Source organism: Micromonospora citrea, assembly GCF_900090315.1.
Classification (GTDB): Bacteria; Actinomycetota; Actinomycetes; order Mycobacteriales; family Micromonosporaceae; genus Micromonospora; species Micromonospora citrea.
Window position 1 is genome coordinate 1 of record NZ_FMHZ01000002.1, and the last position, 55,881, is coordinate 55,881.

Annotated in this window: 54 protein-coding genes and 3 pseudogenes (1 of these 57 only partly in view); 23 read left to right on the forward strand and 34 right to left on the reverse strand. The window is 74.7% G+C overall.

The features are described from left to right. Nucleotides 1-356: hypothetical protein (locus tag GA0070606_RS00340; RefSeq protein ID WP_091094508.1), on the forward strand; the 356-nt coding region annotated here is incomplete at its 5' end. Nucleotides 357-482: 126 nt separating this feature from the next. Here the strand turns inward: GA0070606_RS00340 and GA0070606_RS00345 are convergent. From GA0070606_RS00345 to GA0070606_RS00355, 3 genes are all read right to left on the reverse strand, one after another. Next, nucleotides 483-1,787 carry an MFS transporter gene (locus GA0070606_RS00345; RefSeq protein ID WP_245724505.1) on the reverse strand — a complete coding sequence of 435 codons (1,305 nt, stop codon included), beginning with the start codon at nt 1,785-1,787 and terminating at the stop codon, nt 483-485. After that, nucleotides 1,784-2,461, reverse strand: a complete 678-nt coding sequence (locus tag GA0070606_RS00350; RefSeq protein ID WP_091094509.1) for a GntR family transcriptional regulator — start codon at nt 2,459-2,461, stop codon at nt 1,784-1,786. Before GA0070606_RS00350 ends, GA0070606_RS00345 begins: the two co-directional genes overlap by 4 nt. A 97-nt stretch (nt 2,462-2,558) precedes the next feature. Then, nucleotides 2,559-3,662: a CapA family protein gene (locus GA0070606_RS00355; RefSeq protein WP_091094510.1), complete on the reverse strand. Its 1,104-nt coding sequence runs from the start codon at nt 3,660-3,662 to the stop codon at nt 2,559-2,561. Nucleotides 3,663-3,752: 90 nt separating this feature from the next. On the opposite strand from GA0070606_RS00355, the gene GA0070606_RS00360 reads away from it, so the two are divergent. After that, nucleotides 3,753-3,947 (forward strand): hypothetical protein, encoded by a 195-nt coding sequence (locus tag GA0070606_RS00360; protein ID WP_141721479.1) that lies wholly within the window; start codon nt 3,753-3,755, stop codon nt 3,945-3,947. An 83-nt stretch (nt 3,948-4,030) separates the two neighbouring features. On the opposite strand, the gene GA0070606_RS00365 is transcribed toward GA0070606_RS00360, so the two are convergent. Next, on the reverse strand, nt 4,031-4,447 hold the full coding sequence (locus tag GA0070606_RS00365; RefSeq protein ID WP_342672157.1) for an alpha/beta fold hydrolase: 417 nt from the start codon (nt 4,445-4,447) through the stop codon (nt 4,031-4,033). Between GA0070606_RS00365 and GA0070606_RS00370 the strand changes: the two are divergent. Continuing rightward, nucleotides 4,350-4,556, forward strand: a pseudogene (locus GA0070606_RS00370) (archease); the annotation flags it as partial. The gene GA0070606_RS00365 and the pseudogene GA0070606_RS00370 sit on opposite strands and share 98 nt — an antisense overlap. Before the next feature lie 9 nt (nt 4,557-4,565). Here GA0070606_RS00370 and GA0070606_RS00375 read toward each other — a convergent pair. From GA0070606_RS00375 to GA0070606_RS00385, 3 genes are all read right to left on the reverse strand, one after another. Then, the gene (locus GA0070606_RS00375) at nt 4,566-5,984 is read right to left on the reverse strand and encodes an RtcB family protein (protein WP_091094513.1); all 1,419 of its coding nucleotides are present in this window, start codon (nt 5,982-5,984) and stop codon (nt 4,566-4,568) included. Nucleotides 5,985-6,086: 102 nt separating this feature from the next. Next, a complete protein-coding gene (locus GA0070606_RS00380; RefSeq protein ID WP_091107078.1) occupies nt 6,087-6,713 on the reverse strand; it encodes a GNAT family N-acetyltransferase in 627 nt (208 codons plus the stop codon). Between the two features lie 149 nt (nt 6,714-6,862). Continuing rightward, nucleotides 6,863-8,176 carry a cation:proton antiporter gene (locus tag GA0070606_RS00385; RefSeq protein WP_245724506.1) on the reverse strand — a complete coding sequence of 438 codons (1,314 nt, stop codon included), beginning with the start codon at nt 8,174-8,176 and terminating at the stop codon, nt 6,863-6,865. A 291-nt stretch (nt 8,177-8,467) separates the two neighbouring features. Here GA0070606_RS00385 and GA0070606_RS00390 point away from each other — a divergent pair, with 291 nt between their 5' ends. The 3 genes from GA0070606_RS00390 to GA0070606_RS33635 all read left to right on the forward strand — a co-directional run bounded on the left by GA0070606_RS00390 (nt 8,468) and on the right by GA0070606_RS33635 (nt 11,207). Beyond that, complete coding sequence (locus GA0070606_RS00390) at nt 8,468-9,352, forward strand: ABC transporter ATP-binding protein (RefSeq protein WP_176737174.1); 885 nt, start codon at nt 8,468-8,470, stop codon at nt 9,350-9,352. Beyond that, nucleotides 9,349-10,980: a polyketide antibiotic transporter gene (locus tag GA0070606_RS00395; protein ID WP_091094514.1), complete on the forward strand. Its 1,632-nt coding sequence runs from the start codon at nt 9,349-9,351 to the stop codon at nt 10,978-10,980. Before GA0070606_RS00390 ends, GA0070606_RS00395 begins: the two co-directional genes overlap by 4 nt. 104 nt (nt 10,981-11,084) lie before the next feature. Then, entirely contained in the window at nt 11,085-11,207 is a 123-nt protein-coding gene (locus GA0070606_RS33635; RefSeq protein WP_281190537.1) for a hypothetical protein, read from the forward strand. Here GA0070606_RS33635 and GA0070606_RS00400 read toward each other — a convergent pair. The 5 genes from GA0070606_RS00400 to GA0070606_RS00420 are packed head-to-tail and all read right to left on the reverse strand — an operon-like array spanning nt 11,195 to nt 18,162. Beyond that, nucleotides 11,195-12,064 carry a carbohydrate ABC transporter permease gene (locus GA0070606_RS00400; RefSeq protein ID WP_091107081.1) on the reverse strand — a complete coding sequence of 290 codons (870 nt, stop codon included), beginning with the start codon at nt 12,062-12,064 and terminating at the stop codon, nt 11,195-11,197. The genes GA0070606_RS33635 and GA0070606_RS00400 overlap by 13 nt on opposite strands. Nucleotides 12,065-12,102: 38 nt before the next feature. Continuing rightward, entirely contained in the window at nt 12,103-13,143 is a 1,041-nt protein-coding gene (locus tag GA0070606_RS00405; RefSeq protein WP_091094515.1) for an ABC transporter ATP-binding protein, read from the reverse strand. Then, nucleotides 13,140-14,462, reverse strand: a complete 1,323-nt coding sequence (locus GA0070606_RS00410; RefSeq protein ID WP_091107083.1) for an ABC transporter substrate-binding protein — start codon at nt 14,460-14,462, stop codon at nt 13,140-13,142. Before GA0070606_RS00410 ends, GA0070606_RS00405 begins: the two co-directional genes overlap by 4 nt. A gap of 26 nt (nt 14,463-14,488) precedes the next feature. After that, the gene (locus GA0070606_RS00415) at nt 14,489-15,343 is read right to left on the reverse strand and encodes a carbohydrate ABC transporter permease (protein WP_091094516.1); all 855 of its coding nucleotides are present in this window, start codon (nt 15,341-15,343) and stop codon (nt 14,489-14,491) included. Between the two features lie 26 nt (nt 15,344-15,369). Then, nucleotides 15,370-18,162 carry a beta propeller repeat protein gene (locus GA0070606_RS00420; protein ID WP_091094517.1) on the reverse strand — a complete coding sequence of 931 codons (2,793 nt, stop codon included), beginning with the start codon at nt 18,160-18,162 and terminating at the stop codon, nt 15,370-15,372. A 131-nt stretch (nt 18,163-18,293) separates the two neighbouring features. On the opposite strand from GA0070606_RS00420, the gene GA0070606_RS33935 reads away from it, so the two are divergent. The 5 genes and pseudogenes from GA0070606_RS33935 (at nt 18,294) to GA0070606_RS00445 (ending at nt 22,086) form a co-directional block, all read left to right on the forward strand. Then, nucleotides 18,294-18,602 carry an SDR family oxidoreductase gene (locus GA0070606_RS33935; RefSeq protein ID WP_245724507.1) on the forward strand — a complete coding sequence of 103 codons (309 nt, stop codon included), beginning with the start codon at nt 18,294-18,296 and terminating at the stop codon, nt 18,600-18,602. A 90-nt stretch (nt 18,603-18,692) separates the two neighbouring features. Continuing rightward, nucleotides 18,693-20,372 carry a serine hydrolase gene (locus tag GA0070606_RS00430; RefSeq protein WP_218105909.1) on the forward strand — a complete coding sequence of 560 codons (1,680 nt, stop codon included), beginning with the start codon at nt 18,693-18,695 and terminating at the stop codon, nt 20,370-20,372. Nucleotides 20,373-20,510: 138 nt separating this feature from the next. Then, a pseudogene (locus GA0070606_RS00435) lies at nt 20,511-21,397 on the forward strand (pentapeptide repeat-containing protein). 175 nt (nt 21,398-21,572) lie between these two features. Beyond that, nucleotides 21,573-21,809 carry a preprotein translocase YidC gene (locus GA0070606_RS00440; RefSeq protein WP_091094520.1) on the forward strand — a complete coding sequence of 79 codons (237 nt, stop codon included), beginning with the start codon at nt 21,573-21,575 and terminating at the stop codon, nt 21,807-21,809. Nucleotides 21,810-21,855: 46 nt separating this feature from the next. Beyond that, complete coding sequence (locus GA0070606_RS00445) at nt 21,856-22,086, forward strand: hypothetical protein (RefSeq protein WP_091094521.1); 231 nt, start codon at nt 21,856-21,858, stop codon at nt 22,084-22,086. Nucleotides 22,087-22,116: 30 nt separating this feature from the next. On the opposite strand, the gene rnhA is transcribed toward GA0070606_RS00445, so the two are convergent. Both rnhA and GA0070606_RS00455 read right to left on the reverse strand, forming a co-directional pair. Continuing rightward, nucleotides 22,117-22,593: a ribonuclease HI gene (gene rnhA, locus GA0070606_RS00450; RefSeq protein WP_091094522.1), complete on the reverse strand. Its 477-nt coding sequence runs from the start codon at nt 22,591-22,593 to the stop codon at nt 22,117-22,119. 239 nt (nt 22,594-22,832) lie between these two features. Further along, a complete protein-coding gene (locus GA0070606_RS00455; RefSeq protein ID WP_218105911.1) occupies nt 22,833-24,116 on the reverse strand; it encodes an alpha/beta hydrolase family protein in 1,284 nt (427 codons plus the stop codon). A gap of 265 nt (nt 24,117-24,381) precedes the next feature. On the opposite strand from GA0070606_RS00455, the gene GA0070606_RS00460 reads away from it, so the two are divergent. Together GA0070606_RS00460 and GA0070606_RS00465 are read left to right on the forward strand one after the other, a co-directional pair. Next, on the forward strand, nt 24,382-25,320 hold the full coding sequence (locus tag GA0070606_RS00460) for an ATP-binding cassette domain-containing protein (protein ID WP_091094523.1): 939 nt from the start codon (nt 24,382-24,384) through the stop codon (nt 25,318-25,320). Nucleotides 25,321-25,340: 20 nt separating this feature from the next. Continuing rightward, nucleotides 25,341-26,147: an ABC transporter permease gene (locus tag GA0070606_RS00465; protein WP_091094524.1), complete on the forward strand. Its 807-nt coding sequence runs from the start codon at nt 25,341-25,343 to the stop codon at nt 26,145-26,147. Between the two features lie 40 nt (nt 26,148-26,187). Here the strand turns inward: GA0070606_RS00465 and GA0070606_RS00470 are convergent, their stop codons facing one another. The 4 genes from GA0070606_RS00470 to GA0070606_RS00485 form a co-directional block, all read right to left on the reverse strand. Beyond that, nucleotides 26,188-26,844: a response regulator gene (locus GA0070606_RS00470; RefSeq protein ID WP_091094525.1), complete on the reverse strand. Its 657-nt coding sequence runs from the start codon at nt 26,842-26,844 to the stop codon at nt 26,188-26,190. Nucleotides 26,845-26,967: 123 nt separating this feature from the next. Further along, nucleotides 26,968-28,518 carry a sensor histidine kinase gene (locus tag GA0070606_RS00475; RefSeq protein ID WP_245724508.1) on the reverse strand — a complete coding sequence of 517 codons (1,551 nt, stop codon included), beginning with the start codon at nt 28,516-28,518 and terminating at the stop codon, nt 26,968-26,970. Nucleotides 28,519-28,655: 137 nt separating this feature from the next. Then, on the reverse strand, nt 28,656-28,907 hold the full coding sequence (locus GA0070606_RS00480; RefSeq protein WP_091094526.1) for a hypothetical protein: 252 nt from the start codon (nt 28,905-28,907) through the stop codon (nt 28,656-28,658). A 75-nt stretch (nt 28,908-28,982) separates the two neighbouring features. Then, a complete protein-coding gene (locus GA0070606_RS00485) occupies nt 28,983-30,227 on the reverse strand; it encodes a lycopene cyclase family protein (RefSeq protein WP_091094527.1) in 1,245 nt (414 codons plus the stop codon). A 123-nt stretch (nt 30,228-30,350) separates the two neighbouring features. Between GA0070606_RS00485 and GA0070606_RS00490 the strand changes: the two genes are divergently transcribed. Next, nucleotides 30,351-31,175: an inositol monophosphatase family protein gene (locus tag GA0070606_RS00490; protein ID WP_091107088.1), complete on the forward strand. Its 825-nt coding sequence runs from the start codon at nt 30,351-30,353 to the stop codon at nt 31,173-31,175. Between the two features lie 24 nt (nt 31,176-31,199). On the opposite strand, the gene GA0070606_RS00495 is transcribed toward GA0070606_RS00490, so the two are convergent. Beyond that, nucleotides 31,200-31,736 carry a GNAT family N-acetyltransferase gene (locus GA0070606_RS00495; RefSeq protein WP_091094528.1) on the reverse strand — a complete coding sequence of 179 codons (537 nt, stop codon included), beginning with the start codon at nt 31,734-31,736 and terminating at the stop codon, nt 31,200-31,202. Between the two features lie 176 nt (nt 31,737-31,912). On the opposite strand from GA0070606_RS00495, the gene GA0070606_RS00500 reads away from it, so the two are divergent. The 6 genes from GA0070606_RS00500 (at nt 31,913) to GA0070606_RS00525 (ending at nt 37,400) form a co-directional block, all read left to right on the forward strand. Continuing rightward, nucleotides 31,913-32,794, forward strand: a complete 882-nt coding sequence (locus GA0070606_RS00500) for an NAD(P)-dependent oxidoreductase (RefSeq protein WP_091094529.1) — start codon at nt 31,913-31,915, stop codon at nt 32,792-32,794. Between the two features lie 90 nt (nt 32,795-32,884). Beyond that, nucleotides 32,885-33,712, forward strand: a complete 828-nt coding sequence (locus tag GA0070606_RS00505; RefSeq protein ID WP_091107090.1) for an ArsR/SmtB family transcription factor — start codon at nt 32,885-32,887, stop codon at nt 33,710-33,712. Between the two features lie 475 nt (nt 33,713-34,187). Next, nucleotides 34,188-34,676: a hypothetical protein gene (locus tag GA0070606_RS00510; RefSeq protein WP_091094530.1), complete on the forward strand. Its 489-nt coding sequence runs from the start codon at nt 34,188-34,190 to the stop codon at nt 34,674-34,676. 94 nt (nt 34,677-34,770) lie between these two features. Further along, nucleotides 34,771-35,391, forward strand: a complete 621-nt coding sequence (locus GA0070606_RS00515; protein ID WP_091094531.1) for a class F sortase — start codon at nt 34,771-34,773, stop codon at nt 35,389-35,391. Nucleotides 35,392-35,429: 38 nt separating this feature from the next. Beyond that, nucleotides 35,430-36,560 (forward strand): magnesium and cobalt transport protein CorA, encoded by a 1,131-nt coding sequence (locus tag GA0070606_RS00520; protein ID WP_091094532.1) that lies wholly within the window; start codon nt 35,430-35,432, stop codon nt 36,558-36,560. 72 nt (nt 36,561-36,632) lie between these two features. Beyond that, entirely contained in the window at nt 36,633-37,400 is a 768-nt protein-coding gene (locus GA0070606_RS00525) for an SGNH/GDSL hydrolase family protein (RefSeq protein WP_091094533.1), read from the forward strand. Nucleotides 37,401-37,434: 34 nt separating this feature from the next. Here the strand turns inward: GA0070606_RS00525 and GA0070606_RS00530 are convergent, their stop codons facing one another. Beyond that, the gene (locus tag GA0070606_RS00530; RefSeq protein WP_245724509.1) at nt 37,435-38,673 is read right to left on the reverse strand and encodes an MFS transporter; all 1,239 of its coding nucleotides are present in this window, start codon (nt 38,671-38,673) and stop codon (nt 37,435-37,437) included. Nucleotides 38,674-38,678: 5 nt separating this feature from the next. After that, a complete protein-coding gene (locus tag GA0070606_RS00535) occupies nt 38,679-39,293 on the reverse strand; it encodes a DsbA family protein (protein ID WP_091094534.1) in 615 nt (204 codons plus the stop codon). Nucleotides 39,294-39,533: 240 nt separating this feature from the next. Between GA0070606_RS00535 and GA0070606_RS00540 the strand changes: the two genes are divergently transcribed. After that, complete coding sequence (locus GA0070606_RS00540; RefSeq protein ID WP_091094535.1) at nt 39,534-39,905, forward strand: hypothetical protein; 372 nt, start codon at nt 39,534-39,536, stop codon at nt 39,903-39,905. Between the two features lie 647 nt (nt 39,906-40,552). Here GA0070606_RS00540 and GA0070606_RS00550 read toward each other — a convergent pair. Continuing rightward, the gene (locus GA0070606_RS00550) at nt 40,553-40,993 is read right to left on the reverse strand and encodes a low temperature requirement protein A (RefSeq protein WP_141721481.1); all 441 of its coding nucleotides are present in this window, start codon (nt 40,991-40,993) and stop codon (nt 40,553-40,555) included. Here GA0070606_RS00550 and GA0070606_RS00555 point away from each other — a divergent pair, their 5' ends adjacent. After that, a complete protein-coding gene (locus GA0070606_RS00555) occupies nt 40,994-41,410 on the forward strand; it encodes a YchJ family protein (protein ID WP_091094538.1) in 417 nt (138 codons plus the stop codon). It abuts the gene before it with no gap. A 125-nt stretch (nt 41,411-41,535) separates the two neighbouring features. On the opposite strand, the gene GA0070606_RS00560 is transcribed toward GA0070606_RS00555, so the two are convergent. The 8 genes from GA0070606_RS00560 to GA0070606_RS00595 form a co-directional block, all read right to left on the reverse strand. Beyond that, complete coding sequence (locus GA0070606_RS00560; RefSeq protein WP_091094539.1) at nt 41,536-42,087, reverse strand: gluconokinase; 552 nt, start codon at nt 42,085-42,087, stop codon at nt 41,536-41,538. After that, nucleotides 42,077-43,306 (reverse strand): D-mannonate dehydratase ManD, encoded by a 1,230-nt coding sequence (manD, locus tag GA0070606_RS00565; RefSeq protein WP_091094540.1) that lies wholly within the window; start codon nt 43,304-43,306, stop codon nt 42,077-42,079. Before manD ends, GA0070606_RS00560 begins: the two co-directional genes overlap by 11 nt. Before the next feature lie 36 nt (nt 43,307-43,342). Continuing rightward, the gene (locus GA0070606_RS00570) at nt 43,343-44,296 is read right to left on the reverse strand and encodes a sugar kinase (RefSeq protein WP_091094541.1); all 954 of its coding nucleotides are present in this window, start codon (nt 44,294-44,296) and stop codon (nt 43,343-43,345) included. Then, entirely contained in the window at nt 44,293-44,931 is a 639-nt protein-coding gene (locus tag GA0070606_RS00575; RefSeq protein WP_091094542.1) for a bifunctional 4-hydroxy-2-oxoglutarate aldolase/2-dehydro-3-deoxy-phosphogluconate aldolase, read from the reverse strand. The genes GA0070606_RS00570 and GA0070606_RS00575 overlap by 4 nt, the downstream gene beginning before the upstream one ends. A gap of 4 nt (nt 44,932-44,935) precedes the next feature. Then, entirely contained in the window at nt 44,936-46,084 is a 1,149-nt protein-coding gene (gene dgoD / locus GA0070606_RS00580; protein WP_091094543.1) for a galactonate dehydratase, read from the reverse strand. Nucleotides 46,085-46,091: 7 nt separating this feature from the next. Next, nucleotides 46,092-46,907, reverse strand: a complete 816-nt coding sequence (locus tag GA0070606_RS00585; protein WP_091094544.1) for a carbohydrate ABC transporter permease — start codon at nt 46,905-46,907, stop codon at nt 46,092-46,094. Further along, nucleotides 46,904-47,854 (reverse strand): carbohydrate ABC transporter permease, encoded by a 951-nt coding sequence (locus tag GA0070606_RS00590; RefSeq protein ID WP_218105915.1) that lies wholly within the window; start codon nt 47,852-47,854, stop codon nt 46,904-46,906. Before GA0070606_RS00590 ends, GA0070606_RS00585 begins: the two co-directional genes overlap by 4 nt. Nucleotides 47,855-47,932: 78 nt before the next feature. After that, the gene (locus GA0070606_RS00595; protein ID WP_245724510.1) at nt 47,933-49,225 is read right to left on the reverse strand and encodes an ABC transporter substrate-binding protein; all 1,293 of its coding nucleotides are present in this window, start codon (nt 49,223-49,225) and stop codon (nt 47,933-47,935) included. A gap of 143 nt (nt 49,226-49,368) precedes the next feature. On the opposite strand from GA0070606_RS00595, the gene GA0070606_RS00600 reads away from it, so the two are divergent. Then, on the forward strand, nt 49,369-50,130 hold the full coding sequence (locus GA0070606_RS00600) for a FadR/GntR family transcriptional regulator (protein WP_245724511.1): 762 nt from the start codon (nt 49,369-49,371) through the stop codon (nt 50,128-50,130). Between the two features lie 134 nt (nt 50,131-50,264). Here GA0070606_RS00600 and GA0070606_RS00605 read toward each other — a convergent pair whose 3' ends face one another. The 4 genes and pseudogenes from GA0070606_RS00605 to GA0070606_RS00620 all read right to left on the reverse strand — a co-directional run. Further along, nucleotides 50,265-51,692 (reverse strand): MFS transporter, encoded by a 1,428-nt coding sequence (locus GA0070606_RS00605; RefSeq protein ID WP_091094548.1) that lies wholly within the window; start codon nt 51,690-51,692, stop codon nt 50,265-50,267. 522 nt (nt 51,693-52,214) lie between these two features. Next, nucleotides 52,215-52,947 (reverse strand): annotated as a pseudogene (locus GA0070606_RS00610) (mechanosensitive ion channel family protein); the annotation flags it as partial. 110 nt (nt 52,948-53,057) lie between these two features. Further along, complete coding sequence (locus GA0070606_RS00615) at nt 53,058-54,278, reverse strand: hypothetical protein (protein ID WP_091094550.1); 1,221 nt, start codon at nt 54,276-54,278, stop codon at nt 53,058-53,060. Between the two features lie 43 nt (nt 54,279-54,321). Further along, nucleotides 54,322-55,881, reverse strand: the 3' portion of a protein-coding gene (locus tag GA0070606_RS00620; protein ID WP_091094551.1) for a serine/threonine-protein kinase. Its footprint extends 75 nt past the window's final position; only the last 1,560 of its 1,635 coding nucleotides appear in the window; the start codon falls outside the window, past its right edge — the gene reads right to left on this strand; the stop codon is at nt 54,322-54,324.

Consider the following 55,881-nt stretch of genomic DNA (forward strand, 5'->3'; position numbering starts at 1 on the left):
AGCGGAGCCTGGAGGGGGAGGCGGCGCAGGGCATGCACGCCATGGCCGTGGGCGCGGTCCCCCAGCTCGGCCAGCTCGAGCCCGACCGGTTCGCCCGGCTGCTCTCCCGGGCGGAGATCGCCCTGGGCGCCGCGCTGCTCGCGCCGTTCGTGCCGTCGGCGCTGGTGGGCCTGGGGCTGTCCGCCTTCGGCGCGGGGCTGGTGCAGCTCTACCTCAGGACGCCGGGGATGCGGGAGCCGGGCAGCCTGAAGCCCACCCAGCAGGGCACCGGCCTGGCCAAGGACGTGTGGCTGCTCGGGGCCGGCCTGACCCTGGTGCTGGACGACCTGACCCACCGCCGCCGCTGGGGCTGCTGACGCCAGCGCCGGGCCGCGCCTGACACGCCGGTCGGGTCGTTGTCGCCGCCCGCCGGCACCTCGTGGCGGCGGGCGGGTGCGCGGCGCGCCGGCCGGGTCCGTCGCGCGGGGGCGGCGGGCCGGGGTTCAGCGCGGATCGGGGGTACGCTCGCGCGCCGCCGCCGCCCGCCGGGTGGCGTTGCGGTAGCGCAGGACCTGCACCGTGCCGAGCGCCCAGAGGGCGTACTGGACGGCGAAGGCCCAGCGGAAGGCGGCCAGGTCGGGGGCGGCCCGACCGGCCGGCGTGGCCAGGTCGAGCACGACGCCGACGGCCAGCACCAGCAGGATCGCGGCCACGAAGCCGCCGACGTTGACGACGCCGGTGGCGCTGCCGATCCGGTGGACCGGGTTGGCGGTGCGCGCGTAGTCGAATCCGATCATGGAGCCGGGGCCGTTGAGCGCGAGCGCCAGCACCAGCGCGACGAGCAGCCAGCCCGGTGACCGTCCCGGCCACGCCAGCACGACGGCCCAGACCGCGGCGGTGGCGCCGGTGACGGCGAAGACCAGCACCGACCGGTGGAACGGGTACCGGGCGCACAGGTGGGCGACCACCGGCCCCGACAGGAAGGTCGCCACGGTCATCAGGGTGAGCAGCGACGCGGCGGCCGTCGGGCTCAGCCCCTGCCCCTGGACCAGGAAGGGGTATCCCCAGAGCAGGGCGAACACCGCGCCGGAGAACTGGGTCACGAAGTGCGTCCACAGCCCCAGCCGGGTGCCCGGCTGCGCCCAGGCGGCGCGCAGCTCCCGGCCGACGACGGCGAGGCGGGGCGCCGGACCGGTCGCGGTCTCCCGGTGCGGGGTGTCCCGGACGACCACGACGACCGTCAGCACCACCGTCGCCCCCACCGCCGCGGCGGTGAGGAAGGCGGGGGTCCAGCCCGCGCGGTGCAGCAACGCCACCAGCGGCACGGCGCCGAGGATCGCCCCCAACTGGCCGAACGTCCCGGTGAGCTGGGTCATCAGCGGGTTGCGCCGCCCTGGGAACCAGAACGCGACGATCCGCAGCACGCTGATGAAGGTCATCGCGTCGCCGAGCCCGACCAGGACGCGGGCGGCGATGGCGAGGCGCACGTCGGTGGCGAGGGCGAAGCAGAGCTGGCCGGCGACCATCAGCACGCCGCCGGCGACGAGCAGCCGGCGGGAGCCGAACCGGTCGAGCAGCACGCCGACCGGCACCTGCATCAGCGCGTACACGGCGAGCTGGGCGACGGAGAAGGTGGCCAGCACCGAGGCGTTGATCTGGAAGCGGTCCGCCGCGTCGACGCCGGTGACGCCGAGCGAGCTGCGGTGGAACACCGCGGCCACGTACGCGCTCACCGCCACGCCCCAGACCAGCGCGGCGGCCCGGCGCGGCGCGACCGGGGCGGGCGCCGGAACGCTGAGCACGCTCACCGCAGCGCCCGCAGCACGTGCGCGGCCTTGTCGATGTGCGCGGCGACGGCGGCGAGCCAGCGCCGCGGGTCGTCGGAGTCGAGCGCGGCCAGCTGGTCGGCGTGCTCGGCCAGCGCGGTCTCGGCCCAGCCGGGCGAGAGCCGGAAGCTGGCCTCTCCCATCCGCAGTTGCCGGTCGCGCAGCCGCTGGTACAGCTCGGCGAGGATCTCGTTGCCGGCCGCGTCGACCACTGTGGCGTGGAACGCCCGGTCGGCCTCCATCAGCGCGGTCAGGTCGCCGGCGGCGTGCGCGGCGCGCATCTCGGCCAGCCGGGCGGCGAGGTGGTCCCGCAGCTCCCGCCGCCGGGGCCAGACCCGCTCGGCCGCGTGCAGCTCGACCAGCCGCCGTGCCTCGATCACGTCGGTGACCTCGCGGGCGGAGACCGGGCGGATCAGCGCGCCCCGCTTGGGGTAGAGCTTGACGAGCCCTTCGGCCTCCAGGCGCAGCAGCGCCTCGCGTACCGGGGTGCGGGACACCCCGGTGGCCTCGGCGATCTCCCCCTCGGTCACCAGCGACCCGCCCGGGTGGATCTGCTCCAGGATCGCCCGCTTGAGGTGGCGGTAGGCGCGGTCGGCGGCCGACGGCGCGGTCGTCCGGCCGGCGGTGGCCCGGCCCGGCGAGGAGGGATGCGTCATGTATCTATGATGCGTTTCCGGCGTGGTGGCTGTTCGTCGCCCCGGCCGGCGGTGGCGCGCGCCACGCCGGCGCTGGGCCCGGGTGGCCCCGGCGACGTCAGCGCGGGCGGAGGGTCAGCAGCCCGTCGGGGTCGACGCCGGCGGCGGCGAACGGCGGGCCGAAGCCGCCCAGCAGGTCGGCCAGCCAGCGGGCCTCCCCCGGCGCGGCCCGCTCCAGCCGCATCCGGCGCATCCGCACCGGGGCCGCGCGCAGCCGCCGCAGCGCCCCGGTCGCCGCGTCGAGGACGGGCAACCAGAGCAGCCGCAGCTCGGGCCGGTACGACTCCTGCCCGCCGATCCCCTCGTAGTCGTCGACCAGATCGCCGCAGCCGTAGAGGATCAGGCGGTCGCGGTGGACCTCGACCGGGCGCGGGTGGTGCGACGAGTGGCCGTGCACCACGTCCACGCCGGCGTCGACCAGCCGGTGGGCGAAGTCGACGTGCCCGGGCGGCACCTCGTACCCCCAGTTGGAGCCCCAGTGCACGGAGACCAGGACCCGGTCGCCGGGCCCGGCCACGGCGGCGATCCGCCCGGCCAGCGCGTCCGCCGACGCGGCCGACACCTCCGGCAGGTACGCCACCCCCGGCGCGTCGGCGGCGGCCGCCCAGGCCGGGGGCACGCCGCTGGACGGCGCGGCGACCGACCAGACCAGCAGGCGGCGGCCGCCTGCGAGAGGCACCCGGGCGGGCTCCCAGGCCGACCCGGCGTCCCGCCCGGCGCCGGCGGTGGCGATGCCGGCGCCGGCCAGCGCGTCGAGGGTGTCGGCGAGCCCGACCGGCCCGAAGTCGAGGCTGTGGTTGTTCGCCAGCGCGCAGACGTCCAGCCGGGCCGCGGTGAGGCAGGGCAGGTTCCCCGGGTGCATCCGGTAGTGGACGGCCTTGGCCGGGGCGTGCTCGCCCTGGCCGGTCACCGCGGTCTCCAGGTTGACCACCCGCACGTCGGGGCGCAGCGCGTCGAGCAGGTCGAGCGCCTCGCCCCACGGCCAGTGCGCCGGCGCGGGGCGCGGGACGGGGCCGGCGGCGGCCTCGGCCAGGTCGACGTAGCCGCGCGCGTCCCGGACGGCCGGCTCGCGCAGCTCGGACGGGCCCGGTGCGGGCAGGATCGCGTCCACGCCCCGGCCGGTCATCACGTCGCCGCCGAGGAAGAGCGCCAGGTCGGGCATGCGGGGCGCTTTCCCCGTCGGGCCGCCCACTCACCTGAAAACGGTGGCCCGTCGGGGCGTGGGCGGCCCGGTTCGGGTAGCAGCGCCGCCATGACGGTTATGGTGGCGACCCGCAACCGGCGGGACCAGCTGCTGGAGACGCCGGGCCGGCACGCCGGCCGGGTGATCGTGGTGGACAACGGCTCCGACTACGCCGAGCGGGTGGTCGCCCACCACCTGCCGCCGCCCGCCGGGCGGGACCGGCGGGCGCGGCTCTGGGCGGAGGCGCTCAGCGCCACGAGGTGACCCGGGTGGGGCCGGCGGGCCGGCTGCCGGGGCGGACGGGACCCGCCCGCCCGGCACGGGCCGACCGTCGAACGGGCCGACCGTCAACCGGCCTCCGCTACCGCCGGCCGGGTCGCGGCGGGCCCGGCGCCGCCGTCCGCCGACGCGTCGCCGGCGGCGGCCCCCGCCGTCGACCAGAAGTCGACGAGCATGCGGTGGAACTCGTCGGCGCACTCGATCTGCGGCATGTGCCCGCAGTCGCGGAACAGGTGGGTGCGGGCACTGGGCAGGCGGGCCCGGGCGGCGTCCAGGTGCGTCGCCGGGAGGATGAGGTCCCTGTCGCCCCAGACGACGAAGGTGGGGATGTCGAGGCGTTCCACCTCGCCCAGCAGGTCCTCCCGCCACTGTGGGCTGACGCCCCGGATCTTCCGGATGGAGACGGAGGGCGAGCTGCCGCTGCGCACCGAGGTGGCCGACGACGGCGCCGGCGGCCTGACGGTGCGCTGGGGCACGACGGACACCGACGCCGTCGAGCTGGTCGGCGCGGTACCGAAGGCCGTCTCCCTGCACGAGCTGCGCTTCGGTCGCGACGGCGCGGGCTGGTCCTGCGCGGTGACGCTGGACGTGTGAGCCGCCGGCTCAGCCCTTCACCACGCCGAGCGGCACCAGCCGGGCCACCTTCCGGCACAGCCCGGCGCCCTCGGCCGCCGCCACCACCGCCGAGACGTCCTTGTAGGCCGACGGCATCTCCTCGGCCAGGCCGCGCCGGGACGCGCCGCGCACCGCGATGTCCCGCGCCTCCAGTTGGCCGCGCGGGTCCAGGCCGCGCTCGGCCTTCACCGCCTGCTTGCGGCTCTGCACCCGCCCGGCGCCGTGGCAGGTGGAGGCGAACGCCGGCGCGCCCGGCACGCCGGTGAGCACGTACGAGCCGGTGCCCATGGAACCGGGGATGAGCACCGGCTGACCCACGTCGCGCAGGTCGTCGGGGAGGTCGGCGTGGCCCGGCGGCAGCGCGCGGGTGGCGCCCTTGCGGTGCACGCAGAGCGCACGGCGCTCGCCGTCGACCTCGTGCTCCTCGATCTTGGCGAGGTTGTGCGAGATGTCGTAGACCAGGTCCAGCCGGCTGCCGGTCACCCGGGCGAAGACCTTCCGGGCGGCGTCGGCCAGCAGTTGCCGGTTGGCGCGGGCGTAGTTGGCGGCGGCGGCCATCGCGCCCAGGTAGGCGCGGCCCTCGTGGGAGGAGACCGGGGCGCAGGCGAGCTGCCGGTCCGGCACGTGGATGCCGTGCCGGGCCATCACCTTCTCCATCGCGCGGACGTGGTCGGTGCAGATCTGGTGGCCCAGCCCCCGCGACCCGCAGTGGATCATCACGCAGACCTGCCCGGGACGCAGCCCGAAGGCGGTCGCGGTCGCCTCGTCGTACACCTCCTCGACGGCCTGCACCTCCAGGAAGTGGTTCCCGGAGCCGAGGCTGCCGACCTGGCGCGCGCCGCGCTCGATCGCCCGCTCGCCGACCTGCGCCGGGTCGGCGTCGCCGACCGCGCCGTGGTCCTCGCAGCGGTGCAGGTCCCGCTCGACGCCGAAACCGCGCTCGACCGCGTACCGGGAGCCGCCGCGCAGCACCGCGTCGAGTTCCTTGCGCGAGGACAGGTGCCACACCGCGCCCTTGCCCATCCCGCGCGGGGTGGCCTCGCCCAGCCCGTCCATCAGCGCGTCGAGGCGGGGTCGCAGCCCGTCGCGGTCGACGTCGGCGGCGAGCAGCCGGACGCCGCAGGAGATGTCGAAGCCCACCCCGCCGGGCGAGACGACGCCGCCGTGCGCGACGTCGGTGGCGGCCACGCCGCCGATCGGGAAGCCGTAGCCCCAGTGCACGTCGGGCATGGCGTACGAGGCGTCGACGATGCCGGGCAGCGTGGCGACGTTCGCCACCTGCTCCAGCGACTTGTCCGCGCCGGCGTCGGGCAGCAGCGACCGGGACGCGAACACCACTCCCGGCACCCGCATCGGGTCGTGCCGGTCGATCCGGAAGCGGTACGGCGACTCCTCGACCAGCTCCATTCCCGGCGGCTACCCGGGCGGGCGCGCCTTACACCCGCTCGGCGACGGCCGGCCGCCTCCGAAGCCGCTCGGCGACGGCCGGTCGTCCCCGGAAGCCGCCCGTCACGCCCGCTCGGCGGCAGCGGCCCGCCCGGCCGGCCGGCGCATCGCCCACACACGGGGACCGCCGTCGGGCACCCGGACCTGCCCGGTCACGGCGAACCCGAGCCGCCGGTAGAACCGCACGTTTCCCTCCGACGACGTCTCCAGCACCGCCGGCAGGCCGGCGCGGTCCGCCTCCGCCAGGCCGGGCAGCAGCACCCGGCCGCCCAGCCCCCGGCCCTGGTCGGCGCGGCGCACGCCGACGGTGGCGAGCAGGAACGCCGGCTCGGGCGACCGCAGCGGGGCGCAGGCCGCGTCGGCGGCCGACATCGCCACGTGCCGGTCGCCGGCCAGCTCCGCGTCGCGCGCGGCGACGCCGGCCCAGACCTCGTCCGGGACCGGCCGGTCCGGGCGCAGCCACACCGCCACCGCCGCCGGCCGGCCGTCGGGACCCACCGCCGCCCACACGTCCCCGTAGGGCAGCCCGACCGCCTCGACGGTGCCGGCGAACATCGCCGCCAGCCTTTCCCGGTGCCGGTCCGCCGCCACCGTCCAGGCCGTCCAGGGATACCCGTCGAAGGCGTCGGCGAGCACGTCCGCCGCCCCGACGGTCGACTCCGGCCCGATCCGGCGTACCTCGAACTCCATGCTGTCCTCCCCGGGGTGCTCGGTCGCGCAGCGCGCGATCATCGCACGGCGCCCCGACCGGCGCGCGGGATTATCGGGTCACACCCGCTCGACGGCCACGGTCCGGGGCAGATCGCCGCCGCCGAGACGGGAGTCCGGCGGCCCGCCACTCAGGACCGCTCCTCGCCGGCCCCGTCCGTGGTGACCGGGCCCTGCTCGGGCGGTCGGCGGCCGGTGACCGCCGTGCGGTCCGCGGGTTGCGCCGGCGGGGCCGCCGACCGCCGGGCCCGCCGGATCCGGTGCAGCACCCCGTGCCAGGCCGGCGCCTCGCGGGCGTCGTCGAAGGCCCGGGCCACCACGACGTCGGTGGAGGAGTGCGCCAGGATCGAGATGACGACCGTCAGGGCGACCAGGTGGAACACCTCGTCGGCGGCGGCGATGCCGGACTCCAGCACCAGCAGACCGTAGACCACCGAGGCGAAGCCCTTCGGCCCGAACCACATGGCGGCGGCCTGCTCGCGCAGCCCGAGTCCCGACCCGGCGAACGAGATCCACAACGCGACCGGCCGGGCGACCACGATCGCCAGCACGGCGAACACCCAGCCCGTCCAGGAGATCTCCCCGAGGAACTCCACCGAGATCAGCGCCCCGAACACCAGCAGCGCCGCCAGCTTCAGCAGCTCGGCGACGTTCTCCCCGAAGTGCTCGAACGCCGCCCGCTGCCGCGGCCCGAAGGTGGCCACGGTGATCCCGGCGGCGAACGCCGCCAGGAACAGGTTGCCGTGGGTCGCCTTGCCCAGCGCCAGCACCAGCAGGCCGATCGCCATCCCGTTCAACGGGGCGTAGGCCGTCGACGCGGCGAACCAGCGGGTCCGCTCCAGCGCGATCGCCAGCAGCGGCACCAGGACCCCGATCAGCAGCCCGACCGCCAGTTCTCCGGCCAACTCCCCCAGGTGCAGGTCGTCCGAGCCGGCCGCCACCGCCAGGAGCACCACCACGAACGGCAGGGCGAGGCCGTCGTTGACGCCGGACTCCACGTTGAGCAGGTGCCGCAAGCGCGCCGGAACCTTGTCGTTGCCGACCAGCGCGGCGGCGAACACCGGGTCGGTCGGGGCGAGGACGGCCCCGACCAGCAGCGCCTCGGGCCAGTCGAGACCGGCCACGTAGTGCGCCAGCACCGCCGTCACCAGCAGGGTCAGCGGCAGGCCCCAGCCCAACGCCCGACCGGGCAACCGCCACGCCGAGCGTAGGTCGGCCCAGCCCACCCGCATGCCGTCGGTGAACAGCACGGCGAACAGGGCCAGCTCCGCCAGCTCGGCCACGATCGGCGAGTCGGCCCGCAGGTGCAGCACGCCGCCGGTGTCCTCGCCCAGCAGGAAGCCGGCGACCAGGAACAGCGCCGCCGTGGACAGGATCGTGCGGTGGGCCAGCGCCGACACGAGGACGGCAGCCAGCAGGACGGCGGCGAAGGACAGCAGCAGCACGGGGAGACCTTCCGAGGGCGCGGGTCATCACGGTGCCGACCAGACTTCCCGGCGCTCCACAGATCCCGGCGATCATACCGACGGTCTGCACGTCCGACGCAGTGGCGGCCTTGGCACCGTCCTCTCCTACGGCGACCTCGTCTCCTCGTCGTCGGTCCGGTCGACAACAGGGAGCGCTTCGCCGCCGCCGGGTGACCGCGTCTTGTCCCGCATGACGCGGCGCAGTACGGTGACGGTTGGTGCGCCGGGAAGCCTGGTCGGCAGTCGTGACACGTCGACCGGAGGCATGCCGTGGCCACATCCGCCGTTCGCACCCACCACCTGACCAAGCGCTACGGGACGCTGCTGGCCCTCGACGGGTTGGACCTGACCGTTTCGGCCGGCGAGGTGTTCGGTTTCCTCGGCCCGAACGGGGCCGGGAAGTCCACCACCATCCGGCTGCTGCTCGGCCTGGCCCGGCCCACCGCCGGCCGGGCGTGGATCTTCGACGTCGAGGCCGGCGACGTCGCCGCCCACCGGTCGCTGGCGTACGTGCCGGCCGACGTGGCCCTGTGGCCGCAGCTCACCGGCGCGGAGATCCTCGAGTTGCTGGCCGCCACCGGGCCGGGCGTCGACCGCGCCTACCGCGACGAACTGGTGGAGAGGTTCGCCCTCGACGTGTCCAAGCCGGCCCGCGCCTACTCGACCGGCAACCGGCAGAAGGTCGCGTTGGTCGCCGCGTTCGCCACCCGCGCGCCCCTGCTCGTCCTCGACGAGCCCACCAGCGGGCTCGACCCGTTGATGGAACAGGAGTTCCGCCGCGCTGTCACGGTCGCCCGGGACCGTGGCCAGACGACGTTCCTCTGCTCCCATCAACTGGCCGAGGTCGAGGCCGTCTGCGACCGGGTGGCGATCCTGCGCGCCGGCCGGCTCGTCGACGTCGCCACCGTCGGCGACCTGCGCCGCCTGCACCGCACGGAGGTGACCGCCCGGTTCACCGGCCCCGCGCCCGACCTGTCCGACGTGGCGGGGGTCGGCAGCGTCGCGCGGGACGGCGGGACGCTGAGCTTCTCCCTGAACGGGCCACCCGCGCCGGCGCTGCGCGCCCTCGCCGCCGCCGACGTCACCGCCCTCACCGTCCGGGAACCCAGCCTCGAGGAGATCTTCCTCGACTACTACGGCGAGGCCGACCGATGACCGCCACCGCCCTGGCGGCGACCGGCCACCGCCCCGCGCAGGCCGGGGCCGGGCGCGCCGTCACCCGCCTGGCCGTACGCCAGGTGCGTCGCGGCGCCGCCGTCGTGTTCGCCGTGACGGTGGGGATGTCGACGCTGGTCGCCACCACGTACACCAGGACCGTCGGGGACGGCCTCGACGCGGCCGCGCTCGCCGCCCTGGCCCGCAATCCCGCGGTCCGGACGCTGTTCGGCGAGCCGGCCGCCCTCGACACCGCCGGTGGTTTCACCGTCTGGCGGACCGGCACCGTCCTCGCCGTCGTGCTGTCGGTCTGGGGCCTGCTCGCGACCACCCGCGTCACCCGGGGCGAGGAGGCGGCCGGGCGGTGGGACCTCCTGCTCGCGGGCCGGTCGGGGCCGGCGGCGGTGCTCGGCCGGCACCTCGCGGTGCTGGCGACCGTGGCGGCCCTGACCGGGGCCGCGCTCGCGGCGGCGCTCGTCGCGGCCGGCACCCCGGCCCGGGGAGCCGTCCTGCACGGCGCCGGCCTGGCGCTGGTCACCACGGTGGCCGTCGCGGCGGCGGGCCTCGCCGCCCAGGTCTTCCCCACCCGGGCCGCGGCGACCGGGGCCACGCTGACGTTCCTCGGTGTCGGGCTGCTCGCCCGCATGGTCGGCGACGGCGTCACCCCGCTCGGCTGGCTGCGGTGGCTGCCGCCGTACGGGCCGCTGGCCCTCACCCGCCCCTACCAGGCCGACCGGGTGTCGCCCCTGATCGTGCTCGCGCTCACCACCGTGGTGTTGTGCGCCGGCGCGTTCACCCTGGCGGTGCGGCGGGACGTCCGCGACGGGCTGGTCGCTCCCGCCGCCGGCCGCCCGCCCCGCCTGCGGCTGCTCCGCTCGGTGGAGTCCTTCGCCGTGCGGCGGATGCTGCGGCCACTCGCCGGCTGGTCGGCCGGCGTCGGGGCGTACTTCCTGCTGATCGGCGCGCTGGCGGTCTCCCTGACCGAGTTCCTCGCCGACAACGCACGCTTCGCCGACCTCGCCGCGCAGGCGGGTTTCGCCGGCCTCGGCACCGTCCACGGGTACGTCGCCAGCCTGTTCGCCCTGCTCGCCGTGCCGGTCGGCGCCTTCACGGCCGTCCGGCTCGCCGCGTTCGCGGCCGCGGAGACCGACGGACGCCTGACCCTGCTCCACGCCGGGACGCTCTCGCGCGCCCGCCTGCTCGCCGCCGAGGTCGCCACCACCACGGTCGGCGCGGCGGCGCTCGTCACCGTCGCCGGCGCGGCGACGTGGCTCGGTGCGGCGGTGGTCGACGCGGATCTGTCGCTGCCCGCCGCGCTCGCCGGCACCTGGAACGTCCTGCCCGTCGCGCTGCTCAGCCTCGGGTCGGCGGTGCTGGCCCTCGGCCGGGCGCCGCGCGGGGTGGCGGCCCTGGGCATGCTGCCGAGCGCCGGCGGGTTCCTGCTCACCGTCGTCGCCGACAGCACCGGCGCGCCGGCCTGGGTCGGCCGGCTCTCGCCGTACGCGCACCTCGCGGACGTGCCCCAGACGGCGCCGAACTGGCCCGCGACGGCCGTCATGGTCGCGCTCGCGGGCACGGCCGTCGCCGTCGGCACCTGCGGATACCGGCGTCGGGACGTGCGGGCGTAGCCTCAGCCGACCCGGAGCCGAGGCCGCCGGCCAGTCGGGGCACCGGCCCAAGCGCGGCGGCACCGGTTCCGCCCGACGCCGGCCGCGCGCCCTAGCCTGTCCGGGTGACCGCCGAACTGACCCTGCTGTCGACAGTGGCCTTCCGCGGTCAGGAGATCACGGGCCCCCGTCCGCGGGAGCTGCTCGCCGGCGGCTGTGGCGTCTCCGGCTGGTCCTACAGCCGGTAGAACGCGCGGTAGCGGCGGATCAGCCGCCACTGCACCAGCACCGCCGCCACGGTCAGCAGGATCATCACCAGGGTCGCGGCGGCGGCGTAGCCGTAGCGCAGGTACTCGAAGCCGGTGCGGTAGACGAACAGCGACAGGTAGGTGGTGGCGTACGGGGGCGGGCCGCCGTCGGTGACCACGAAGGCCGGCACGAAGGTGAAGTGCAGGCTCTGGACGGCGTCGCGCACCGCCAGCAGCCCGAGCACCGGCGCCATCAGCGGCAGCGTGATCCGGCGGAACACGTCCCAGCCGGTGGCGTCCTCGATCGCGGCCATCTCGTAGACGTCGCGGGGCAGCGCGCGGCGGGCCGCCAGCAGCACCACGAAGGTCTCCCCCATGGTGAACAGGCTCATCAGGATCATCGCGGCGCGGGCGTCGGTCGGGTCGGTGAGCCACTGCGGCGGGGTGCGGCCCAGCGCGGTCAGGCCGTTCTCCCCGCCGGTGCGCAGCACCTGGTTGATCGGGCCGTAGAGCGGGTTGAGCAGCCACAGCCAGAGCAGCCCGTAGGCGATCTCGGGCACCGCGGTCGGCAGCACCGCCGCGCTGCGGGCGCTGCCGACGCCGACCGCCCGGCGGTGCAGCAGCAGCGCCAGGCCGAGGGCGAGGAGCACCCGCAGCGGTACGGCCACCAGCGCGAAGACCAGCGAGTTGGTCAGCGACACCCGGAAAACCGGGTCGTCGGCCAGCGCGACGAGGTTGTCCAGCCCCACCCAGCGCGGCGGGCGCAGCAGGTCGTACTCGGTGAAGGCCAGCGCCAGGGTGACCGCGGCGGGCAGCAGCACCAGCCCGACGAGGCCGACGAGGTACGGCGTCAGCATCAGCGCCAACTGCCGGCGCGAACGGCGGTCGGTCGTCGTCACGGGGCGTACCGGCGGCCGGAGTCGGCGTGGAAGACGTGCACGTCGGGCCAGTGGACGGCGACGCGTACCGCCGCGCCGCGCCCGGGCCGGCGGGCGGCGGGCACCCGGGCGACGACGGGGTGCCCGGCGGCGAGGGTCAGGTACGCGTACGCGTCCTCGCCGACCACCTCGACCCGGTCGACGGTGGCGTCCGTGCCGTCGGCGGCGTCGAGGGTGACCGCCTCGGGCCGGAAGCCGATCCGCATTCCCCCGGCCTCGACGCCGGGTGGCGGGTCGCCGCCCGGGCGCAGCGGGCCGTCCGCCGGGAGCAGGTTCATCGCCGGGGAGCCGACGAAGCGGGCGACGAAGGTGGTGGCCGGGGTGCGCCAGATCTCGTCGGGGGTGCCGACCTGCTCGATGCGACCGTCGCGCAGCACGGCGATCCGGTCGGCGAGCACCAGCGCCTCGGTCTGGTCGTGGGTGACGTGGACCATGGTGGCGCCCAGTCGGTCGTGCAGGGCGCGCAGCTCGGCGCGCATCTGCACCCGCAGCGCCTGGTCGAGGTTGGACAGCGGCTCGTCGAGCAGGAACACGTCCGGCTCGCGCACCAGCGCCCGGGCCAGCGCCACCCGCTGCCGTTCGCCGCCGGAGAGCTGCGCGGGCCGCCGGTCCAGCAGCCCGGCGCAGCCGACCGTCTCGGCCGCCGCCCGCGCCCGCTCCCGGGCGACGGCGCGGGGCGTGTCGCGCACCTCGAGGCCGAACGCGATGTTCTCGGCGACGCTCAGGTGCGGGAAGAGCGCGTACGACTGGAACACCATCGACACGTTGCGCCGGCCCGGACGCTCGCCGGTGACGTCGCGCCCGGCGATGCGGACGCGGCCGGCGGTGACCGGCTCGAGGCCGGCGACGACCCGCAGCACGGTCGACTTGCCGGCGCCCGACGGGCCGAGCACCACCAGCAGCTCGCCCCGGGCGACGGCCAGGTCCACCTCGTGCAGCACGGTCGCGCCCCGGTACGCGGCCGAGACCCCGGCCAGGGCGAGGCCAGGGTCGCTCACCCGTGCTCCCCGCGGGCGAAGATCGGGCGGGTCTGCCGGTCGAGTTCGCGGATCACGTCGTCGAGCCGGTCGCCCCGGTGCATGGCGTTCTCCAGGATGCCGTAGGTGACGTCCTCGATCTCCGGCCAGGTGGAGACGGTCGGCAGGGCCCGGACGGTGGGGATGGCGTCGAGGAAGACCCTGGCGCTGCGCGGCGGCTGGGCGGGGCCGAGGAACGCCGGGGACTGCGACACTCCGATGTGCGACGGGACGGTGCGCCCGGTGGCCGCGACGATCCGCTGGCCCTCCTCGGCGATGGCGAACTCCAGGAACCGCCACGCGGCGTCCTTGTGCTTCGCGCCCCGGGTCATGCAGTACGCGTCGGAGTGCAGCACCCCCACCTGCTCCCGGTAGACGGGCAGCGGGGCGACGTCCCACTCGAAGCCGGTGATCGAGCGGAACGTGGTGGTGGAGCGGCGGGAACTCATCAGCATGGCGAGCCGGCCGTTGGCGAACCGGGACTCGTCGTCCTCGGCCTCCACCTCCTCGTCGGTGGGCACCACCCCGTACGCGAGCCGCAGGTCCACCAGGTTCTTCAGCGCCTCCCGGGCGGCCGGGGTGTCCAGCGTCAGCCGGGTCGGCCTCGCCGGGTCGTCGACGAGCTGACCGCCGCCCGACCAGACGAACGGGGCGAGCCGGATGATCGACGGCTCCACCCCGAGGCCGTGCACCGCCGGGCGCAGCGCGGCACCCTCGCTCTCGGTGGCCCTGATCACCGCGCCGCGTGAGTCGCGGGTCATGGCGCCGGCGGTGGCGACCATGTCGTTCCAGGTCCAGCCGGCCTTCGGCTCGGGCACGCCGTACTTGGCGAAGAGGGTGCGGTTGTAGTAGACGGCGAGGCTGGAGACGTTCTGCGGCAGGCAGAGCTGCCGATCCTGCCAGCGGAAGGCGTTCCACGCCACCGGGTAGTAGTCGGCCGGGTCGACGGTGTCGGAGGCGGCGAGGCGGTCGTCCAGCGGCTCGATGACGTCCTTGGCGGCGAACTGGCCGTAGAAGCGGTAGTTCATCAGGAACAGATCCGGCGGGGCGCCGCCGGCCACCGAGGTGGCCAGCCGGGCCAGCAGGTCCTTGCGGTCGCTGGCCTCGACGAGCTGCACGTCGGCGCCGGGGCGGGCCTTCTCGTACGCCTCGACGAGGGTGCGGTAGGCGGCGAGTTCCTCGGGGGCGCCGAAGACCAGCAGCCGCACCGGCCCGTCGGCCGACGCGCCGGAGCCGGCGCCGCAGCCGGCGACGGCCAGCACGGCGGTGAGCAGCAGGGCGAGCATCGCCTTCGGGCGCATCGTCGGTGTCGTCTCCGGTCGCATCGTCAGTGTCGTCCCGTCGGGTCGTCGTGGTGGAGGAAGCGCCGCTGGGCGAGCACGAAGACGACCAGCGCCGGCGCCGTGGCCAGCACCGCGCCGGCCAGGAACACCGGGAAGTTCGTCGGGTCCAGCACCGAAAGGGAGCGCAGCGCCAGCGGCAGGGTGAACAGGTCGCGGTCGTAGACGTAGACCAGCGGGTCGAGGAAGTTCGACCAGGTGAGCACGAAGGTCAGCGCGGTGAGCCCGGCGGTGACCGGCCGGACCAGCGGAAGGGCGACCCGCCACCACGTCCGCGTCGGCGAGAGGTCCGCCACCAGGCAGGCGTCGTAGAGGTCCGCCGGCAGCGCCCGGAAGGCCAGGTAGTAGACCAGGACGTAGAGCGGCGACGTGCCCAGCAACGCCGGGGCGATCAGCGGCACCAGGGTGTCGGTCAGGCCGAGCAGCCGGAAGATCGCGAACCGGGGTACGAGCAGCGCCGTGGCCGGCACCATCAGGGCCACCAGGGAGGCCGCCACGACGACGGCGGTGGTGCGCGGGGCCAGCCGGGCCAGCGCGAAGCCGGCCAGGGACGCGACGAGCACGCTCAGCGGCACCGCGACGACCGCGACCAGCACCGAGTTGAGCGAGGCGCGCAGCAGCCCGCCCAGCTCGACGGCCTGCTGGTAGCCGGTGGTGGAGACCGGGTCGGGCACGAGCCGCGGAGTGGGCGGCGGCGGCAGCCCGGGCTCGGTGAGCGACCCGGCGACCAGCAGCAGCAGCGGCGGGACGAAGACGAGCAGGACGAACGCCGCGCCGAGGGTGCGCCAGGCGCGGCCGGCCGCCTCGGGCAGCGGTGAGGGGCCGCTCGCGCGGCCCCTCACCGTGTCGTTGCCGATGGTCGAACTCCTCAGAGCGCGAGCTGCCAGGCGCCGAGGCCGTGCGAGGCGGCGTAGAGCACCCGCTTGCCCGGCACTACGGTGAGCCCGGCGACCTCGACGTTGGGCATGCCGCGGGCCGCCTTCACCCAGGTGGTGCTGCCCTTGGCCAGCCGCAGGACGCCGAAGTCGGTGGCCGCGTAGAGGTCACCGGTGACGTCGTCGCGGACGAGGTCGGTGATCGGCTGGTCGCCGAAGTCGTACGACCGGTCGGCCCAGGTCGCGCCGGCGCCGGCCAGCTTCACCTCGAACGCGTGCCCGACGGTGGCCGGGGTGTTCGAGTTGAACCCGCTGTAGGAGATCCACGCCCGGGCCGGGTCGGCCGGGTCGACGTGGATGCTGGTGACGAAGCGGTTGGGCGTGGCGGCGGTGTCGATCCGCGTCCAGGTGACCGCCGACGCCGGCTCGGCGTCGACGTTGCGGGACACGAACACCCGGCCCGTGCTGGTGGCCGCGTACGCGGTGGACGAGTCGGTGGCCACGCGCTGCACCACCGAGACGGCCCCGCCGGCCCGGTCGCCCCAGGCGGCGTCGGTCAGGTTGACCGTGCCCAGCGGCGCGAAGTCGCCGCACTGCGCCTCGAAGGTGCCGGTCCAGGTGTTGCAGATCCGGTCGGCCTCCGCCAGGCTCCGGTCGCCCAGGCCGAACGTCTTGGTCCGGTAGACGGTGCGGGAGGTGCCGGCGAACATCGTGCCGCTGACCTTCGGGTCGCTGATCACCGGGGCGTAGAACAGGGTGCCCGGCTGCCCGAAGATCGGGTCGGAGATGGAGATCCAGCTGCCCACGTCACCGTTGTTGAAGTTCACCTCGGGCGTGGCGTCGTAGAAGGTGTGGAAGCGGAACTCCGGCCTGCCGACGTCGAAGCCGGACGCGCCGCCGTCGCCGATCATCGTGTTGACCCAGCGCCTGCGCTGGCCCTTGTTCTCCCAGGTGCCGTTGTCCTGGGTGCCGCCCTGCAGCAGGGTGTGGTCGTGCGGGCTGGCCGAGAGGCTGATGAACTGCAGGGTGTTCATGCCCTTGTTGATGCCGTCCAGCTTCGACGGGATCCGCGAGAGCATCTGCTTGCAGCGGTCCTTCTGCGCCTGCGTGGCCAGGTTGCGGTCCGGGTTGTCGCACCACGCCGACCGGTCGACGAACTGGCCGCTGGAGCGCATCACGCCGCCGTCGTTGGCCTCGAAGAACTGGTAGGGGTTGCGCGGGTTGGTGACCAGGGCGTGCTGGTCGGGGTGCAGGCCGTTGGGGTGCAGCTCGTCGGTGCCGTCGAAGGTCATGTCGGTGCCGCTGACGCCGGCGTCGGTGGAGAGCACCACGGCCCGCTTGTGGGCGACGGTCTCGCCGTAGACGTACGAGCCGCCGGTGTAGACGATGTCGGGGTGCCCGGCCGGGGTGTGCACGAACACGTCGTACCAGCACTGGCCGGTGCACTGGTTGTAGGTCGCGTAGCCCGGGTCGGCCGGGTTCGCGCTGGTGAGGTCGGTGAACGCGGGGGCACCGCCGGCCACGTCGTCGCTGCGGAACAGCCGCGAGTACGGGTTGCCGAGGTTGCCCTCGTAGACGTACATCCGGGTCTTGCCGTTCGGCAGGGCGGTCACGTCGATCGCGGCGCGGGTCTGGAAGACCGCCGGGTTGAGCGACGGCTTGATCTGGGTCCAGGTGGCGCCGGCGTCCGCCGAGCGCCACACGCCCCGGGCGTACGAGGAGGCGTAGACGACGTTCGCGTCGCGCGGGTCGAGCTTGACGTAGCGCACGCCGCGCGGCGAGCAGGCGGCGGTGTTGTTGTATTCGGCGGCGCTGCCGGTGCACTGGGTCGCGTCGGCCGAGCCGTTGTGGACGAACTTCCAGTTCGCGCCGCCGTCGGTGGACTTGTAGAGGCCCCACTTCTCGGCGTCGGGCACCGGGCGGGTGACGCCGGTGCAGCAGGAGCTGGACATGCCCCGCAGCGCGGTGGTGGTGGCGACGTAGAGCGTCTTCGGGTCGCCCGGCTTGATCGTGATCTCGCCGATGCCCTTGCCGGCCAGGGCGTCCTTGCCCAGCGGGCCCTTCCAGGTGACGCCGCCGTTCGTCGACTTGTAGAGGCCGACGCCGGCGACGCAGCCGGAGGCGCAGGTGTTGGCCTCGCCGGTGCCGACGTAGATCGTCAGGCCGGTCTTGTCGTTACGGTCGATCTTGACCGAGCCGGCCGCGTTGATGCCGAGCGGACCGCCGAGGTAGAACCACTTCGGCTCCGGCGCGAGGACGTTGAGGGTGCCCCAGACGCCGCCGCCGGCCGGCGTCACGTACGCCCGGCAGAGCAGGGCGTTGCAGTCGGGCGCGATGTCGATGGAGGTGACCCGGCCGCCCGCGACGTACGCGTTCGGCACGTAGTTGTAGGCGTTGCGGAACTCGGTGAACGGGTAGAGGGCCTCGCTCGGGCCGACGTTGGTCCACCCCCGGCTGCCACCGGCGCGCCGCTCGGCGGCCGAGTACGCCGCCTTCGACCGGTCCATCTGGGCGATGCTGATCGTGCTGGCCGGGTACGCGCGCTCCAGGAACTCCTGCTGGGCGGCGTTGCCCGGGCCGTCCGGCGACATGCCGTCGTTGCCCGGCACGGCCTGGCGCAGCCGCTCCATGTGGGCACCGAGCGCGCCGGGCATCTCGCCGTCCCCGGTCGCGGCGGCGGGGGCCGGCACCTGGGCGCCGGCGAAGTGGATTCCTACGAGCCCGGTCGATGCCACCAGGGCACCGACCGCCAGCCCCACGAGCAGGTGGCGACGTCTGCGCTTCACGAGGGTCCTTCCGGCAGATAGGGGCCGCCGCGCGGCCCTCCGGATTGGCGACCGTCGCTGGCAGCGTCCACGTCGGAGAATGGCAGAGCGGATCGACGGGGGCAATCCCCCGCATGGACCGGGATCAACGGATGGTTGCGTCCGCATGGAACGGGTGGTGCGGCGCCATGCCGGCGCCGCACGAGAACCGCGGCGAGGCCGCCACCCCGATGACCGGGCAGGAGGACGTCGACCCGTTCACGCGGGAACGGCCCGGGGTGCCCGTCGGCCGGCCCGGCGACGCGCGGGAGGTCGCCGCCGTGGTGACGCTGCTCGCCTCGCCCGCCGCCGCGTGCGTCACGGGCGCGTCCTGGCCCGTCGACGGCGGCATGTTGCTGACGGGTCCCGCAGGTCGACGCGCTCACCTCGCACGACTGGCGGGCGGCGCGGGAACGAGGTGACGTCCTCCGCGACGGTCGCCGACCGGACCGTCCAATCTCGAATCCTCTAGTAGGGTCTCCCCGGCTAGATCAACTGGACGGGGAGATGTCGTGCGGACAGTCAGCAGGAGGACGTTCGGAAAGCTCGTCGGCGCGGCCGGCGCCGGTGCCGCCGGTGCCGGCACACTGCTCCACGCGCCGGCGCGGGCGGCGGACGGGTGGGTCGCCACCGGCACCGCGGTTGCCGGGCTGAGCAGCTTCGACGACACCATGAAATCGTTCATGCAGGCGCGCGGTGTCAGCGCCGGGCAGCTCGCGGTGGCGTACAACGGCCGGCTCGTGCTGGCCCGGGGCTACGGCAACAACTCGGCGGAGACGATCCAGCCCACGTCGCTGTTCCGCATCGCGAGCCTCAGCAAGTCGCTCACCGCCGCGGCGGTGCTCCGGCTGGCGCAGGACGGCCTGGTCGGCCTCGACGACCCGGTGACCTCGGTGCTGGACTTCATCCCGCCGACCGGCCAGTCCGTCGACCCGAGGATGCCGCAGGTGACCCTGCGGCGGTTGCTGCAGCACCTCGGCGGCTGGGACCGGGACCTCACCTTCGACCCCCTGCACGGCCGCGACCACGTCATCGCGCAGGCGCTGGGCGTTCCGCTGGAGCTGCGCAAGGAGGACGTCCTGCGCTACATGTCCGGCCAGCCGCTGCAACACGACCCGGGCAGCACCGTGGCGTACAGCAACTACGGCTACTTCCTCGCCGGCCGGGTCGTCGAGAAGGTCACCGGCCTGTCCTACGAGGCGTACGTCAAGCAGAAGCTCCTCGCGCCGCTGGGCATCACCCGGATGGCGCACGGGAAGGCCCTGACGCGGCTCGCCGGCGAGGTCGGCTACCGGTCGCAGTACACGGGGCGCACCGTCCTGGACGACTCGGGCACCATCGTGCCGGCCCCGTACGGCACCTTCAGCATGAGCCTGCGCGACGCCAACGGCGGGTGGGTCGCCTCGGCGGTGGACATGGTCCGCTGGGCCACCATGCTCGACGGCGCCGGTGGCGTGCTCGACGGCGCCTCGCTGGCCAAGGTCACCGCGGTGCCTTCGACGGGCGTGAACGGCAACGGCTGGTACTACGGCCTCGGCTGGGCCGTGCGCCCCTTCGCCACCAGCGGCGGGACGAAGTACAACATCTGGCACACCGGCAGCCTGGCCGGCACCTACACCCTGCTGGTCAAGAGCTACCAGGGCATGAGCTGGGCGGCGCTGTTCAACCAGCGCGACGACCCCTCCGGCCTCAACTACGGCGACATCGACAGCGCGCTGTGGGCCGCCTCCCGCCAGGTGACCAGCTGGCCGACGCACAACCTCTGGTCGACGTACTTCAGCCCGTGGAGCGTGGTGGTGGACAACACCACGGCCGGCCGCTTCACCGCCAGCAGCAACTGGGCCGTCGCGTCGAGCCTCACCGGCCGGTACGGCACCAACTACCGGCGGGCCGCCCCGGTCGCCGCCAGCGACGTCGCCTGGTACAAGGTCGACGTCCCCGAGACCGGCACCTACCGGGTCGACGTCTGGTACCCGGCGTCCACCGGCAACAGCGCCGCCACCCCCTACATCGTGGCCACCTCGACGGGCAACAAGACGGTGCACGTCGACCAGCGCAGCAACGGCGGGACGTGGCGCTCGCTGGGCACCTTCACCCTCGCCCGGGGCGACGGCAACAAGGTCGGCGTGAGCCGGTGGACCTCGGGCACCGGCCACGTGGTCGCGGACGCCGTACGCGTCACCCGGGTCTGAGCCACCGGGGCGCGCCGGGCGCGCCCTCCCGCTGGTGGCCCGCCCGGCGGGTGGGCCACCAGCGCCGCGCGGGACAATGGGTGCTCCGCCCGCGTCCCGGCGAGCGGAAGGGTCACCATCGGCAGGAGAACGATCAGCGTGTCGGAAACATCCCGGTCGCCATCGTCGGCGGCGGACGACCTGCGCGCCGACTGCGCCCGGTGCTTCGGGCTCTGCTGCGTCGCGCCCGCCTTCTCCGCGTCGGCGGACTTCGCCATCGACAAGCCCGCCGGGCAGCCCTGCCCGAACCTGCGGGCCGACTCGCGCTGCGGCATCCACGCCGACCTGCGCGACCGCGGCTTCCCCGGCTGCACCGTCTTCGACTGCTTCGGCGCCGGGCAGCGGGTGGCCCAGCACACCTTCGGCGGGCGGGACTGGCGCGAGGCGCCGGGGAGCGCCGCGCGCATGTTCGACACGTTCGCCGTGATGCGACCGCTGCACGAGCTGCTCTGGTACCTGACCGAGGCGCTGGCGCTGCGCCCGCCGCAGCCGCTGCGCGACGAACTCGCCGCCGCGCGCGCCGAGACCGAGCGGCTGGCCCGGGGGACCCCGGAGACGCTGCTGGCGATCGACGTGGACGCCTACCGGGGCCGGGTGAACCCGCTGCTGTCCCGCGCCGGGGACGCGGCGCGGGCGCGGGGCGGCCGGCCCGGCGCGGACCGGCGGGGCGCCCGGTTGTTCGGCGCCGACCTGCGCCGGGCCGACCTGCGCCGGGCGAACCTGCGCGGGGCGCTGCTGATCGGCGCGGACCTGCGCGGCGTCGACCTCGGCCTGGCCGACCTGACCGGGGCCGACCTGCGCGGGGCGGACCTGCGCGGGGCGGACCTGTCGGGCAGCCTGTTCCTGCACCAGTCGCAGCTCGACGCGGCCCGGGGCGACCGGCACACGACGCTGCCGCCCGGCCGGACGCACCCGGGGCACTGGTCGGGCCTGACGCTCACCCCGGTACGCCCCGGCCGCCGGGGCGTACCCGCGGCCGCCGGTGACGGCGACGGCAGGCGACGACGGCAGCGGCGGTGACGGCGCGGACCGGCCGGCCGGGGGTCCGACCGGTCGGCCGGTGACGGTGGGCCGGGCACCCCGGGCCGGGCGGCGACGTTTCGTCCCGCTCCGCCCGGGAAGCCCACGGGCGGAGCGGTAACGGCGACCAGGGAGGCGACCGTGGGATACCGAGCACGCGACGGCGAGCTGCCGGTCGACCCGGCGCACGCCGAGGACGAGGCCGGCCAGGCGCGACTGGTCCAGGTCGAGGCGGACACCGACGTCCCCGCGCCCGACGACACGACGACGAGGCCCGACATCGTCACCGAGGACGACGGGTCGGGCATGGCGGGCGGCGCCTCGGGCACCTCCAGCGGCGGTTCGGGCATGCCGGGCCACCCGGACGCCGCGCGGTGAGCCGCCCGACGCGTTTGCCGGCCCGGCACGGGGGCAGGAGTGCGGCATGACCGATCAGAACCGTACCGACCGCGCCGCCACCGACGAGCCGGACGGCGCCACCGCAATGCAGGCGTCGCTGCGGCCGCCGGGCGAATCCCTGCACAGCACCGACGACACCGGCGACGACTTCGCGGACCTGCCGGCCGAGGAGCGGCGATCGGCCCGCGAGGTCAGCCGCGCCGGATACGACGTCGAGGCGGTCTCCGGCAGCACCGACCCGAGCCGCACCGAGTGACCTGACCGCCGGTGGCCCGCCGGGTGCGCCTCAGCGGCCGGCGGGCACCGCCGCGCGGGCCTCGGTCATGCCGCGGTTGGCCAGCGCGTCGGCGCGCTCGTTCTCCGGGTGGCCGTTGTGACCCTTCACCCACAGCCAGGTGACCCGGTGCCGGGCGCACGCCGCCTCCAGCCGCTGCCACAGGTCGGCGTTCTTGACCGGCTGCTTCGCGGCGGTCCGCCAGCCGTTGCGCTTCCACGACGCCAACCAGCTCGTGATGCCGTTGCGCACGTACGTGCTGTCGGTGTGCAGCTCGACGGTGACCGGCCGGGTCAGGCTCTCCAGGGCCTGGATGGCCGCCATCAGCTCCATCCGGTTGTTGGTGGTCGGGGTCGCCTCGCCGCCGCACAGCTCCCGCTCGTGCGCGCCGTAGCGCAGCACCACGCCCCAACCGCCGGGGCCGGGGTTGCCGCTGCACGCCCCGTCGGTCCAGATCTGCACGACCCTGCCGGCCGTCTCGTCCACCATGTCGGCAACCTACCGAATCCGCCCCGCCTCCCCCGCCGTCGGGGCGGCGGGCGGCCGAGCGTCGCCGGCCGTACCGCTACCTGCCGCGTCGGAGGGCCCGCATGGCGAACGCGACCGCGCCGAGGACGAGCACGACGCCCAGGAGCTGGAGGCCCGGCGACTCGTCGGCCTCCCCCTGGACGACGCCGTCGACGCCGCCGGGCCTCCTCGGTCTCGTCGGCGGCGTCGACGACGGATGCTCAGCGGACGAAGGTGACGTCGGGATGCCTCGGCGACGGGCTGTCGAGCAACGCCCGGGGCCGCCGGCGGAGGTGTTGGTCGAAGAAGGCGCTCAGGTAGGCCCGTTGGGAGGCGATGATCCGGCCCGGGTCGACGGTGCCGATCAGGCTCGCGACGAGCCCCTCCGGCAGCGGGAACGCCGCGTCGAGCTGCGGTAGCAGCAGCTGGTGGTCGGTGAAGGTGAAGTGCTGGCCGTCGGGGACGTACAGGTCGCGTTTCCAGCCGGGCGAGTTCGCCCAGAACGCCCGCCAGTCCGGGGCGTCCAGGTGGGTGTACGGCCTGCCGCCGACGAGACCGGTGCCCATCAGCAGGAACGGGCGGTCGAGCCCACGGACGGCCACCTCGCCGAGTTCCGTGGTGCTGTACGCCATGCTGCCGTCCAGGTCCGCTCCGGCGTCCAGCCGGCGGTCGGCGAGCATCGCCTCGGCGGTGGTGAAACCGCCGGCGGAGTGGCCGAACATGCCGGCGCGGGACAGGTCCAGCGCGGCGCCGAGGCCATCCGGAAGCCGGCGTCCGCCGGCGTCGGGGTTGCCACCCCGGGCGAGGACGGCGAGTTGGTCGAGGACGAATCGGGTGTCCTGGACCCGGGTGTGGATCAGCAGGCGGCTGAGCGCGACGGGTTCCAGGTCCGACAGGCGCTGCGTCGCCAGCCGCCCACCGGGAAACTCGACGACCGGCGCCTCGTACGTGTGGTCCATCGTCACCACGACGTAGCCCCGACTGACCAGTTCCTCCACGAGCACCGTGCCCTCCGCCCGGTTCCTGTCGCCGCCGGGCGAGTACAGGACCACCGGGTGCCCTCGGTGCCCGACACGGGCGGGCGCGCCGGTACGGGCATGGGTGGCGAAGCCCGCCCAGTCGACCTGCCCGGCTGGGATGCCGAGCATGCCGGCGAGGTTCTCGCCGTACAGCTGCGCCGCCAGCGGTGGCAGGTACGGCGCGAGTGGCCCACGGGCCGCCGGGCGAGCCGGGTACCAGACGGTGACCATGAGTTCCCGCCGCTTGGCGGCCACCCACGGGTCGGGTCGGTCGTGGTCGACCAGGTGCAGTTCGGTGGCGGCGACGGCGTACGGGCCGGTCGGCACGGGAAGCCGCAACCGCAGCGGCGCGTTCGTGGCCGGCGGTGGGACGGACTCCGCCCCCGGTGCGGCATGGGCGAGAGCTGCCGGCGCGGTCGCCACCATCGCCACCGACACCGCAGCAGCGGCGCCGCCCAGCAGCCGTCGTCGAGAAATCGTTCGCATGGGGCAAGGCTCGCCCGGAGAGCCCGTCGGCGACACCTGCCGGAAGTGACCAAGGCGTCCCTGAGAAATCTCAGGGACGCCGGCCCCGGGCCGGGAGTCGCCCGCGTCGACGCCAGGATTTCGCAGGTCACGGGCGTACGGGTCACCGATCGGCAGCCCCGGTTCCTGACTTTCGTGGGGGCTGACCGATGCCGATCGACGGCTGTCCGCGCCCGGAGCGGACCCCTACCGTCGACCCGTCAACGGCACATCCACCGGGAGAAACATGATCACTCTGCGCGGGCTGACGAAACGCTTCGGCGCGGCGACAGCCGTCGACAACCTGACCCTGGACGTCGTGCCGGGCCGGGTCACCGGCTTCATCGGCCCGAACGGTGCCGGGAAGTCCACCACGATGCGCATGATCGTCGGGCTGGACCGGCCCACCGCCGGCGAGGCGCTCGTCGACGGCCGGCGGTACGCGACCCTGCGGCATCCGCTGCGCGAGGTCGGCGCGCTGCTCGACGCCAAGGCGGTGCACCCCGGGCGGAGCGCCCGCAACCACCTGCTGGCGATGGCCCGCAGCAACGGCATCCCCACCCGCCGGGTGGACGAGGTGCTCGACACCGTGGGCCTGGCCAACGTCGCCGGCAAGCGCGCCGGCACCTACTCCCTCGGCATGGGCCAGCGCCTCGGCATCGCCGGCGCCCTGCTCGGCGACCCGGGTGTGCTGATGTTCGACGAGCCGGTCAACGGGCTCGACCCGGACGGGGTGCGCTGGGTCCGCGAACTCATGCGCGCCCTGGCAGCCGAGGGGCGGACCGTCTTCGTCTCCAGCCACCTGATGAGCGAGATGCAGCTCACCGCCGACCAACTCGTGGTGGTCGGCAGGGGCCGGCTCATCGCCGACGCCCCGATCACCGAGGTCATCGCGGGCAGTTCGTCGACCGCCGTCCTGGTGCGTAGCCCTCGGCCGGCCGGCCTTGCCGAACTGCGGCGCCGGCTGGTCGCGGCGGGCCGCGCGGTCGAGCAGGAGGACGACGGCGCGCTCCTCGTCACCGGCGCCAGCGTCGAGCAGGTCGGCGACCTGGCGCACGAGATCGGCGTACGCCTGCACGAGCTGAGCGTGCGCGAGGCGTCGCTGGAGCAGGCGTACATGGAGCTGACCGCCGGTGACGTCGAGTACGGCGCGCTGGCGACCACGGGATCGGGAGCGCGGGTATGACGACGGCCACGACAACGACCATGTCCACCTCCCACCGCTCGCGCCGGCGCGGCGACCGCACCGGCGGCGGCCTGGCCGGCGCGGTCGGCAGCGAGTGGACCAAGCTCTGGTCGGTGCGCTCGGTCTGGGGGAATCTGCTCGCCAGCGTCCTGCTGATGGCGGCGGCGGCCGCCCAGGAGGCCGTCTACGTGGTCAACGAGAACGCCGACCTCGACCCCGCCGACGACCTGGGTGTGGTCGGTCTCGGCACCGTCGCGATCAGCTCCGTGCTCCTGGCGCAGTTCACGGTGCTCGCCCTGGCGATGCTGGTGATCACCGCCGAGTACGCGACCGGCGCGATCCGGGCCACCCTGCAGTGGACCCCGTCGCGGGGCCGGCTGCTGTTGGCCAAGACCGCCGTGGTCGCCGTGGTCACGTTCGTCGTGGGCGCGCTGCTCGGGGCGCTGGCCTCCGCCGTCGCCCACCCGGTGCTCGGCGAGTGGGGCCGGTTCCCGGTCGCGGAAACCGCAGGCGACGTGCTGGCGGTGGCCACGTACCTGTCCCTGGTCGGCGTCTTCACCCTCGGGCTCGGGACGGCGCTGCGCAGCGCCGTCGGCACGCTGACCACCGTGTTCCTGATCCTCATGGTGGTGCCGACCGCGCTCGGTGTCCTCGGCAACGAGTTCGTCGACCGGCTCGTCGACGGGCTGCCGGGGGTGGCCGGATACCACTTCATGAGCGGCGACACCGACCCGTACCCGCCGGCCACCGGCCTCGCCCTGCTCGCCGCGTGGGCGCTCGCGGCGATGCTCGCCGGTTACGCGGCACTGCGGTCGCGGGACGCCTGAACCGGGGCGTCGGGTGGCGGCGTTCCGGTTCGGAGCGCCGTCATCCGGCCTCGTCCACCAACCCCGCGTCGTACGCGACGATCGCGGCCTGCACCCGGTTCCGCACGCCGAGCCGGCTGAAGATCGTGCTCACGTAGCTCTTCACCGTGCCCTCCACGAGGAACAGCCGCCGGCCGATCTCCGCGTTGGACAGCCCGGCCCCGACCAGCGCCAGCACCTCACGCTCCCGGCCGGTGAGCATTCCGGTGCGGTCCCGGGCCGCCGGGCCGCGGGCCATCCGCGCGCCGCCCAGCTCGATCACCCGCCGGGCGACCCGCGGTGACAGGTACGCCCCGCCGTCGGCCGCCGCCCGTACCCCGGCCAGCAGCTCGCGCGGGTCGCTGGCCTTGAGCAGGAAACCGCTGACGCCGTCCCCGAGCGCCCGCGCGATGTAGTCGTCCTCGCCGAACGTGGTGAGCATGAGGATCGCGGTGTCGGGCGCGTGCCGGCGGATCTCCGAGGCGGCCGCGAGGCCGTCCAGGATCGGCATCCGGATGTCCAGCAACGCCACCCGCGGCCGGTGCGCCCGGGCCAGCGTGACGGCGGTCCGCCCGTCCGCGGCCTCCGCCACCACCTCGATCTCGGGATCCGCCGCCAGGATCACTCGCACCCCGGACCGGATCATCGCATCGTCGTCGGCCAGCAGGACCGGAATCACACCATCTCCTCAGGGTCGGCACGGGCAGCATTCGGCCCGCGCGGAACGCAACGCCGTGGACGAGCGCCGTTCGGCTCGGCAGCCGGGCCGGTCGTGGCCACGGCACCGGGCGCCGGCCGGCTCTCAGTCGGACATCCGGTCCTTGGTCAGCAGCCGCCCCTCGACGAAGCAGAGCCGGTAGGCGGCCTGGCCGAGGGGGAAGTTGCCATCGGTGTAGAACTCGCAGGAGGCGCCCGGCGGCAGCGGCCAGTCCGCCGGGTCGGGCCGCTCGACGACCTGACGCTCCGGCAGCAGGCCCCGTAGTTCGGTGCGGTGCTGCCCGATCCGCATCCGGTCGAAGTCAGCCGGCTCGAGCACCGCGTCGAACGTGGCGAAAGGGTAGTAGACCAGCGACAGCACGCCGGCGACCACCACCGGGGCGGCCACGGCGACCAGGAGGCTGCGCCGCACCCGCCGCCGCGCCTCGCGCAGCCGGGTCGCCGACTCCGGCGTGGCCGTCCGTACGCCCTCGTCGGCTTCGGCCGACGCCGCGCCGGCGGCGTGGGGCAGGCGGGCGGTGACCTCGAAGCCGCCGTCCCGTGGCCCGGCGCTCAGCGCCCCACCGGCCAGCCGTACCCGCTCCCGGAGGCCGACCAGGCCGGAGCCCGTCGACGTCACGCCGGGCAACGGCCCGGCCGGCGGCGGCCCGTTCACCACGCTCACCACCGTCTGCTCCGCCGAGCGTGTCAGCAGGACGGTCACGGCGGCGCGCGGCGCGTGCCGGGTGGCGTTGGTCAGCGCCTCCTGGACCACCCGGTACACCGCCCGCTCGACCATCGGCGGTGCCGGCGCAGGGGATCCGTCCGACCGCAGCCGAACCGACATCCCGGCGTCGCGGGCCCGTTCCACCAGGTCGGCGACGCCCTCGGCGGCCGGCCGGGTCGGGGCCGGCGCGCCGTCCTCGCGGAGCACACCGATGATCTGGGCGAGTTGGTCGGTGGCGGCCGTGACGCTGGCCCGCAGCTCCCCCACCGCCCGCCGGTGCCGCTCGTCGAGGTCGGCCGCCACCTCCAGCCCGCCGGCCTTCAGCGCGATCAGGGACAGGTCGTGGCCCAGGGAGTCGTGCATGTCCTGCGCGATGCGGGCGCGTTCCTGCATCCGGACCCGCTCGGCGGCGGCGCGCTGCTGCCGTTCGAGCAGACCGGCGCGTTCCCAGCCGGCCTGGACGAGCGCCCGCTGTTGCCGCCGGTGTCGGCCGACCAACCAGGGGAACACCCCGGCGAACAGCAGGGCGGTGGTGAGGAAGAACCAGGTGGTCACGCCCGCGCCGCGTACGCCGACCGTCAGCGCGGTCCCGGCGACCGCGATCAGGGCGAACGTGTAGGCGGCCGGGCGGGCGCGGGACATCCGCAGGCCCACCAGGTAGCTCATCACCGGGACGGCGAACACGAAGTTGTCCTCGAACGCGGTCGACGCCACGACGATCAACAGGGAGACCGGCGGGTGGCGCCGGCCGACTCCCACCGCGAGAGCCATCAGCAGGAGCGAGCCCGCCAGCCGCCAGCCGGCATGCGGGTCGGCCGGGGCGACGATCAGGTCCCAGGCGATCAACGCCGACAGGACCGCCCAGAGCGACACGTCGCACAGCACCTTCACCCATGACCCGGCCTGCCCACCGGACCGGATGAAAGACACCCACCACCGCCGCGCGCCGCGCCACCAACCTGCCACGCGCCCCAGGCTACAAAGCCCGCCACCTGCGTCGTAACGCACGAAAGTCAGGTCCTGCCGCGCCGGTCGGGCGGCGGGCCGTCGTGCCGCCGCAGGGGCCGTCAGCGGGCGATCCACGCCGTTGCGACGAGGGCGGCCACCGCCGTCCAGAGCGCCCCGGAGGCGACGCTGGTGACCCGGCGCAGCCTCGGGCGTGGGCCTCGGGCCGTGGGTAGCTGCGACCAGCGGAGCACGCCGAGGGCGACGCCACCCACCGACAGGGCCGCGGCGAGCACCCACAGCGGTGGCCAGCGCAGTTTCCAGGAGCCGGCCGTCCAGGCGACGCCCAGCAGCACGCTCGCGCGCCAGGTCATCGAGGCGACCTTCAGCCGGCCGGCGACACGGTCGACGCCGGCGGGACCGCTCCGGCGACGCGGTCGACGCCGGCTTCAGCCGTCGGCCCGGTCGCCGAGCACCGGCGGCGGGACCGTCCACGACGCCGCCCGCCCGCCGCGGTGCAGACGGTCCCGCAGACGGGCGGCGGCGTCGCCGGCGGCGGCGGCGACCATCGGTCGCAGCCGGGTGGAACTCATCAGCGCCACCTCCTCCGCCGGGGTGGTCGCGCCGTCGAGGAACCGCAGCACCCGCTCGGCCGGGTTGCGCGCGAAGAGCCGGTCGAAGAACTCCGGCCCGCCGACGCCGCCGCCGTCCAGTGCGCGCAGCGCGACCGCGTCCATCCAGCGGTGGCGACGGGGGTACGCGGGCGCGGGCACCGGCGGCCGGCCGGCGGCCAACGCGGCGGCGACCTGATCGGCCTGGCGGCGCATCGCGGAGAACGTGAAGCCGGTGGAGGGCCGGGTGGCGCCGCCCGCCGTGCCGAGGCGGACCACCCGGGGCGAGGGCCGCGCCTCGAACGGACCGTCGGTCATCGGGATCACCCCGTTCTCCACCTCCCGCACCCGCAGCCCGGCCGCGTCGAGGCCGAGCAGGTCGCGGTAGCCGGCCAGCGCGGCGTCGTACCCGGCGTCGGTGAGCAGGGCCGGACCGAACTCCGTGTACTCCACCAGGGCGTACCGGTCGCTCACCGGCAGCACGTAGCCGAACGACACGCCCCGGGCCGGCTGCGGGGTGCGGAAGTCCATCAGCACGGCCCGGGTCGGGTCGAAGACCGGCGCGTCGGACTCCAGCCACCAGCCCCGGAAGTGCTGGAGCCAGTTGGTGCGGCCGGGCCGGCGGGGCGGCCGGGGTCGGGAGTCGAGCACCCAGGACGCGCGCACCGTCGGTCCGTCGCCGCCGACGCGTACCGTGACCCGCCGGCCGTCGTCGTGCAGGGCCTCGACGGGCGCGACGATCCGCCGCACGCCGAGCCGCCGCTCGGCCTCGGCAGCCCGGTCGTAGACCGGTCCCGAGCGAAGCATGGCGTACCGCAGGGGGGCCAGGTCGAGGACGCGGCGGCCGGCGGGCGTCGCCACCTCGACCCGGTGCCAGCTCGCGGCCAGCAGCGGGTCCAGCTCGTTGCCGGGGTGGTCCCAGAACGCCCACGTCCGGTCCTGGCCGCGCCGGTGGACCGGGTCGACGACGGCGATCCGCGGGCCGCGCACGCCGTGCCGGTCCAGGGCGGCGAGGACCAACGACGCGGCGCCGCCGCCGCCGACGAGCGCCAGGTCGACGTCCAGCGGTGCGGAGGTGTTCACGCCGACCACGCTGTCACACCGTCCCTGGCGACCGGTCACCGACCGGCCGGGACCGATCGTGGAGACCGTCGGCCGGCGGACGCGGGCGCCGCGGATGCCCGCGGCTCGTCTACTGTGGTGATCATGGCGTACACCGACACCGAGCTGGCGATCGCCGCGGCGCAGGCCGGCGCCGCGGTCGTGCGGGCCCGCTACGGCGGCCCGCTGGACCGGTTCGACAAGGGCGCCGGCGACTTCGCCACCGCCGCCGACCTGGAGTCGGAACGGGCCGTCCTCGACGTGCTGCGCGGCGCGCGGCCCGACGACGCCGTGCTCGGGGAGGAGAGCGGGCACACCGGCTCCCGCTCGGCCGACCGGACCTGGCTGGTCGACCCGCTCTGCGGCACGCTGAACTACGCGGTCCGGACCCCGCTGGTCGCGGTGAACGTGGCGCTGCGCACCGGCGCCGGGATCACGGCCGCCGCGGCGGCCGACCCGATCGCCGACGAGCTGTTCTGGGCGGGCGACGGCCGGGCGTACGTACGCCGCGAGGGCGTCGACGAGCCTCTCCTGCCGTCGGCCCGGTCGGGGCTGGTGGACGTCGACCTCGACCCGCCGTTCCCGAACGCCCCCGCCTTCGACGCGCTGCGGCTGCTGGCGGACGCGGAGTTCACGGCCCGGTTCCGGCCCCGGGTGCTCTCCACGACGCTGGCCCTGGCGTGGGTCGCCGCCGGCCGGCGGGCCGCGTACGTCATCGACCGGGACGTCGAGGACAGCGTGCACTTCGCCAGCGGCATCGCCCTGTGCCAGGCCGCCGGCTGCGTGGTGACCGGCCTGCGGGGGCAGCCCCTGCACACCGGCGTCCGCGGGCTGCTCGTGGCGGCGGACGCGCAGACGCACGCCGCCCTGCTGGCCGTGATCGACAGGCAGTTCCGTGCGGCTCGGGAGCCCGCGACGGCCCTGCCCTGAGCCACCCGCCGCGCGGGGCGGCGCTCAGCCGTCCTGCGCCCGCTTGCGGAAGACGACCAGCCGCCGCAGCGGGCCGGACTCGACGTCGGGGTCGTCGAAGTCGTCGGCCGGGTCGGTGGTCATGCCGAGCCGCCGCATGACCGCCTGGGACCGCAGGTTCGTCGCGGTGGTGATCGCCAGGATCTCGGGCAGCCCGACGGTGGAGAAGCCGTGCCGCAGCACGGCCCGGGCCGCCTCGGTGGCGTAGCCGTGGCCCCAGGCGGAACGCGCGAGCCGCCAGCCGGCCTCCACCCCGCTGACCGGGACCCCGTCGTCGACCCGGTCGAGGCCGGCGAAGCCGACGAACCGGCCGTCGGCGACGACCTCGACGGCCCAGAAGCCGTACCCGAGCCGGTCGATGTCCGCCTGGAAGGACCGCGCCGAGGCGGCGGCCTGCTCGGCGGTGAGCAGCGGTCCCAGGTGCTCGCGCACCTCGGGGTCGGCGTTCATCGCGGCCCACGGCGCGAGGTCCGACTCCCGCCAGCTCCGCAGCAGCAGCCGATCGGTCCTGATCTCCGTCACCGCGCGACCCTATCCGCCGTCACGGGGCCCGGCACGCGATATTCCGCCGACACTTACCGAAAGGTAAGTACCTGAGGAAATAGTCGGTACTTGCCGTGCCGTACGCGCCGAAACAGGATGGCTCCGGCCCCGACGCACAGCCGAGAGTCGGGGCGCGATCGATGAGGAGCACGTCCATGACCGACCGCGAACCGTCCCCCGTGACCGTGCTGGGCCTCGGCCCGATGGGCCGGGCGCTCGCCGGCGCGCTGCTGGCCGCCGGCCACCCGACGACCGTCTGGAACCGTACGGCCGGCCGGGCCGACGCACTGGTGTCGCGGGGCGCGCGACGAGCGGCGACGGCGGCGGAGGCCGTCCGGGCCAGCCCGCTGACGCTCGTCTGCGTCATCGACTACGCCGCCGTACGCGCCGTCGTGGAGCCCGCGGCCGACGCCCTCGCCGGGCGTACGCTGGTGAACCTCACCGCCGACACCCCCGAGCGGGCCCGCGCGATGGCCGCCTGGGCCGGGCAGCGCGACGTCGACTACCTCGACGGGGCGATCATGACACCGGCTCCCACCATCGGCGGGCCGGCCGCCCTGGTCCTCTACAGCGGGGCGGAGCGGATCTGGCGGGCCCACCGGGACACCCTGGCGAGCCTGGGCGGCACGGCCGACTGGCTGGGCGCCGACCCGGGCCGGGCCGCCGCCCACGACGTGGCCCTGCTCGACGTCTTCTGGACCGCGATGCACGGCGTCGCGCACGCCTTCGCCCTGGCCCGGTCCGAGGGGATCGCGGCGGGCGACCTCGCCCCGTACGCCAAGGGGATCGCGGGCCTGCTGCCCGACCTCGTCGACGACCTGGCCCGCCGGGTGGACTCCGGCGACCACACCGCCGACGTCTCCAACATCGCCTCGTCCGCCGCCGGCATGGCGCACGTCGTGGAGGCGGCCGAGGCGCACGGCATCGACTCCGGCCCGCTGCGGGCGGCCGGCGCGGTCGCCGACCGGGCGATCCGGGCCGGGCACGGCGGTGAGGACTTCTCCCGGCTGACCCAGGTGTACGCGGCCGGCGCGTAGGCGCCCCGCGCGCGGGGACGCTGGACATGCATCCGTCCGGTTGCCTATCCTGACAGGCAGCCGGACGGCTGCATGTGCGAGGTGGGCAGGGTGGACGAGGTGTTCCGGGCGCTGGCCGACGCGAGCCGACGCCGACTGCTCGACGACCTCAACCTGCGCAACGGGCAGAGCCTGCGCGAGCTGTGCGCGGGGCTCGACATGACCCGGCAGTCGGTCAGCAAGCACCTGGCGGTGCTCGAGGCCGCCAACCTGGTGACCACCGTGCGACGCGGCCGGGAGAAGCTGCACTACCTCAACCCCGCGCCGATCAACGCGATCGCCGACCGGTGGATCCACCGCTACGACCGGGAGCGGGTCCGCGCGCTCGCCGACCTGCAGAGAGCACTGGAGCGGGAGCCGATGGAGAGTCCCACGTTCGTCTACACCACCTACGTCAGCACCACCCCGGAGCGGCTCTGGGCCGCACTGACCGAACCCGAGTTCACCCGTCGCTACTGGGGCGGGGTCGCCCTGCGCTCCGACTGGCGGGTCGGCTCGCCCGTGCTGTGGCAGGACGAGCCGGACGGCGAGTTCCGCGACCTCGGCCAGCGCGTCCTCGTCGCCGAACCGCACCGCCGACTCTCCTACAGCTGGCACGGCTTCCAGCCCGAGCACGCCGCCCACTTCGGCTGGTCCGCCGAGGAACTGGCGGCCCGGCTGGCCGAGCGGCGCTCCCGCGTCACCTTCGACATCGCCCCGTACGGCGGCTTCGTCCGGCTGACCGTCACCCACGACGACTTCTCCCCCGACAGCGAGATGCACCGGGCGGTCAGCGGCCAGCTCGACGGCAGCGGCGGCTGGCCGGAGCTGCTCGCCAGCCTGAAGACCCTGCTGGAGACGGGAGAGCCGCTGCCGGAGCCCGCGACCGCCGCCGGCTGACCTTCAACGGCCCGTTCGCCCGGAGGCACCGCCCGTCGACGGCCCGGGCCGGCATCGCTCCGGCCAAGCGCGCTGGCGACGATGGCCCGGCCGGCGCGCTGGCGACTGTCGCCCGGCCCGGCGCAAACCGTCCGCGAGCGGGCCGGGTCGGCGACTACCGCCCCGCAGGGGCGGCACGGTTGCGACCCGGCCCGCCCCGCGCACCCTCCGCGAGACGGGCCGAGACCCGCCCAGCTCGCGACAGCGCGGCCCTGACCACATCGACCCGGCCCACCCTTCGCGGGCGGGCCGAGCCGGCATTTCCGCTGCTCCCTCCGCCTCCGGGGCGGACACGTGACGGCAACGAGGAATTCTCATTTTCACCGGATCGAGGGGTCAACCCGCCTAGGGTTGGTCACACCGGTGCTAGTCACGGAGTTGGCCACCCGAGCGACGTCCCACGCAGTCAGCGGACGAAAAGTGAGGGAAGACGCGTATGAAGGTCAAGACAGTTCTCGTATCGGCGGCGGTCGGCGTGGGTCTGGGCACGCTCCTGCTGCCGGGCGCCGCGCTGGCCGACACCGTCGTGTCGCCGGCCACCACCCCGGTCGGCGGGACGGTCGTGCTCACCGCGACGACGTGCAACCCGAAGTCCGGCGACGCGATCTTCCGCGTCACCGGGCCGAACCGCGACCAGAACGTCCGGTCCACCACGGCGGCGGCCGGCGGCGGGCTGAGCGCCGAACTCTTCACCGCCGGCTTCACGCTCGGCACCTACACGGTGACCGCGACCTGCGGCGACGGCAGCGCGGCCGGCAGGGCGACGTTCACCGTCACCCCGATCGGCGGCGCCCAGGCCGGTGGCCGCGACGGCGCCGACGGCACCGGGGCCCTCGCCGCCGGTGGCGTCCTGCTCGGCTCCGCCGCCGGTGGCGCCCTGATCCTGGCCCGACGCCGACGCCACATGGCAGCGGCCACGCTCTGACCGACGGTTCCGCGCCGTCCATCCCTGGAAACGGGTGCCCGCACCGGTCGACGCCGGGGCGGGCACCCGGGCGAAACGCGTACGGAGGTGGCAGGTGTCCCGGCGCAGACCCGGATGGGGCGTCACGCTCGTCGCACTGCTCGGCGCGACCGGCCTCGCCCTGGTCACCGCCGGGGTCGCGGCCACCCCGCCGCGCCCGCCCCGACCCGGGGCCGCCGACGCGCCGGCCACGGCACGTTCCGCGCCGCCGGTGCCGCCGCTGGGCCGGGCCGCGCCGGTCGACGTACGGATCCCGGCGATCGACGTACGGGCCCCGGTCGTCCCCGTGGGCGCCGACGCCGACGGGCGGCTGGAGGTGCCGCCGCTGGACCGGCCCACGATCGCCGGCTGGTACCGGCACGGCGTCAGCCCCGGCGAGATCGGCAACGCGGTGATCGTCGGCCACGTCGACTCGGCCGCCGGGCCGGCCGTCTTCTTCGACCTCGGCCGGCTGCGGGCCGGCGACACCGTGCGGATCACCCGCGCCGACGCCAGCGTCGCGACCTTCGCCGTCGACGGCGTCGCCTCGTACCCCAAGGACCGCTTCCCCACCGACCTCGTCTACGGCCCCGGCGACGCGGCCGGCCTGCGCCTGATCACCTGCGGCGGCCGCTTCGACCGAAGCGCCGGCGGCTACGTCGACAACGTCGTCGTCTTCGCCACGCGGGTGCCCTGACCCCGCGGCGACCGGCTCCGAGTACGGTGTGCGCGCGGATGCCGGGCGACACGGAGGTGGACGGGGTGGCTCAGCGGGTGACGGAGCGGCTGCGCCTGCCGGCGGTGTTGCACCGGCTGCTCGGCCGGCAGGTGCCCGCCCAACGCGAGGGAACGCCCCGACGGTCCAACCCGGACGCCGTGGTCGACTGTGCCGTCTACGTGGACGGACGGCGCGAGCCGGGCCGGCCGCACTACGCCGACGCGTACGCCCGCAGCCGCCGCGCCCGCGGCGCCTTCGTCTGGCTGGGACTGCACGACCCGGACGCCGCGGTGATGGCGGCGGTGGGCCGCACCTTCGGGCTGGACGACCTGACCGTGGAGCAGGCGCTCGCCGACGGTCACCGCCCGACCGTGCGGCGCGACGGCGAGGTGACCCTGCTGGTGCTGCGCACGGCCGGATACGTCGAGCACGCCGAACTGACCGACACCTCGGAGGTGATCGACACCGGCGACGTGATGGTGCTGCTCGGGGACCGCTTCGTCATCACCGTGCGGCACGGCGCCGCCGGCGCGCTCACCCCGGTCCGCGCCGACATCGAGCGCCGCCCGGCCGTGCTCGCCGAGGGCCCGTGGGCGGTGGCGTACGCGGTCTGCAGCCGCATGGTCGACCTCTACCTCGAGGTCGCCGCGCACGTCGAGCGGGACCTGGAACGGGTCGAGGAGACGGTGTTCGCCCGCGACCGCTCCGCCGACATCCAGCACATCTACCAGCTCAAGCGCGAGGTGGTGGAGTTCAAGCGGGCGGTGCAGCCGCTGCAGTCCCCGCTGCGGTCGCTGCTCGACCAGCGGCCCGACGGCCCGCCGCGTGGCCTGCGCCGGTGGTTCGTCGACGTCGACGCCCGGCTGACCCGGGCGGTGGACCGGGTCGCCGCCTACGACGACCTGCTCAACTCGATCCTGCAGTCCCGGCTGGCGCAGCTCGCGGTGGACCAGAACAACGACATGCGCAAGATCGCCGCGTGGGCCGCCATCGCCGCCACCCAGACCGGGATCGCCGGGATCTACGGCATGAACTTCGCCGGCATGCCCGAGCTGAACTGGCGCTACGGCTACCCCGGCGCGCTGGGTCTGATGGCGCTGGTCGCCGTCACCCTGCACCGCCTCTTCCGCCGTTCCGGCTGGCTCTGACGGGCGTCGCCGACGCCTCGGCACGGCCGGCCGAGCGGATCGTCCCCGCCGGCCGCTACCCTCCCCCACGTGATGTGGCAGCGGTACGTGGCGATCGGTGACAGCACCACCGAGGGGCTCGACGACCCCGACGACGCCGGCGGCTTCCGGGGCTGGGCCGACCGGTTCGCCCTGGCGGTGGCCCGCGCGCAGGGCGGGCTGGAGTACGCCAACCTCGCGATCCGGGGGCGCACCACCGCCCGCATCCGCGCCGAACAGCTGCAACCCGCCCTCGACCTGGCGCCGGACCTCGCCACCGTGGTGGCCGGCATGAACGACGTGCTGCGCCCCTCCTTCGACGCCGACCGCGTCGCCGAGGACGTCGCGGCGATGCAGCGGGCCCTGGTCGGGCAGGGCGCGACGGTGCTGACCTTCACCCTGCCCGACCCGGTGCCGGTGATGCCGCTGGCCCGCCCGCTGCGCGGCCGGATGCTGGCGCTGAACGCCGCGCTGCGTGCGGCGACGGCCGAGACCGGGGCCACCCTGCTGGACCTCGGCGCCCATCCGGTCGCCTCGGACCCCCGGCTGTGGAGCGACGACCGGCTGCACGCCAACAGCGCGGGGCACGAGCGCATCGCCGCCGCGCTCGCGCACACCGTCGGGTTGCCGGGAACGGACGACGGCTGGACGCGACCGCTGGAGGCGGCCCCGCGCCGGCGCCGCCACGAGGTGCTCCGCGCCGAGGCGGCCTGGGCCCGCCGGCACCTGCTGCCCTGGCTGGCCCGGCACGCGCGCGGGCGGTCCTCCGGCGACGACCGGGTCGCCAAGCGGCCGGTGCCGCTGCCCGTCGAGCTGCCCTGACCGGCCGCGTCACCGCTCCGGAGCGGCCCGGCGGTCACCGCGCGGGCGCGGCCAGGCCGGCGGGCTCGTCGGTGGCGACGGGCCGGGTACGCCGCGCCCACCGGGTGGCCGGGCCCATCGCCCACGCCGCCGCGGCGTAAAGCGCGCCGAAGGCCAGCCAGCCGGCCGGCCCTCCGTCGACGATGAGCGCGGTGAGCAGCACGGGCCCGAGCATCCGGGCCAACGGCACGCCGGTGCCGAAGAACCCCTGGTACTGCCCGTGCCGCCCGTCCGGGGCGAGGTCGAAGCTGAGCTGCCAGGAGCCCGCGCCGTGCGCCATCTCGGCGGCCACCTGCGCGGCCGCGCCGACCAGGAGGACCGCCGCGGCCAGCCACGGCCCGGTCGCGGCGGCGGAGACGGCGAACACCGCGCAGGCGCCCACCATGAGCAGCCCGGCGCGGCGCAGCGCCCGCACGGCGCCGGCCGGTCCGGTGACCCCCCGCGCCACCCGGACCTGCCACACCAGCACCGCCACGGTGTTGAGCGCGAGCAGCGCCGCCGCCAGCCAGGCCGGCGCCGCCGTGCGCCGGGCCACCCACAGCGGCAGGACCAGGCTGAGCAGCGGCAGGTAGAGCATCATGACCGCGTTCAGCGCGGTCAGCAGCGCGTACGGCCGGTCCCGCAGCACGGCCAGCCGGGGGCCGGCGGCGACCGGCCCGGTCGTCGGTTCCACCCGCGGCAGGCGGCCCAGCAGGACGGCGGCGACCCCGAACGCGGCCACGTCCAGCGCCAGCACGATCCGGTACGCCCCGGCCGTCTGCGCGGCCAGCGCCAGGCCGCCCAGCGCCGCGCCGAGGGCGAGCCCGCCGTTGGCGGTGGCCTGGAGCCGGGCTCGCACCTCCGTACGACGGGTCGGCTCCACCAGGCGGGCCAGCGCCGCCTGCCGGGCCGCGGCCAGCCCCGTCTGGCAGGCCGCGTAGAGGCAGGCGACCAGGACGAAGGTGGCGGGCCGCCCGACGGCGAGGAAGGCCGCCACCGCGGCGGCGGTGCCGGCGGCGAGCAGCGCCGCCGTGCGACGCGCGCCCCACCGGTCGGCGAGCTGCCCGGCCGGCACGCCGACCAGCACGCCGACCGCCCAGCCGAGGGTCAGCCCCAGACCGACCTGCCCCGGCGACAGGCCGACCGGCCCGGTGAAGTACAGCGCCGAAGTGACGAGGAAGACGCCGTCGCCGACCGAGTTGGCCAGTTGGGCGCGGGCGAGCGTCCGGGCCGCCGTGGGCGGGAACGCGGGCACGGGCGTCAGCGCTCGATCGGCCGGCGGGTACGCGCCCGCTTCAGCTCGAAGAACCCGTCGGTGCCCGCCACCGCGAGCACCCCGTCCCAGAGTCGGCCCGCCGCCTCGCCGCGCGGGGCCGGTGCCACCACCGGCCCGAAGAAGGCGTGCCGCTGGCCGTCCACGGTGACGTGGATGGTGGGGGTGCCGAGGTCCTCGCCGACCGGCTCCAGGCCGGCGTCGTGGCTGGCCCGGAGGGCCTCGTCGTGCTCGGTCGACTCCGCCGCGTCGGCGAGCTCGGCGGCCAGCCCCGCCTCGGTCAGGGCCGCGTGGTAGAGCTCCGGCCCGATCGGCGCCCGCTCGTGGTGGATCCGGTTGCCCAGCGCGGTGTAGAGGTCGCGCAGCACCTCGTTGCCGTACTTCTGCTCGGCGGCCACCGCCACCCGCACCGGGCCCATGCCGGGCTTGAGCCACTCCCGGTACCAGTCCTCCAGCCCTTCGCGGCCGTCGTTGAGCAGGGACAGGCTCATCACGTGGAAACGTACGGTCACCGGGCGGACCTGTTCCACCTCCAGCAGCCAGCGGGAGGCGTTCCACGCCCACGGGCAGCGCGGGTCGAACCACATGTCGGCGATCGTCATGGCGAAAGTTCCAGTCCTTCGAGTTCCTGGGAAGAAGACCTCACGAGCCTGACGAACCGATCGGCCCATCGGCAGGGCCGATTTCCACCGCGATGACTGGGCCGATCCGCCCCTCGGGCGGCACGCACGGAGGTCGGGCGCGGGCGGCCGGCGCGGCCGGAAGGGTGCCGGCGGGCGGCGTTTGGCGGCCGGGGCCGGGGGAAGACCGTGCGCCCAGGGGCCGATTCCCGAGGAGCGACGATGGCGGACGCAGGACGGGCCAGGAAGGCCACCGGGGCGCGCAAGGCCCCGATGAAGCGGACGGCGGCGGCGAAGAAGGTGGCGACGGCCACGAAGCGGGCCACCGGGGCGACCGCGGCCAGGTCGCCGGGCGAGAAGCCCACGCCGACGACGGCGCGGGTGGCCCGGAAGAAGGACACCTCCGCCACGGCGGCGCCCGCCCGCGCCCGGAAGGCGCCGGCCACGGGCGCGCCGGCGAAGAAGGCGCCCGCGAAGAAGGCGGCGAAGGCGGCCGCGACCCGGGCCGGCGCGACCACCAGGACCCCGGCGCGCAAGGCGACGACCATGGAGTCGTTCGGCACCCGACGGACGGCTCGGACCAGCGGCCGCTGACCGGGCTAAGCGCCGCATCAGGCAACGTTCGCCCTGTTTACTACCTGCGTAGGCGTTCGTTGACGGCGTGCCTGTTCCGGGAAAACGCCGAACGCTGGGGCGACGGTCCTTCCGATCCGTCACTATGGGCCAGCGTCGGCTCACTTGCCGGTCGGGCCGCCGGCTTCGTGGGGCGGTGCCGGCTGTCTGGGGGCGCCGGTGGCCTGCCGGGGGCCGTCCGATCCGGCCGTGCGGGTGCGGAGAGCGATGCTGGTGCGGTGTCCGGTGGGGTTATGCCGCGGCGGCGTTCGAAGGTGACGCTGAGCGCGAACGCGTTGGCGTAGCCGACCTTTCTGGCGATCGAGCCGGCAGTGGCCTCGGTTCCGCCCAGGAAGGAGGTCACGCCGCTTCGATCTTCCCCACGGGCATGCCCTGCGCGGGACGGCAACACCAACCCGGCGGTCGACGTGCTTGTCGGGCATGCGGGCAGCCGAGCGGGCGAGCCGGTTGCGCAGTCGCCATCCGGGATGGGCGAAGTCGTCACTGCGACCCGGGCGGCGGGCTGATGAGCTCGATGACCACGACAATGATCCATGCCATGCTGATCAGCAGCGCGTCGAGGAGCGCGGGCAGGTCCGCGACGCTGACAAGGACACCGGTAGCGAGGATCAGAAATTTGCCGGTGAGAATGGCCGGGGTACGCGCAGTCCGATCCCCTGGGAGATGGTGAGGAAGCCGATGACCAGCACGATCTGGCTTCCACCGAGCAGGAGGTCGGGGTGGCCGTGGCCGTGGTGGGCGGCTTCTTCGGCGGCGAGTTCGATGCCGACGCCGGCGGCGACGATGGCCCCATAGATCAACAGGTGGCCGTAGCCGTAGAGGAAGCTGCGGACCTGGGCGCCGGCATGGAGGTCCTGCTCATCGGGATCCTCGTGCTCGCCGACGTGCCGGCCGTTGCGGCTGTCACGCCGCGACCGTGCCAGGGCGATCGTCTCTTGTTTCATCGCCGCAGCATCGCGTGAACGGCTCACCGTCGCGTGAGACGGCTCGGCCTGCCGCCAGCCCGGGTCCGCGCACGGTCGCGGCGGGCCGTCGGCCAGAATGGGCACGTGGCGACCAGACCCCGCCGGAGCGCGGCCGACGACCGGGACCGGCCCTGCCCCTGCGGGTCCGCGCAGCCGTACGCGCGGTGCTGCGGAAGGCTGCACCGGAGCGAGGCCGACGCGGCGACCGCCGAGGCGCTGATGCGCTCGCGGTACGCCGCGTTCGCCGTGGGCGACACCGCGTACCTGCTGCGCAGCTGGCACTCCTCGACCCGACCGCGCCGGCTCGACCTGGACCGCGCGCTGCGCTGGACGGGGCTGGAGATCGTCGACGCGGAGCGGGGCGGGCTGTTCGACTCCGCCGGCGTCGTCGAGTTCCGCGCCCACTACCGCGACGCCGGCCGGCCGGGCACGCAGACCGAGCGCAGCCGCTTCGTACGCGAGGACGGGCGCTGGGTCTACCTGGACGCCGAGCCCACCTGACCGGCACGGGCGTGCCGGCCCGGCGGGTGGTCACCGACGGCTTCGGGCGTGCCGGCCGGGGCACCGGCGCGGCGCCGCCCGGCTGCCCGGTCGCGGGCACCGTGGTGGGGCGGGTCGGGCGACGCCTACCGGCCGGCGGTGACGCCGGTCGTCAGGCCGAGCCCGTCGACCGCCGCCGAGACCAGCTCGTCGGGCGTCAGCGACACGTCGAGCACCAGCACCGACTCGTCCGGGTGGGGCCGCTCCAGGGTGGCCAGTTGCGACTCCAGCAGGCTCGGCGGCATGTAGTGCCCGGCACGGCGCGCCATCCGCTCCCGGATCACCTCGGCCGGCCCGTCCAGCAGGACGAACTCGACGTTCGGCGGCCCCTGGCGGAGCACGTCGCGGTAGGACCGCTTCAGGGCGGAGCAGGCCAGCACCGTCGAGACGCCGTCGGCGGCGCGGGCCGCCATCCAGCCGGCCAGGTCGCGCAGCCAGGGCAGGCGCGCGGCGTCGTCCAGCGGTACCCCCGCCCGCATGCGCGCCACGTTGGCCGGCGGGTGGAACTCGTCCGCCTCGGCGAAGGTCAGTCCGGTACGGGCGGCGACGCCCAGCGCCACGGTCGTCTTGCCCGCCCCGGACACCCCCATCACGACCACGTGCCGCGTCGGCGCGCCCGGACGGCGCTCACCAGTCATGGACCGTGCCGTCCTGGAGCCGGTTGAACGGCAGGTAGGCCGGCACGTACGGGAACTTCGCGGCGGCCTCCTCGTCCAGTTCGACGCCGAGCCCGGGCTGCTCCCCCGGGTGCAGGTAGCCGTCGGTGAAGGTGAACGACTGCCGGAACACCTCGTTGGTGAGCGCCCCGTGCCGCATGTACTCCTGGATGCCGAAGTTGTGGATGGCCAGGTCCAGGTGCAGGGCGGCGGCCATGCCGACCGGCGAGATGTCGGTCGGGCCGTGGATGCCGGACTTGATCTGGTACTGGGCGGCGAAGTCGAGCAGCTTGCGCATGGCCGTGATGCCGCCGGTGTGGGTGACGGCGGAGCGGACGTAGTCGATGAGCTGCTCGCGGATGAGCGTCTGGTAGTCCCAGACGGTGTTGAAGACCTCGCCGATCGCCAGCGGCGTGGTGGTGTGCTGGCGGACCAGCCGCAGCGCCTCCTGGTTCTCCGCCGGGGTGCAGTCCTCCAGCCAGAACAGGTCGTACGGTTCGAGGGCCTTGCCCAGCTTGGCGGCCTGGATGGGGGTCATCCGGTGGTGGCCGTCGTGCAGCAGCGGCAGCTCGGGGCCGAACTCGTTGCGGACCGCCTCGAAGACGCCGGGCAGGTGGCGCAGGTAGGAGCGGGTGTCCCAGTCCTCCTCGGCGGGCAGTGGGGTGCGCTGCGCCGGCTCGTAGTCGTACCGCCGGCCGTCGACGCTGGGCTGGGTGGCCACCCCGTACACGGCGTTGATGCCGGGCACCGAGGTCTGCACCCGGATCGACCGGTAGCCCTCGTCCAGGTGCCGGCGGATCGAGTCGAACAGCTCCGGCAGGTCCCGGCCGGAGGCGTGACCGTACGCCATCACGCCGGTGCGCGACGCCCCGCCCAGCAGCTGGTAGAGCGGCATGCCCGCGGCCTTGGCCTTGATGTCCCACAGGGCGACGTCGACGGCCGCGATGGCGGCCATGGTCACCGGCCCGCGACGCCAGTACGCCGAGCGGTAGAGGAACTGCCAGGCGTCCTCGATGCGGTGCGCGTCCCGGCCGATCAGCAGCGGCACGACGTGGTCGCGCAGGTAGGAGGCGACGGAGAGTTCGCGTCCGTTGAGGGTGCCGTCGCCCAGGCCGGTGACGCCGTCATCGGTGGTGATCTTGAGGGTGACGAAGTTGCGGTCGGGGCTGGAGACGATGACGTCCGCTGCGACGATCTTCACGGGGTGCCTTTCTTCCTACCTACGGTGTGGCGGCGGCTAACGGAGGACGCTTCCCGCCTCGTGGCCGTCGAGAAGGGACAGTTCGGCGCGGCGCGGCAGCCCTTCGCAGTCCCCCCGGCTGGAGACCGCGAAGGCGCCGAGGGTGGCCGCCCGCCGCAGCCGACCGGTCAGGTCGAGCCCGTCGAACCAGCCGGAGAGGTAGCCCGCGGTGAAGGCGTCCCCGGCGCCGACGGTGTCGACGGCGGTCACGGCCAGCGCGCCGACGTGCTCGACCCCGGCCGGCGTGTGCGCGCGGGCGCCCTCGGAGCCCAACTTGACCAGGACGGTGTCCACGCCCCGCCGGAACAGCTCCGCCACGACGGCGGACTCGTCGGCCCCGGGGTCGCCGACGAGGTCGAGTTCGTCGGCGGAGGCGATCACGGTCGAGGCGTGCCCGGCCAGCGGGGCGAGCACCTCGCGCGCGGAGTCGCGGGACCAGAGCCGGACGCGGTGGTTGACGTCGAGGCACACCGGGATGCCCGCCGCGACGGCCGCCTCGGCGGCCCACCGGATGGCCTCCCGGGCGGTGTCGGACAGCGCCGGGGTGATCCCGGTCAGGTGCAGCATCCGCGCGCCGGCGGCCAGCGGCGCCCGCAGGTCGTCGACACGCAGCGCGGAGCCGGCCGAGCCGGCGCGGTGGTACTGCACCCGCGTGACGTCGGCCGTGCGCTGCTCGAGGAACATCAGCCCGGTCGGCCGGTCCGGATCCCGGGTCACACCGTCGACGCCGACGCCCTCGGCGCGCAACTGCCGCAGCGTGAACTCGCCGAACTCGTCGGTGCTCACCCGGCCGACCCACGCGGCCCGGTGGCCCAGCCGGGCCACCCCGACCGCCACGTTGGACTCGGCGCCGGCGAGGTGCGTGGTCAGCGCTCCCCCGGCGGCGAGCGGGCCGGCCGAGCGCAGCGACACCAGCGCCTCGCCGACGGTCAGCAGATCCGGTGTGGTCATGACGCGGTCGTCTCCCGCACGGCGGCGAGGTAGGTGCGCGCCCGCTCCCGCAGGGCGTCCAGGTCGCCGCCGGAGGCGGCGTCGCCGACGAGCGGGCCGCCGAGGCCGACGGCGATCGCGCCGGCCCGGAAGTAGCCGGGCACGTCGTCCAGGCCGACGCCGCCGACCGCGACGAACGGGATGTCCGGGAACGGGTCGCGCACCGCCCTGAGGTACGCCGGTCCCCCGACCGACGCCGGGAACAGCTTGATCGCCGACGCCCCCATCCGCATCGCGGTGTACGCCTCGGTCGGGGTGAGCGCCCCGGCGGCGACCGGGAGGCCGCGGCGGGCCGCCTCGGCGATCGACTCGACCACGGCCGGCGTCACCACGAACTGCGCGCCCGCGGCGGCCACGTCGGCGACGTCGGCGGTGGTGAGCACCGTGCCGGCCCCGACCAGCGACCCGGCGGGTGCCGCCGCGCGCAGCGCCTCGATCGCCCGCGGGGCGTCCGGCGTGGTGAGGGCCACCTCGACGACGCGTACGCCCTCGTCCAGCAGGGCGGTGCCGGCGGCGACCGCGGCGGCGGGGTCGGTGCCGCGGATGACCGCGAGGATGCGGGCGTCGGCGAGTTCGGCGGTGAGGTTGACGGTCACGTGATCACCATTCCGCGTAGGAGCCGTCGCGGTGCCGCCAGGTGGGGCTGCGCCACGCGTGCCCGCGCTTGTCGGCCGTCCGTACGGCGTGTTCGTCGATGTCGATGCCGAGGCCGGGTGCCGTGAGCCGCTCGACGTACCCGTCGACGAAGGTCAGCGGGGTCTTGTCGAGGCAGTAGTCGAGCACCTCGGCGCCGAGGTTGTAGTGGATGCCGATGCTCTGTTCCTGGATCAGGTAGTTCGGCGTGGCGAAGCCGACCTGGAGGCAGGCGGCGAGGGCGATCGGCCCGAGCGGGCAGTGCGGGGCGAGCTGCGCGTCGTACACCTCGGCCAGCGCGGCGATCTTGCGGACCTCGGTGATGCCGCCGGCGTGCGAGAGGTCCGGCTGGGCCACCGCGATGCCGGCCTGGAGCACGGGCAGGAACTCCTGCCGGTTGTAGAGCCGCTCCCCCGTGGACACCGGCGTGGTGGTGGCGCGGACGAACTCGCCGATCAGGTGCGAGTTCTCCGGCACCACCGGCTCCTCCAGGAAGAAGGGCCGGAACTCCTCGAGCAGCGGGGCGACCCGGCGGGCGGTGGCGAGGGTGAACCGACCGTGGAAGTCGACGGCCACGTCCCGCTCGTCGCCGAGCACCTCGCGGGCGGCGGCCACCCGCGCCACCACGGCGTCGAGTTCGGCGACGGACGCGACGGCGCTCATCCGGCCGGAGGCGTTCATCTTCACGGCGGTCAGGCCGGTGGCGACGGCGGCGGCGATCTGGTCACGGACCTCGCCGGGTTCGTCGCCGCCGACCCAGCCGTAGACCCGGATCCGGTCGCGGACCGGGCCGCCGAGCAGCTGGTGCACGGGAGCGCCGAAGTGCTTGCCGGCGATGTCCCACAGCGCCTGGTCGAGCCCGGCGACGGCGCTGGCCAGGATCGGCCCGCCCCGGTAGAACGAGCCCTTCGTCATGACCTGCCAGTGGTCCTCGATCCGCAGCGCGTCCCTGCCGATCAGCAGCTCGCTGAGCTGCTCGACGGCGGTGCGTACGGTCTCCGACCGGCCCTCGCAGGTCGCCTCGCCCCAGCCGACGATCCCGCTGTCGGTCTCGACGCGGACGAACAGCCAGCGCGGGGCGACGAGGAAGGTCTCCACCCGTGCGATCGTGGTCATGGTGTCCTCAGCCCTTCGTGGCGCCGGCGGTGAGGCCGGAGACGACGTACTTCTGCACGAACAGGGCGATCAGCATGATCGGCAGGGTGACCACGGTGGCCGCCGCCATCAGGCCGCCCCAGTCGATGCTGGCGTAGCCGACGAAGTCGAAGATCGCCACCGGGAGCGTCTTGGTGTCGGCCCCGGAGAGCACGAGGGCGAACATGAAGTTGTTCCAGGAGAAGATGAACGACAGGATGCCGGCGGTGGCGATGCCCGGCACCGACAGCGGCAGGGTGATCCGCCGGAACGCGCCGATGTGGGTCAGCCCGTCGACGAGCGCCGCCTCCTCCAGCTCCGTCGGCAGCCCGTCGAAGTAGCCCATCATGATGTAGACGATCAGCGGCAGCGACACGAACATGTGGCTGAGGATCAGCACGGTGAAGCCGCCGACCATCTGCAGGTTCGAGAAGACGTAGTACCAGGGCACCAGCAGCGAGACGCCGGGGATGACCCGCGCCATGAGCACGACGAGCGCGGACTTCTTCATGTTGAAGCGGCTCATCGAGTACGCGGCGGGCACCCCGAGCAGCAGCGACAGCACGGTGGCGGCGAGCGCCACCCAGAGGCTGTTGCCGATGAACTGCACGTAGTTGGCCTGCTGGAGCACGTTCGTGTAGTTGTCCAGCGTCGGGGAGAAGGCGAACGCCTTGTCCGTGTCGTAGATGTCGACGTTGGTCTTGAACGACGCGGCGATCATCCAGATCAACGGGGCCATCAGCGACAACACGACGAGGGTGAGGGCCACCGTCCGGAAGATCTTGTACGGCCTGCGCAGCTTCATCGGTCCAGCCCCTTCTTGCGGTAGGTCAGGGCCCACATCACCCCGATGATGATCAGGAAGAAGATGATGAGGACGGTCGATGAGACGCCGTAGTCGTTGTAGTCGAAGCTGAGCCCGTAGGCGTACACGTTGAGGGTCTCCACCTCGTGGAACGACCCGCCGCCGCGCCCCTTGGTGGCGTAGAGGATGTCGAACGTCTTCAGGGCGTCGATGCCGCGCAGCAGGATCGCGACGATGACGGTGGGCATCAGCAGCGGCAGGGTGACGTGCCGGAACCGCTGCCAGGTGCTGGCGCCGTCGATCAGCGCCGCCTCCTGCGGCTCGTCGGACAGCGACGTCAGGCCGGCGAGCAGGATCAGCACGACCATCGGCGTCCACTGCCAGATGTCGATGAACATCGTCGTCGGCAGCGCCGAGTTCTGCCCGGAGAGCCACGGCTGGGGGCCGATGCCGACCCAGCCGAGCACCTGGTTCGCCATCCCGATGTTGGGGTCGAAGATCAGCCGCCACATCATGCCGACCGCGACCGGGGTGGCCACCAGCGGCAGGAGGATCGCGACCCGGACCCACTTCTCCCCGCGGAACGGCCGCCACAGCAGCAGGGCGATGGCCATGCCGAGGACGACCTCGAAGAAGAGCACGACGCCGGTGAACAGGGCGGTGCGCCACACGGCCGGCCAGAACCGGTCGGTGTCGCCGAGCACGTCGAGGTAGTTCTGGAAGCCGATGAACTCGCTCTCGGCGCGCACCGAGCCCTCGGCGTCGGTCAGGCTGAGGTACCCGGTCCAGGCGACCGGGAAGACGATCAGCACGGCGACGAACAGCATGGCGGGCGCCGCGAAGAGCCACTTGCGGTGCTCGTTGGCCCAGCGCGACCAGGCCGACGTCTCCGGGGACGCCTGACGCGCCTCGGGCGATCTGGTGGCTGGTGTGGTGACGGCTGACATGAGGTCTCCGGATGGGTCAGGGCCAGGGTCCCGACGCGGGGTGGCGGAGCCGGTGGGCTCCGCCACCCGCGCTTCGGGCTACTTCGCCTCGTCGTCGAGGAACTTCTGGAACCTCTCGTTCGCCGCGTCCGCCGAGGCGGCCGCGTCCTTGCCGGTGATCGCGTCGACGATCGGCTGGCCGACGATCTCGCGCGCCTCGGCGACCTTCACGACCAGCGGGCGGTCGTGGCCCACGCCGTTGGCGGTGCTGACCGTGGTGGCCTCGGCGAGGTCCTTCGGGTAGGTCGCCGCGCCCTCCGGGTTCTCCCATACGGAGGTACGGGCGCTGGGCACGCCGGCCTTCTGCTGGGCCAGCGCCTGCTCCTTGCCCGCCGCCCACTGGATGAACTTCCAGGCGTTGTCCTGGTTCTTGGACGCCTCGTTGACGCCGAGCGCCCAGGAGGGGATGTTGTACGGCTTCGAGCCGGCCGGGCCGGCCGGGAAGGCCGCGAAGCCGACGGTCTCGGAGACCTTCGACTTGGTCGGGTCGGTGGCGTTCTTGTAGAGCGAGTTGGCCTCGGTGTAGAAGGCCGCCTTGCCCTGGGTGAAGATCGCCATCGCCTCGGACCAGCTCATGTCGGTGCTGATGTTCTCCGGGCCGTGCTCACGCAGCAGCCCGCCGTAGTAGGCGTACGCCTGCTTGGCCTGCGGGGTGTTGACCGAGGCCTTGCCGCTGGCGTCGACGAAGTCGCCGCCGAAGCTGTAGAGGAAGCTGGAGAACTGGGTGACCGCGGCGGCCTTGCCGGTGCGGGACACGAAGCCCGCCACGCCCGGGTTGTCCGCCTCGACCTTCGCCGCCTGCGCCTTCAGCTCGTCGAGGGTCTTCGGCGGGGCGGTGAAGCCGGACTTCTCCAGCAGGTCCTTGCGGTAGTAGAGGACCTCCTGCTCGGTGATGATCGGCACGCCGACCAGCTTGTCCTCGTACGTGGTGGCCCCCACCGGGCCGGACTGGAAGTCACCGACCTCGAACGCGCTGTCCGACTTGGCCTTCTCGGTGAGGTCGGCGAGATACTTGTTCTTGGCGAACAGCTTCCCCTCCTGCAGCGGCCGGTACATCATCACGTCGAGATCGGTGGATCCGGCGTTCAGCTTGACGTTGTACTGGTCGGAGAGCTGGTCCTCGCCGAGCTGGGTGACCTCCACCTTCAGGCCCGACTGCTTCTCGAACTCCGGCAGGGCCTTCTTGATGTTCTCCGTCCACACGTGGTTGACCAGCGTCACGCGCACGGTGTTCGAGCTGCCCGCGTCGTCGCCGCCACCGCAGGCCGACAGGCCGAGGGCGACGACCATCGCCAGGGAAGTCCCGATTACTGATCGACGTCTCACGTCCATCTCTCCTTATGTCGAGGCCGTGGCCGTGGCCGCCGCCGACAGGTGGGCTGCCACCTCGCGGTTTACATCCGCTTAACTTCGGGATGCTAGGCCGAAAAAGCAGACTTATACAAGAGGTAGATCCAACTGATATGATCCGCCGCGTGAAACAGTCCTCCCCGGGGGTTGCCGCCGCCAAGCTCGCCCCTGTCGAGTCAGGGCTGCACGCACGCGTCCTCGACCACCTCGGCACGGCGATCTGCGGTGGCGAGCTGGCGCCGGGCTCGGTGCTCAACATCGACGACCTGGTCGACCGCTACGCCGTGTCCCGCTCGGTCGTCCGGGAGGTGCTGCGGGTGCTCGCCTCGATCGGGTTCATCGAGGCCCGCCGCCGGGTCGGGGTCATGATCCTTCCCCCGGACGCCTGGAACGTGTTCGATCCCCAGGTGATCCGCTGGCGGCTCGCCTCGTCCGGCCGCATCGTCCAGCTCCGCTCGATCACCGAGCTGCGCACCGCCGTCGAGCCGCACGCCGCATGGCTCGCCGCCGAGCGCGCCGGTCACGACGAAGCCAGCGACCTCGTCGGGCTCGCGGCGAAGATGTGGGCCGCCGGCAAGGCCGGCGACGAGGAGCGCTTCCTCCAGCTCGACATAGAGTTCCACCGGCGTGTGCTGGTGGCCTCCGGCAACGAGATGTTCGTCCGGTTGCAGGACCTGGTCGCCGAGGTGCTCGCCGGCCGGCATCAGCACCACCTCATGCCGCACCACCCGCACGAGCAGGCTCTCCAGCTGCACGCGGAGGTGGCCCAGGCGATCCAGCGGCGCGACGGCGAGCGCGCCCGGCGGGCCATGGTTCAGCTCATGGAGCAGGCCTTCGACGAGATGAGTTCGATCTGGGAGCAAACCACCGAACCCACCCGCGCCTGACCCCCGCCCGCGCCCTCCCCTCACCCCCGCCCCCGCCCCGTCGATCTTGCACTTTGTGACCCTTGAATGCGGCACATGTCCCCTTTGCCGGGGCCGAAAGTGCAAGATCGACGAGCGCTGCGTCGGGCGGAGCGCTACCGCTGGGGGCGGGTCGGGCGGTGGGCGCGGGTCGCCAGGAGCAGCGCCACGATCAGGTACGGCACGGCGGCCACCGCGAACGCGACGGCGTTGCCGGCGCCGGTGGCGAGCAGGCCGTACCCCCCGTAGACCGCGATGATCGTCACGTCGGTGGCCATCCCGGCGAGCGACGTGACCGTGGCCCGACTGCCGCCGGTGATCCGGGCCTGCAACCGGGCGTCGGCGAGCACGGTGGCGAGCTGGAATCCGCAGAACGCCGCCGCGACCAGCACGAAGCCGACCGGTCGGGCGAGCAGCGCCCCGGCGGCGAGGGCGGCTGCCGACACGGCCAGCAGCCCGCCGTACCCACGACTGGTGAGCCGCTCCCCCGCCGGGGCGAGCAGGCCGCCGACGCTCACCCCGACCCAGGTGAGCAGGAGCAGCAGCGGCACCGTCGCCTCGCCGACGCCGGTGTCCCGGGCCAGCAGCGGGGTGTACTCGTCGAGGGCGCCCCACACCGCCGCGACCGCCGCGACCAGCAGGACGGCCGCCCGGACGGCCCGGTCCCGGTGCGCCTCGGCGAGCCCGGCCCGCAGGCTCGCCCACCAGCCGAGATCGTCACCGTCGTCCCGTTCCGCCGTCGTGGCCCCCGACCCGTCGCCCACCGGCCCGGCCTGTCCCGCCCCGGGGCCGGCCTCGGCGGCAGCGCCGGGACCGGACGGAGCGGAGGCGACACCGGGCTGGACGGCGGCGGCAGAAGCGACAGCGGCGGCAGCCGGGTCCGCGGCGCCGGGGTCGGGGTCGGCCGATCCGCAGGCGGTGCGGGCGGCCGGGGCGGCGGAAGCGGCGGCCGGGCGACTGTGGTGTTCCGGGAAACGCGTGGCGACGGCGGCGGCGAGCAGGCAGGCGAGCACGCTGGCCGCGCCGACCGCCGGATAGCCGCCGGCGGCGAACACGGGGCCGGCCAGCACGATCGAGGCGAGCACGCCGAGCGTCTCGGCCGTCCTGGCCCGGCCCATGGTGCGGGCGTAGCGGCCGGTGGCGTCGAGCCGGTCGAGCTCGGTGAAGACCAGCGCCTCCAGCGCGCCGGAGGCGAGGGCGCCGCCGGTGCCCCAGAGCACGAACCCGACCGCGAAGGCCGGGTACGAGGGAACCAGCACCCAGAGCGCGAAACCGGCGGCGGTGACGAGCGGGGCGAGGCCGAGCAGCAACCGGCGGGAGACGGCGTCGGCGAAGGCGCCGGAGGGCACCTCCAGCAGGATGCTGCTCGCCGACCAGATCACGAACAGCGAGGAGATCTGCCAGACCGACAGGCCGGTGTCGCTGAACAGCAGCGCGTACAGCGGGTAGAGCAGGACGAGTTCACCGAGGAACGCGTACCCGTAGAGGGTGGCCGCCAGCCGGCGGACACGCGGATCGGGCACACGTGGAGTGTGGACGGTCATGAGGCCTTCCCGTGAGGACGAAGCGGACGCCGGACGTACGGCGACCGCGGCGGCCCACGGGGGCGACCGTCAGCGGTGCATCAACATCGCCACGTCATGCCGGCGATGATAGTCGCCGGAGGCCTCGGCGCGGGTCCTGCCCCCGACACGCGTCGGGGTGGGGCCGATGTGGCCCCACCCCGACGACGCGCCGGCCACGTCAGCGGCGGAACTTCTCCTCGCCCAGCGGCGGGATGACCATGGTGGCCTCGGCGTCCTGGCCGGTCGGCTGCGCCGGGATGGTGGCGCCGGTGGAGGTGACCTGCGTGGCCTCCGGGTCGGCCTGGGGTGTGGCCGGGCCGCCGGTGTCCGCCGCGCGCGGGACGACCTGGGTGGCGTCGGCGTCGCCGCCGAGGCCGGCGGGACCGCCGGAGCGGGCGACGACCTGGGTCGCGTCGGCGTCGCCGCCGAGGCCGGCGGGACCGCCGGGACGCGGGACGACCTGCGTGGCGTCGGCGTCGGTGGCCCGCGCGGCCAGGTGGGCCTCGCTGTCGCGGCGGCCGGCCCGGTAGGCGCGGGCGTGCGTGGCGATCAGCCGCGACTCCTGCTCGGCGCGGGTCAGCCAGGACTCCCACCGGCTCTGCATCGGACGGACCAGCCCTCCGCCGACCCCGACGACGAGGATGCCGCCGACGGTGGCGAGCACCGCGATCAGCACCGGGGTGGTGACGGCGGTGGCCACCCCGATCTGGTTGAGGGCCGCGATGACGCCGAGGCCGAGGATGAACACCGAGGCGATGGTGGCCAGGATCCGGCCGTACGACAGGCCGCCCAGGGCGCCGCTGATGATGTCCTTGACGGCGTTGGCGATCGCCGCGGCGACCACGACGATGACGATGCCGACGAAGGCACGGGGCAGCCAGGCGATGACACCGGCGATCAGGTCCGAGACGGGGTTCGGGCCCCAGATGCCGAACGCGACCTGGAGGGTGACCAGCAGCACCCCGTAGTAGGCGAGCTTGGCGACGATGTCGCTGGCGTCGTACCGGGAGCGGGCCAGGGCCCGGCGGATCCCGCCGCGCTCCACCGCGCGGTCGAAGCCCACGCGCTCCAACACCTTGTTTACGATCTTGAGTACGGCCTTGGCGATCAGCCAACCGGCCACCAGGATCGCCACGAAGGCCACGGCCTTGGGCAGGAACAGCATCACCGAGCGGAGGGCGTCCCCCACCGCGTCGCCGAAGTCGTCTCTCATCGGAATCCTCCACACGGGCATCCGTCTCGTCGGGCCCGACCTACCCCCGGCGCTGAACAGGGAAACACCGGTCGGCGTCGCACGGGAGGCAACCGCGAGACGGGCCCCGTTCCGCCCGAGCGGCAGCGGGATCAGCCGCGCCGGCAGTCGTAGGTCACCGGTGCCTGGGCCTGCACGGCGGACGGAGAGACGATGTTGACGGTGGCCGTCCCGGTCGTGGTGCCCACGCCGGTGAAGGCCCACCGCAGCGTCAGGTGCACGCTGCGCTGGCCCCGGCCGACCCGCTCGGTCAGCAGGCTGCCAGGAGCGCTGCCGGTGCGCAGCCACTGGTAGCGGATCTTCCCCGCCCGGCCGTTGGTCGACACGGTGGCCACCACGTCGACGGTGACGTCGCACCGGTCACCGGCCGGCCGCGGCACCGCCACCGCCACGCCGGTGACCTCCAGCGGGCTCAGCCGCTGCCAGATGTGGAGGCCGACGGCGGCGAGCAGCGCGACGGTGAGCACGGTCGACAGCGCCGAGGTGACCGTCCGCAGCGCCGACCGCCGCCGGCGCGGAGGCGTCCGCGCGGGCCAGGCGGGCGCGGCAGGCGGTGTGCTCGGCACGCCCGGCCCGAACCGCACCTCCCCGCCCGGGGGCGCGGGCGATGCTCCGGTACGCCCGCCGAAGAGCGTCCCCGACGCGTTCCCGGTGACCCGTCCGGTCGCGGTCGGCGTGGCCGCCGCCTGGGCCCGACCCGCCTGCCCCGTCGTGAACGCCCCGGCCCGCCCGATGTCCAGCCGAACGGTCGGCTCGCCGGGGTGCGGGGGCGCGGCCGGCCCACCGGCGTGCACACGACCGCTCGGCTCGCCGACGTGCAGGTGCGCGATCGGCTCACCGGCGTGCACACCTCCGGTCGGCTCGCCGGGGTGCGGGGGCGCGGCCGGCCCGCCGGCCGTCAGAGCGGCTGTCGGCTCACCCGAGCCGAGGTAGGCGGTCGCCTCATCGGCACTCAGGTGAGCGGTCGGCTCGCGCGAACCGAGGTACGCCGTCGCCTCATCGGCACTCAGGTCAGCGGTCGGCTCGCGCGAACCGAGGTACGCCGTCGCCTCCTCGCCACTCAGGTCAGCGGTCGGCTCGCGCGAACCGAGGTACGCCGTCGCCTCGCCCGAATGCGGATGGACGGTCGGCTCGTCCGGGCCCGGGTGCGTCGGCGACCCGCCGGCACGCGGACGAGCGGTCGGCTCGGCGGCGGCGAGGTTCACGGTCGGCTCGGCCGGGTGCGGCAGGCCGTCGAGGCGGGCCGTCGCCGCGCCGTCGACGGGAAGCCGGTGGGTGGGCAGCGCCTCGGTCGGGTCGTTCGGCTGGGTCACGGTGGCCCGCTCTCCGTCGTCGTGGTCGGCATCCTGGTCCCGGTCAGCCGGGGGTGCAGAACGAGTGGAGCGTCACGTGGACCGGCGCGCTCTCCGGCGAGGCGTTGCCGGCCTCGTCGATCGCGACGACGCGGATCGGGATCCGGGTGCTGTTCGCCGGCCGGGGCAGGTCGCCGAGGACGCCCCGGAACGTCCCGCCTCTGTCGAGGGTCATCGCCACCTCGGTGGTGCGGCCGTCCAGGGTGTAGCGGAAGCGGACCCGCAGTCCGCCGGCCGGCGTACGGTCGTCGGAGACGACGGCGGAGACGGTGCTGGCCGTGGGCCCGTACGGGCAGCCGGCCGGGTCGAGTTCCGTCGGGCCGGCCGCGACCCGCCCGACGGAGGGCTCGACGGCGTCCCCCGGCGGCGCGCTGGGGCTGACCGACGCCGTCGGCGAGGCGGGGGCGGACGTCGGCGCGGGCGCGCTCGTGTCGGTCGGCGGCGCCGGCGCGGGCGCCGCCGTCGTGGCTGTCGGCGCGGCGGTGGGTGTCGGGGCGACGGTCGTCGCCACCGTCGGCGTGGACGACGCGCCGGTCGACGCGGGCGCCGGCCCGCCCGCGCCCGCTGTCTCGCCCCGCTCGGCCGCCGCCGGCGCCGCGCCGTCTCGGCCGGCGTAGCTCAGCCCGGCGCCGGCGAGCAGCAGCGCGGCGGCCAGTCCGCCGCCGAGCAGCGCCGCGCGGGCCCGGCCCCCGCGCAAGCGGGTCCACCGGCCGGTGCCCTCGCCGAGCGCGGTGCTGGCGAGACTGGTGGCGCCGCCGGTGCCGTCGGGAAGCGGAAAGAGGGCCGCGAGCAGGGCCGCCCGCCGGGCCAGCTCGCGCAGGCCGCGCTCCTCCCACTCCGGGCCGTACGCCTCGGTCGCCACCTGCTCCAGCTCGGCGAGGAAGGCCTGCGCGGGCTGCGGGCGCTCGGCCGGCTGTTTCGCCATGCCGTGCCGCAGCAGGTCGTGCACCGGCGCGGGGGCCGGGTCGGTGGGGATCGGCGCCCGGGCGTGCTGCTGGCGCAGGGTGAGCAGGTCCCGTCCCTCGTAGGGCGGCCGGCCCGTGAGGCACTCGTAGAAGGTCGCGGTGGCGGCGTAGATGTCGCAGGCCGGGCTGGCCGGGGCGCCCGTCCACTGTTCCGGGGCCATGTAGCGGGGGGTGCCGGTGACGCTGACGCCCGAGGACCTGCCGACGGGCATCGCGATGCCGAAGTCGGCAAGCTTGCTGGCACCCTCGGCGGTGACCAGCACGTTCTCGGGCTTGTAGTCGCGGTGCACGACTCCCCTGGCGTGCGCGGCGCCGAGCCCGGCCAGCGATCCCCTGAGGACGCAGAGCGCCGACTCCGGGGTCGTCGGCCCGTGCGCACGCAGCATCTGTCGCAGGGACACCCCGTCGACGAGCTCCATGACGATGGCCGCGCCGGCCGGCGACTCGACGTACTCGTAGAGCCGGGAGACGTGCGGGTCGTCGATCTCGGCCAGCAGCCGGGCCTCGTCGCGGAACGCGGTGCGGAACGACGGGTCGTCGCCGATCCCGCCGGTCAGGTACTTGATCGCGACCGGGGTGCCGGTCTCGTCGTGCACCGC

Excerpts from the sequence above, each read along its gene's own strand:
- GA0070606_RS00350 (WP_091094509.1), bottom strand. The coding sequence starts at position 2,461 with ATGACGCATCCCTCCTCGCCGGGCCGGGCCACCGCCGGCCGGACGACC.
- GA0070606_RS00355 (WP_091094510.1), bottom strand. The coding sequence starts at position 3,662 with ATGCCCGACCTGGCGCTCTTCCTCGGCGGCGACGTGATGACCGGCCGG.
- GA0070606_RS00360 (WP_141721479.1), top strand. The coding sequence starts at position 3,753 with ATGACGGTTATGGTGGCGACCCGCAACCGGCGGGACCAGCTGCTGGAG.
- GA0070606_RS00375 (WP_091094513.1), bottom strand. The coding sequence starts at position 5,984 with ATGGAGCTGGTCGAGGAGTCGCCGTACCGCTTCCGGATCGACCGGCAC.
- GA0070606_RS00380 (WP_091107078.1), bottom strand. The coding sequence starts at position 6,713 with ATGGAGTTCGAGGTACGCCGGATCGGGCCGGAGTCGACCGTCGGGGCG.
- GA0070606_RS00395 (WP_091094514.1), top strand. The coding sequence starts at position 9,349 with ATGACCGCCACCGCCCTGGCGGCGACCGGCCACCGCCCCGCGCAGGCC.
- GA0070606_RS00400 (WP_091107081.1), bottom strand. The coding sequence starts at position 12,064 with ATGCTGACGCCGTACCTCGTCGGCCTCGTCGGGCTGGTGCTGCTGCCC.
- GA0070606_RS00410 (WP_091107083.1), bottom strand. The coding sequence starts at position 14,462 with ATGCGCCCGAAGGCGATGCTCGCCCTGCTGCTCACCGCCGTGCTGGCC.
- GA0070606_RS33935 (WP_245724507.1), top strand. The coding sequence starts at position 18,294 with ATGGTTGCGTCCGCATGGAACGGGTGGTGCGGCGCCATGCCGGCGCCG.
- GA0070606_RS00445 (WP_091094521.1), top strand. The coding sequence starts at position 21,856 with ATGACCGATCAGAACCGTACCGACCGCGCCGCCACCGACGAGCCGGAC.
- rnhA (WP_091094522.1), bottom strand. The coding sequence starts at position 22,593 with ATGGTGGACGAGACGGCCGGCAGGGTCGTGCAGATCTGGACCGACGGG.
- GA0070606_RS00455 (WP_218105911.1), bottom strand. The coding sequence starts at position 24,116 with ATGCGAACGATTTCTCGACGACGGCTGCTGGGCGGCGCCGCTGCTGCG.
- GA0070606_RS00460 (WP_091094523.1), top strand. The coding sequence starts at position 24,382 with ATGATCACTCTGCGCGGGCTGACGAAACGCTTCGGCGCGGCGACAGCC.
- GA0070606_RS00465 (WP_091094524.1), top strand. The coding sequence starts at position 25,341 with ATGTCCACCTCCCACCGCTCGCGCCGGCGCGGCGACCGCACCGGCGGC.
- GA0070606_RS00480 (WP_091094526.1), bottom strand. The coding sequence starts at position 28,907 with ATGACCTGGCGCGCGAGCGTGCTGCTGGGCGTCGCCTGGACGGCCGGC.
- GA0070606_RS00490 (WP_091107088.1), top strand. The coding sequence starts at position 30,351 with ATGGCGTACACCGACACCGAGCTGGCGATCGCCGCGGCGCAGGCCGGC.
- GA0070606_RS00500 (WP_091094529.1), top strand. The coding sequence starts at position 31,913 with ATGACCGACCGCGAACCGTCCCCCGTGACCGTGCTGGGCCTCGGCCCG.
- GA0070606_RS00510 (WP_091094530.1), top strand. The coding sequence starts at position 34,188 with ATGAAGGTCAAGACAGTTCTCGTATCGGCGGCGGTCGGCGTGGGTCTG.
- GA0070606_RS00520 (WP_091094532.1), top strand. The coding sequence starts at position 35,430 with ATGCCGGGCGACACGGAGGTGGACGGGGTGGCTCAGCGGGTGACGGAG.
- GA0070606_RS00525 (WP_091094533.1), top strand. The coding sequence starts at position 36,633 with ATGTGGCAGCGGTACGTGGCGATCGGTGACAGCACCACCGAGGGGCTC.
- GA0070606_RS00535 (WP_091094534.1), bottom strand. The coding sequence starts at position 39,293 with ATGACGATCGCCGACATGTGGTTCGACCCGCGCTGCCCGTGGGCGTGG.
- GA0070606_RS00540 (WP_091094535.1), top strand. The coding sequence starts at position 39,534 with ATGGCGGACGCAGGACGGGCCAGGAAGGCCACCGGGGCGCGCAAGGCC.
- GA0070606_RS00560 (WP_091094539.1), bottom strand. The coding sequence starts at position 42,087 with ATGACTGGTGAGCGCCGTCCGGGCGCGCCGACGCGGCACGTGGTCGTG.
- GA0070606_RS00570 (WP_091094541.1), bottom strand. The coding sequence starts at position 44,296 with ATGACCACACCGGATCTGCTGACCGTCGGCGAGGCGCTGGTGTCGCTG.
- dgoD (WP_091094543.1), bottom strand. The coding sequence starts at position 46,084 with ATGACCACGATCGCACGGGTGGAGACCTTCCTCGTCGCCCCGCGCTGG.
- GA0070606_RS00585 (WP_091094544.1), bottom strand. The coding sequence starts at position 46,907 with ATGAAGCTGCGCAGGCCGTACAAGATCTTCCGGACGGTGGCCCTCACC.
- GA0070606_RS00590 (WP_218105915.1), bottom strand. The coding sequence starts at position 47,854 with ATGTCAGCCGTCACCACACCAGCCACCAGATCGCCCGAGGCGCGTCAG.
- GA0070606_RS00595 (WP_245724510.1), bottom strand. The coding sequence starts at position 49,225 with ATGGACGTGAGACGTCGATCAGTAATCGGGACTTCCCTGGCGATGGTC.
- GA0070606_RS00605 (WP_091094548.1), bottom strand. The coding sequence starts at position 51,692 with ATGACCGTCCACACTCCACGTGTGCCCGATCCGCGTGTCCGCCGGCTG.